Consider the following 57,671-nt stretch of genomic DNA (forward strand, 5'->3'; position numbering starts at 1 on the left):
AGTAGAAGTAGATTCACCCAAAAGTGCCGAAAGATTAGAAGACATTCAAGAAATTGACGGTGCGAACTTATTAGCAGATGCCAAAAAATGGTCAGAATCCCATCCGAGTTACTTTTTTGACTTTAAAAAAGACGAACGGCTTTATCGTTCCTTTGCCATGCCAGCAGATGCCCCAGGAGCGATAAATGTCATAGCCAGAGAAGTAGTAAATCCCTTATGGCAACCTACTCGAATTCGTAGCAGAGATAGACATGAATTTCGTTATTTATTTCCCAAAGAAACATTATCAGTAGATGCTTTGGAATGGGCAGAAGAATTAAAAACCAGATTTCAACAATCAAGAGAAGAAATTAAACAAAGAGTAGGAGATGATAGAGAAGCATTTAATGAGGAATTGGGCAAACTTTACGATAGTTATCGAGCAGAAATAGATGAACTATTCACCACATCAGAAGAAAGGTTAGAAGGTGCAGCAGCACTGTGGCATACACAACATACCCGTCCAGAATTAGATAGACATCGTAAGCAATGTTTACAACTAGCATCACAGATAGAAACTACATTTTCCTTTGAGCATAATTATGAAATGCCCAGTGCAGCATTACCAAAAGATACTTATGTTTTGAGTGTTCCTTTTGGGGAGAATGCAATTAAATGGAAAGAAACTTTAGAACAAAAAGGAATTGAATTTGATGCTACGATTCATCCCCAATTACCTGTGATTGAATTTGCTTTTAAGGATTTATCACCGAAATTAGCAGAAAAATTAGCAGCTAAATTTGGTGATAATTTTAATGATATAGATGAGTTGAATATACCCAGAGATTTAAGAATTATTCCTCCTGCTGACCATTGTTGGGCAGAATCACGTCAAGATACAGGTGTAGGTGCTTTGGCATATAATTTATTTACAGAAGAAGTATGTCAGCAGCTTCAGGAATTTCAGTTTGATGAAATAAAAGTATTGGGGATTAAATACAATGATTTTGCTGATGAGGATTTTGCAAGTCAGCAATGGAAAAAGCGCAGTGTGACTTTAGAAGTAGGAGTTTTTGAATTACCTGAATCACACCCAGATTTTTATCGTTATAACGGGACACCGATATTACAAATTGATGGTCAGAATTTAGGCACTTTTGCCCCTGATAGTCCTAAGTTACCTGTTGGAACTAAGTTTGTAGCTACGTTGAAACCAGAAAGTTCTAGTATTATTCTCAAGGTTAATGCTGATTCAATAGAGTTGCCAGATGTGAACTTAATAGAATCGGAAGTTAAGTTAGATACTGTTGAAGTTGATGATGGTTTGATGGAATTTTCAGATTTTACATTAATAGAATCAGAAGATACGTTAGATGCTGTTGAAGATGATGATTTAAAGGGATTTTCAGATGTAACTTTATTAGAATTTGAATCAAATTCAATTTTGTATGAATCTAAATTAGAAACCAAAAATTTGCCAGATATGAACCTAATAGAATCAGAAAATAAGTTAGATGCTGTTGAAGATGATGATGATTTTAGAGAATCTTCGGATTTTATATTATCAGAATCAAAACCAAAGTTAAATAATGTTAGGAAGTTGCGAGGTATTGATAGAGAATTTTGGCGTAAGGAAATGTTTGATAATTTGGTAGAAGCTATTTCTATTACTTATGAACAGCGACAGGCTAATCAATCTGAAAGTAAGGAAATTGAGCAATTTAAAATTGGTGGACAGTGGACGGCTTATGTTCAGCGTAGTGGTGATTTTATTGTGCGGAATGAGAATAACCGGACGATTTGTAGAGGGAATATGTATACTGGTGAGGAGATATTTCCGCTTTCAGAAGCAGCAGCTAGTGAGTTAGAGGAGATGGTTTTAGAAAGGGAGCGATTAGTTAATAAAAAACATGATTTTTCAAACAATGGACATTTTAAGAACTATCATGATATTGAGTTAAGTTGAAAAAGAGAAAGTAATGAACAAACAAGAATTTGATGATGATAAATCCATTTCTAGCCCAGAATACCCGATGGATTTATTGCTTAACGAAGAATGGTTGAGAAAAAGTATTCAAGCTGAGGAAGAAGTAGGGGGTGATATTGGTACTGGTTTAGATTGGGGTTCTAGTTTTGAACAACTGTTGCTGAATCCTGAATTGTTTTATCGTTTAAAAACTTTGCGGATTTCTTTAAATCGGGAAGTGCATTTGTTGCTCAAAGATTGGAATTTGGGAACTGCAACTTCTATAGCATCTGCTACTGCAAGAGAGAAGTTATTGGAAAGATTAAAATTACCTACACCTGATGTTAGAGAACATATTCAAGCTGTGTTGCAGAGAGATGAACTTTTTGGTGAGGAGTTTATTTCTAATCATCAGGTGTTACGCGAATTGCTTGGGGTAATGTTGACAGAAAACGATTGGGAAATTATTGCTTCAGTTGCGGCTGATTGTTTAAAGCAGCAAATTATAAATCAAGTTATAACTTACAAAATTTCAGCCTAGTAATAAATAAAAGTGAGGTTTTTTGATTTAAGTTAATTTTTAACTAAGAATCTGAAGTTTAGCTTCATCAAATACTAAACCACGACGGGCAAAATATTTATGAATGTTTATTTGCACAAATAAATCTTTGAGTTCTTCTGCGATTTCAGTTGGTGGATTTCCTGATAAAGCAACTGCTATTAAACGTTCTGCACTGTGAATTTCTCCACAGTCAATTGCTAGGGTTGCAGCACTACGATACAATATTGAACGGGTTGGTTCTGCTACTAAATCATCAGCTATTAATTCTGCTGCTAATTGTTCTTTTTCAAATGCTTGTCGGCATAATTGAGCAGCTAAATCTGAGTTATTTCTAAGTTTAGCAACTTGTGCCATTTCAGCTAAATCCATAGCCTGTTTATGTAACTCTTGAATCTGACTCATTTTTTTGTTAAAAAGTATTTGTCAACAGATTATGAACTTTAACGAATCAAATTAATTGTAATTCCCAGAGATAAGCTCGTCCAGACTTTATCTGCTGTTAATACAGGTAAATTCAAGCGTTTACCTAAAGCAAGACAAGCACGATCTCCTAATGATAATCCTGTACTTTTGGTTAAAGGTCGAAATTTAGCTATATTTAAGGCATCTTCCTCATTGCAAGCAATAATTTCTAGACTATTTTCTAATAATCCTTCATCTCTCAATTGTTTAATAACTTCGTCTGGAGATTCTCCTAAATCAACAATTTTTGATAATACCTCTACCCAATTAATAATACTGATATAACACCCATTAATCAAGGCATTTTCTACAATTTCCGCTCCTGGTTCATCTCTAAGATAAGCTAAAAAGGCGGAAGCATCTAACACAGATTTATTCACTTAAATACTCCTGTCTGCGTTCTTGGATGAGTTCATCTACTAAGTTTCTATCAGGTGATTTATCTTTTAATAAACCTCTTAATTTTTTAACTTGTTGTTTGAGACTGATTAATTGCAGTGTTCCATTATCTTCAAGAGTTAAAATTAATCTATCTCCAGATTCTAAATTAAGAATTTGTTGGATTTCTTGGGGTAAAGTTAAACGCCCTTCTGCTTCAATATCAAGTGTATAGTGTTGAGGAATTGATGGATTAGCAAGTGTCATAATTTGATATTTTTTTGTTTTCTACATAGTTCTAGTTTAGCAAAACTCTAAAATTTAAAAAATAAATCTCAGCTTTTGTTTCTGTCTACACTTCCGCATTTACTCTGTGTAAGAGTAGCGATTCCATACCAGAAATAATCAAAAATAGCCAAGTGGACAAAAAAGAAATAGCCAAAAGGTCAATGCCATCAAAGACAAAGCCCTGTTACCTTACCAACTAAGGCAACCAGCGTCATCGTCACTATGGCTACCAAAACACCAACCAAACCAAAGCGAAAACAAACACAAACTCGCTCCTGGGAAAACCTGACAGACCGCCGCAAACTTCGCCATATAGAAAACACACTCGATAAAGCCATTGCACAATCACTAGAAAATGGTTCTATTCAATCCCATGAAGACTTTAAAGCCTGTGTAGAAAATTACAGCAAAGAATCAGGCAAAGCACCCATTACCGTAGAACTCTGCGTAGGAGGAGATGATGATGAAGAAATTAGAGGCTATCGCTTCTACCTTACCAGTGACCCCAGTCACAGAACCAGCGGTAAATACCTGCTCAAAAACCTAGAAGGAATCACCGACAAAGACGAAAACTACTTCACCCCTTCCAACATTGCTGAAATCTGCGGCTTTGCAGAAACAGAACTGGATGATTTAGATGATGAATTAGATGATGATTTACTCGATTTAGATGAGGAAAACGAAGAAATAGATGAAATTGACGACGAACTAGACGACCTATTAAACGACGATTTCAACAATGAACTAGACGACCTAGATAACTTAGACGAAGAAGACGAATTACCTCAGAGTCGTGTTAGTGTAGCCGCAACTAAAAATCAAACCAAAACCTCAACCAAGAACCAAAATAAATCCCCATCTAAAACACAAACTAAAACTCAAGATAAAACACCAAATAATAAAACTACCACCAAAAAATCTAAATCCAGAGAACCACTAGATGAAGCTTCTCGTTTAAGTGCCACAGCAGCCACAAATGGAAGAGAAATAAATGGTGTAAACTTAGCAGGATTAACAGGTCAACTAGCAACTTTAGGAATAGCTGTAGGACAAGGAGTTTTAGAACAACTTGCAGCCGAAGCTGATGAAAAACGACTGGCACGAATTCTTAAACAACTACAAAAACAGAATGACCGAGTAGATAACCTCACCAGTCGCTTACAGGAAATAAACCCAGAATCATCAGAATTTCTAAATCCTTCAAATCCTGCAAAATCTTCAACTACTCCCAACTTTTCAAATACTTCAAACTCTGTAAATATTTCAAAACCTGAAAATTTACCAGATTCAACATTTGAAGCATCCACAGAAAATAATCCACTGGCAGTAGCCACCATGAAAATTGGTTCTAAAGTAGATAAATTAGGTTCAACTATAGACCCTAATTATCAAACTCAACCCTTTGAATTAGATAAAAATGCCAGCATCATTGAACAATTTCAACAAATCGAAGATTACCTGCAAAATATTTCTCAACGACTTGACCGTTTAGAAAAGATAGTTGACCGACTGGAAAAACAAATAGCAGCACAACAAAATAGTTCTGTAACTGAATCAAAAACTACTGATGAAACTGTTCAAGCTAACTCCAAGAACCAACCAGAAACCGACGTTTTAGGACATTTGACAAAACGCCAAACCAAGCAACAAAAAATAGCTTGTGCTGATGCTTTAGTGGGATTTGCTGATGTTGCCAATGAATTATTTAACCAATCTCCTGAAAATGGTATTGCTATTTCCAGCAACAAAATTTTAACAGTAAAACAACAGGGTAAACAAACATCACAAACAGGGATATCTGGGGACGTAGCCATTGCATTAGAAAATACCCAAGGTGAAACACTGTTTGCGGGTACTTGCACTGATGGACAGTGGAAAATTACACAAGATAATCTCACCTCTGATGAAAAAATCGGTATCTGCAAACTACCACAATCAAAATCAGAATACGCCCTCAAAGCTACCGCCCAAGCATTAGTGCAAAAGTTTCAAAAACAACTACCTGACAAATTTAATGGTGATGAAGAACCGACATTTACCTGGGCTGAAAATGGTAAACCCAAGTACGATTTTGAAATAGTAAAACTATCTAATGGTACACAACTACTTCAAGGATTTAACCCCAACCGTGATAACGAACAAGTGCTGGATGCAGCTTTAGTACCAGGAGAACCCCCAGAAATTAAACAATGTAATATCCCACTTAGAGAAATGGAAGCATTACTAGATAATCAACAATCAACTCGTTCTAGTCAAGCTGATAGAAATAGACAGCAGAAAAAAACAACTAAAAAACAAGAAAGACAAACTAAAAAATCAGAAATGCAAGTTTAATTGTAAGGAGTCAGAAGTCAGAATATTTGTTTGTAACAGTAATCTACAGCAGTAAGTTGTTTTCTCAACAACCAATAACGGAATTTTATGTTTTCAATTTTGGATTAAAGATGAAAAATTCAAAAGTTTAAAAATGTGACAAGTCACAAAATAGAATCAATCGGGTAATAAATCTAAAATCCAACACTAAAATTCATTGACAGTTCCCCCTGACTTTCGGCACGGGTTCAATCTAAAATCTAACTAAAATCCAAAATAGTTTGATTTGAAAACTCTCATTCATTCTGAATTTTGAATCCTGAATCGTTACGTTTAATTTTACAGATGTGTTTTTTGGTTCACTTCAATAACTGCTGACACCGTGCATTGTACCAAAAACCCAAATTTTCCAAACCAGTTGAATTTAAAACATTTGATAAACACTTGAATTTAACAGAGGCACGAAAAATGAATAACACACAATCTCGCAATTCTCAGTTTAACTTACTACCATTTACCAACTCATTTAGAAACATGAAAAACCAGAAAATAAACCGCACTGATTTATCATTCATCTTCATATCTCTAGCAACAGCAATTTATTTATTAGCAACAAAACCCATATTTGTAACCATTTTGGGATGTGCCAGCATTGTTTTCTTGAGTATTGGTTATGTAATTCGCACAGTACCAATTTTAGAAAAATATTTAGGTAAAAAAATTCGCTTTTGGCATCTTGTGACTGCAATTATCACAATAACCGCTTTACTTGATACCCTAACAACTCCCACCTATGCCATTTTTCTAAGCGGATTAGAAAACTTCTTTGTGACACTTGCCCAACAAAGTTCACAAGCTGGAGGAGGAGGTACAGCTACACTTGATGCTAACGTTGTTGGCTTAACATTTAACCTAATTCGGGGTGCATTTTTATTACTTGTTGCTGCTGCTTCTTTATTTGCCTATAACCAAGCACAACAAGGAAATGATTGGCGACCAATTGTAACTCAAGTAGGGTTAGCTTTTGCAATTGTCATTGCCATAGATGTTATCACTTTTATATTTATTGGCAATGGTACTGGTACAGGAGGAGGCGTTTAAATTTACAAGTCAAAAAATTACTCAATTCCACAATAGATATTTACAGACTGGCATTTATCCTTGTTTTTTCAATAAGATTTCTGATTGTTGATGGCTGAATACTTACAGCAGATTTCAACTAAATGAGGCACGGGTTATTCTCAGGGGGAATGGGATTCGCTTTTATCTGTGTACCTCATAAACCTGAAAAACGCTGTATTAAGAATGAACAATTGATAATTACTAATTATTCATTATGAATTATCAATTGATAATCGAAATAATCGGGTATAACCCCTTTAATTTAAAAGTGAAAAGTCTTTGAATCAGGATAAAAAATCCCCATTACAATAACGCCCTCTTGCCCTCTGCCTCCTGCCTTCGTTAACAGTTATGAAAAACAATCCACATAACGAATTTATCAAAGTTAATCGGATTCTAGGTAAACAAGCCAGCATTGGACCAATACCAGCAGAACAACTTGCTCCCTGGATTGCCATTATCATAATTTCTTATACCATCACCAATGGTTTCCTCAATTTAGGAATAGGTTGGTTTTTTCTCACATCATTCTGGCTAATTATTAGTTGGTGGATTTTAACCGGCAACCAACCCCATCAATTCCTAGACAGATGGCGTAAACCACCCGGAAATGAATGGTACAACGCCAACAATATTTACATTTCACCCATACCAGAAAACCGTCCTCCTTGGATACGTCATCGCTACAGTGATTCACAAATTAACATCCGAAATAAACCCCTAATTGTACCAAATCAATATGGAGGTAAAAACAGATTTATGCCCTTTCAAAATGAAGTAAATATCTGTTGTATTGCAGAAATTAAAAAAGATGACCGTGAAGTTGCAGCTTTATTATTAGAACAAGGAAAATCACAATATCAACTCATATTTGGTTTTCAAATTGCTGGACTACACGACATATTGCATGAAAGTGAAATCAACGAATTTGCCCATGCTATTACCGAAGGAATGAAAGAGATACCACCAGCAGAACGCATAACTTTTTGTACAGGCTGTTACAGTGATAATACTCAACGGCAAACCCAACTCAATGTTTTAGCAGATGACTGTCACCTCAAACCCATATCTGTTCTCATTCGTAACGAACAACTGCGAGTAGAAGAATTGAAAAACGCAGGTACACGCCAAAAGTGGCAGCAAATAGCCTTTTGTACCTGGACAAGTGATCAACAAGGTAATTCCCAACAAAAAGATTTTGTCAGTAGTATCATTGAAAAATGCCGCAATCTCGGTTCTTGGGTAGTAGAATCAATCACAGGCAACAAACGAATATACCAAGAAACATTCTTTAAAAAGCTATTACTGCAAGGCTTTCAACAAGGATTTATTCAATGGGAAGTATTACTAAATACCAAAATAGGCTTAGAAATCACACCTTGTAGTGCAGCAGATTTATGGCAATGGTTGTGGAACAGATTTAACGCAGGTATTGCACCTCCCATTCCCCAGATTATCACCTTAGAAGAAACAGCCACAGCAATACAACTCACAGAAACCTTAACCACAAACAAACATATCTGCACACTACTGATTGAAGGTACACAAGGGCGTTCCGCTTGTCCAGAACATCGTGGAGATTATGATCGAGTTTATCTCACAGGCAAGGGTCAAGTCTGCGGTGTAATGACAATGACAGACCCGCCACTAGGTTGGACAAATGCTCAAGAACAACTCAAGTGGATGTGGAAAATACTGTCTTCCAGCTATGTCCATGATACAGAAGCATGGATAGAAATTAGCCGTGGCAATGACTTTTTCATTCAAGATAACCTTGCCCGTCAAGCCAAGCAATCTAAAACAGCCCGCACCATAGCCATAACCAAAGGCCAGGGACGTGACATAGGTGCAGAAATCAAGCAAGAAGAATCATTTGAGGCACAGCGTCGGTTGTATGAAGGTACAAAAGCCTTACATTGTGCGCCTGTTTTCCTGGTATACCGTAATAACACAGAGGAACTAACTCATGCTTGCAATCTACTGGCTAACAGTTTTGAAACCGCCAAGGTACTGCGTGAACGTAATATTGCTTGGGAAATATGGTTACAAACATTACCTATCACCTGCAAACGCTTATTACATGATGGTAATTTAAGCGAGCGACGGTTAACACTTGATACACAAACAATTGCCGGATTGATACCTCTAACCGTACCCAAAGATATTGATAAACAGGGTGTAGAGTTTTTAACCAGTCGTGGTGGTAAACCTATCTACATAGATTTGTTTCATCAACAAATAGGACGTGCTTTAATTACAGGTACTTCTGGTTCAGGAAAGAGTGTTTTGGGGTGGCGGTTTGCCCAAGAAGCCTTAGCTAACAATATTCCTGTAGTGGGAATGGATATTTCCGCCGGAGGTAACAGCACTTTTAAAACAGCAATTGAATTACTGGGAGAACAGGGTGCATATTATGACATTGCCAGTGGCAGTAGTAATTTACTAGAACCGCCAGATTTGCGTCGGTTTGATAAAGTAGAACGGGAACGAAGAATGGAATCTTGGAAGGATTTTATACGTAAAGCTTTAGTGGCGATCGCTATGGGTAAAGTTGAAAATCCTCACCTATCCCAAAGAGTTGATGCTTTGCTTGTTAAAGCTTTGGATGTGTTTCTCAAAGACCCGGATATCATTGCTCGTTATAACCGTGCATTTGAGAATGGTTGGCGTTCTTCAGAATGGCAGGAAATACCCACATTACCAGATTTTGTTAAGTTTTGTACGCGAGAACGTCTAAATCTGCGTTCATTTGAAGAGATTGACCGGCAAGCACTCAACCAAATCCAAAATCAGGTCAGTGCGTTACTAGCATCGAGGTTAGGAAAAGCGATCGCACGTCCGAGTACATTTTCCCCTGAACCAGTGATTAAATTCTTTGCTTTGAGTGGGTTAAGTAACGAACAAGATGCGTACTTGATGGCGATTAATGCTCATACTGCTTGCATTCGTAACGCTTTATCCCATCCCAAGAGTTTGTTTATTGGTGATGAACTTTCAGTATTGTTGCGTAAAGATGGGTTTGCTCAAGTGATTGGTGAAACTTGTGCTACAGGACGTAAGGAAGGTATTGCAGTTTTACTACTATCCCAAGATCCAGATACGATCTGCGAATGTGCAACCGGCGCTCAAATCATGCAAAACATGACTTATCGAATTACTGGACGCATTACCAGCACTGGAGTTGCTTCTTTTGAGCGTTATCTGGGTTATCCTGTCCATATCATTAGTCAGAATGCCACGGAAGCGTTTTTACCACGGATCAGTGACCTTTATTCGTGCTGGTTAGTAGAAACAGGTGGTAGATTTTGGCGTACTCGTTTTTACCCTGGGGAAATGATGTTGGCTAGTGTTGCTAATAACCAAGATGAACGCGAAGCACGGTCACGGGTAATGGCACAGTATCCAAATACTCCTAAAGGTAGGTTGTTAGGACTCAGAGCTTTTACGGATGCTTACATTTGTGCTTTGAAGGAAAACAAAGGTTTTCAACATATTGGACAAGAGGGATCTATGGTGAATACATTGCATTCTCGATTTAATTCTGGTGAACAGGTTGAAAATCGTTCTTTAATTGCTAGTTAATACTTACATCAGATTTTTTGAATCATAACGTGACCCTAAGTTTTCAATAAATAAAATCCTGAACAATTCAATTAGGTTTAGGTGTTTTAAATCTAAAACCTAAAATTCAAAAAAGTGTTAGCTAAAGGATTTTTGACTATGAAACTAAAAATAAAATTCTGGACAGTTAGGTTTAGGCGTTTTCAATCTAAAATCCAAAATCCAAAATCTAAAAATCAAAAAAGTGTTAGCTAAAGGAATTTTGATTATGAAACTGAAAATGATGTCAATTCAATTCATTACCATGATTTTAGTTTTGGGTATTAACTCAGTTAATAAACCAGCCTTAGCTGCTACGCAACCTAACAACACATCAAACAACAATGCAGTTAACGGCAATAGTATTTTGGTGGAAAATACTGAAAATCAAATTAATAACTTCATTGGAGATGTAACAAACTTTGTCCAACAAGACTTATTCAGTCCCATAACCGATTTGATTAACTCAACAATTGGCGCATTCCAAATTCCTGATATTTCTCAATTGTGGAATCAGATTTTAGGTGGTTCAGCAAATCAAAGTCCAGGAGCTATATTGTCGGAAATTTTGGAAAATAAAACCAATGGTCAAAGTTCTTATGGTATTCGAGAAGATATAGGCAAGAATACTACTAGAAATGTTGTGAATGAAATTGTTAATCAAACAACTTTAGGAGAAACAGCCCAAACTCAAATGGCTCAAATTAAAGAGGCTACTCGACAAGACACTCAAACAATTATTAACTTAGGAGAAGAGTCTCAAAATTTGGATGTCACCCAACAGATTTTACAAAACTTGTCTCAACAAACAGCACTCAATGGTCAAATCAATGAACGAATATTTCAAGAGGCACAACAAGCAAGAATTGATAGAGCATTAAACAATACTTTGATTACTCAAACAGCTAAAGAACTTGCAGCTATTAACACTGCTGATAGAAGAAAAAGTATTGCTGCTGGTAATGCTATGTCTCAACAAGCAGGTTTATTAATGATGCCTGGTGGCGTGACTTTGGGTAACGAGCAATAGGTGGAATTTAACAATTGTCCTTATCAATTGATAGTTGATAATTGACAATTGTTTAATTTAAGGGTTAAGCCGTCAGCTATCGGTTTCCGTCAGCAAGAAAGAAGAAAAACATCAATACCTCACCTGTAACTTTCTCTCATTAACACTTGTGGGATTTGACAACATTCTGCTCATTTTATGAAAAATCTATCTAATAGCAGCTAAAAGCTGATTACTACTGATAGCTGAATACTTACAAAACCTCTCCTTTCAAGCAGAAGAAATTATATTTCTAATCTTCTCATTTACAAGGAGATTTAATTGTCAATTGTCAATTGTTGAACAGCTAAAGTTTTGAAAAGTATGATGTACCTAATTGCTCAATCATTCCCTGTGACTGGTGGAGAAACTCAAGCATTAGATATTGTCTCCAGTGCTTTAGAACTATCTCGTGCCACCGTTAAATCGTGGAATTTAGTTTGGCAAGTTACCCTAGACCCCTCATCTCTTTTATGGTACGGCTTGGTTAAATTAGGTATCACCTTGGGAGCAGCTAGTATTTTGTTTGTTGCACTGACGACTGGCAAAGAAATTATTGAGAAACAATCTTGGTCGGAATTAGCAGCTATTTTTGTTTGGCCACTGATAATTATGATATTTCTTGGTGGTAACGGTAATTTTCTAGCTAAAACCATTATTTTCATCCGAGGCTTTGCTTATAATCAAGTGCAAAATGTGTTGAGAATTCAAGTTAGTGAATTAACATTTAAGTCTGCAATTGCTAATATAACTATTAGCAGTATTGCTAGACAACAGCTAGAAAATCTTTACAGTGAATGTCAGGGACAAGTTGGAGAAGAGTTAATTGAATGCTGGGATTCAAAACGAGAACAAGCCCAAGCTATTATTACCGCAGCTGAAGAGAAAGCTAAATCTCCACTTCAACCATTGCGAGATTTTGGTAGTTTTCTCTGGAGTAGAACTTTACCTGGTCAAATTGGTACTGCTGTTCAATTTGTCAATGACCCAGGTAGTGTGTTTCGAGATACGGCTATTCCCATTATTCGCTTAATTCTTTATGCTCTGCAATGGGGATTTGTCAACATTTTAGAAGCAGCATTATTACTAACTGCTTTATTTGCACCAATAGCAGTAGGTTTATCACTTTTACCATTACAAGGTCGTCCTATTTGGGCTTGGTTAACTGGGTTTATTTCTCTGTTTGGAGTTCAACTGGGATATAACATTTTAGTCGGTTTAACAGCTGTTGTCTTAGTTAAATCAGGTGCAGCATTAGCATCTGATGTGGCTTTCATGTTTTTCTTGAGTATCTTTTCTCCAATTTTGGCAGTATTGATAGCTGGAGGTGGAGGAATGGCAATTTATAACGGTATTTCTGCCAACATTAAAGGCTTAATTGATGTCTTTAGCAGTGCTATTGGTACTGCAACTAGCGTTGCTTTGCTTCGCAGGAGTTAATACTAATTACTTGGAAGGCATAATTTTTTAGTTGTATTTAGCTGTAATTAGCAGGAGAATATAATGAGAAAGAATCATCAATTGATAATTAACAATTGTTTACAGCACTTTGCTCAACTGTTTGGTATAAAACGAAATCGCATAACCCCTGCTGCATAAACATTTTGGACATTTAAGTGTGGCACTTTAACAAGAAAAATGCTGTAATTCCAAAAGTGTTGAATCTTGCAACAAAAGTTTACAATCTTTGTATTTTAGTATTTTACCCAGCAATTAAACTGAGATAGCTATGCAAATCAAACGACTGCAATCACCACTATTACCAGAATCCAAAAATTTATTAGCTATTTGTTTCTTGTGTTTAACAGCATTTAATGGTTTGATTCTCTTATTAACGCTATTTACTGCTTTTAGAGTCAATAAAATTGCTGAACGCAAAACTACCTTTGCTCAGTTAGTAAATGGTCAAACTATCTATATATCGGAACAAGAACGCAATTGGCGTTATCCAGCAGTAATTCAAAAAGTTGTTAGTGATTGGACAATGCTAACATTTAATTGGGATAATAAATTGGTAGGAACTGAAGAAACAGATCCGGGTATTCAAGTTGGTAAAAAACGCATTCCTACTAATACTTGGTTTGCTTCTTTACTATTAGAACCAAAATTTGCTCAAGCTTCTTTACCAAAAATTGCTGAATTAGTTCCAACGAGTGTTTTTACAGGTCAGCTTCGTAGTACAACAATTATTTCCTATTTATCAGAACCAAGAGCAATTAGATTAGGGGAATGGGAAATTGATATGATTGCTACTCGTATTTTAGTTGACCGTTCTACTGGTAGAGATGAACGTATTCCTTTTAATAGGACATTTACCGTTCAAGCAGTAGAAATTCCCCGTTCTCCACTCGGAAAAGATGCTTCTTTAATAGAACAGAAAATTTATGAAATGCGTTCATCAGGGTTACAAATTACTAAAATGGTTGAGTTTAATACTCAGCAACGTCGTTAAAAAATAAGCAATCAGCTATCAGCTAATAACAAGAATAATAAATATAGAAATAATATTTGATTTTTGATAGCTTGATTGGCATAACCATACAAACCCGGATTTCTCACCAAAATTCTCAAAACTTTATAAAATCTAGATTCTGGATTTTCACACTGCTACAGAAATCATCCCATGAAAAACCCATGAAACTATTTCTTTGTAAGGGTTTGAAAGACTACGATTACATTGTTTATGAGAAATGCAGGACAAAACCTCCGTACACCTAAATCATCTAAAACATTTTTACCTGCTGCCTCTTAGCTGCTTACACAAGTATTTATGGCTACGCCACGCAAGCTATCAGAAATCAAACCGGATTCCTCTATTAATCTGAAGTTTTTTGTGAATTTAATCAAAATTCAGTGACATTTTAATAAATAAAAAAAATAAAAATCATGGAAAATATAAATCAGAATCAAGAATTTAATTCCCACAATGGTAATTCTACCAATTATTCCTTAGAATCTAATACTAATAACGGTCATCATCGTTCTATCCAAACCACTATAGAAGATGAAGAAATTATTAGTCCTGAAGAGGAACAAATGCTGGCAGGGTATAACCCTAATGCAACTGGGCTTATTTCTCAAGAATATCGCTTGAAACAGGATGAAGAAAAAGCAATAGAGCGACCTTTAACAGAAAAACCAGGTGTCCGTCTTGTTTTTGTAGTCGGTTTGGTAGGAATGGTTATTGGTTCTGGTTCATTGCTTTGGTTTGGATTTTTACAACCTAAACCTCCCGTTAAACAAGCTGTGAAAACTAATAATTCATTGCCAACTAGCGAACCTAATTTAGATGAATCTGCTGAACTAAAAAGTAGATTAGCTTTTCAAGACCAACAGCAACAACTTCAAGTAGAACCAGTTCCCACTACTTCCCCAAGTCAAACACCAAAACCAGAACCAATAACAAATCCATCCGTTAGGCCAGTACGTCAAACTGTTCCACCACGCACGACTGCTGTTAGAGTTGCTCAACCTGCACCTGTAATTAGAAGAAATCCTGTTCCAACTCCTTTTAATTCACGTATCAAATATACTCCTCCACCAACACAAAAATCAATAGAAAAATTAGTAGAAACTCCTGAAAATCTTGCTGATGTTTTACGAAAATGGAAGCAATTATCTAGTTTGGGAGAGTCACAAATTAGTAAATCAATTCAAGAAAAAACTACACCAACTAATCAAAATTCTAAAACCTTAAAACCAAGTACATCAATGCTTGAAGAAACTGAACTAAAAACAGTTTTGATTGGTTCTAAAAACGTTGACAATCAAACTGATTTAACACCGGGTATGATGGGTATTCTCAACCGTACTCCTGTTGATTTAATCAATGCCAATACAAGCAACAATAAGGATGTAGCACTGGGTACATCAGCTTCGGCTAAAGTGATCATGCCGATGATTTGGGATGAAGGTGGTAAAAATGCTAATGACCGCTTTGCTGTGGAGTTAACTAAACCTCTCAAAGCTACAGATGGTACGGTTGCGTTTCCTGCTGGTACTGTTGTGGTTGCTAAAACTACATCTGTAAGTAAGAGTAATTTGGTTTCGGCTACTGCGATCGCTCTAGTTTATCCTAATTCCCAAGGTACGGTTAAACAGGAAACAATACCGGCTAATACATTATTAATTCGGGGTGGAAACAAACGCCCATTACTTGCTCAAAAGCTGCATGATGCAGGGTCAGATATTGCCAAACAAGATTTATTAGTGGGATTACTTAGTAGTTTGGGAAGAGTGGGTAGTATAGTTAATCAACCCCGCACGCAATCTAGCACTGTTGTTTCTGGTGGTAGTTTTAATCAAAGTACGGTTACTACTAATGCTGACCCGCAGATATGGGCTGCTGTATTGGAGGGATTTTTTGATCCATTGAGCGATCGCTTATCGAGACGTTCTGATCAAGCAGTGCAAGAATTGTTGCAACGTCCTAATATTCAGTATTTACCTGAAGGTATGGAGGTTTCAGTTGTTGTTAATAATTTCTTGAAAGTTGAAAGGTAAGCATTCAGCTATCAGTAATCAGTAATCAGTAGTCAGTTTGCACATATAGGGAGACAGGTTTTTCATAAAGTCAGAATCTTACAAAAATCCACAAGTTTTGATGAGAGAAATTTACAGGCTTGTATTTGTGTTTAATAGCCTATTGCTGACGGCTTACAATCAAAAGTTTTAAATCAAAATCTCAAATTAATATGAAAGTATTTGCTGTAAATATCATTGCCAATAGTGTATTATTGTTTAGTGGAATAGTCCCTGTTGTCCAAGCACAAACTCCTGCTTATCGCTTGATTGAAAGGGATATAGCTGTTAACAGTAAAATTCAAGTGAAAGTCACTCCTGGACGTGCTACACCTATCAGTTTTAGTCAAACTGACGAAACTATTGCTTACATTTTACTAGCAGATCCTTCACGACTGGTCTACACTACAGATGCAGATTTAAACAGTGGAAAAGCTACAACCATTTTTTTAAGAATAATCAAAACTTTGAAGTTTCCTCAAACTACCTCTACTAATATTACTAATTTACTGGTGCAAACTGTAGATTCTCAAGGACAAAAGCGACTTTACAATTTTGATATCATCCCCCATCGAGGAAAACCTGATTATGTTGGGATTCAAATTGCAAATGCAATTCCAGGACAACAGAAATTATTAATAGATAAAAAACGCACTGCTACAGTTGATGATATTGAAAATGGGCTAAGAATTGCTATTAATCGTGGTTATACCCAAAAAAATGATCCTGTTGTTCCTAAAGTGCAGCAGGTTTTAGTGTTGTTACGCACTAGCAAAGTCACTATTACAGAGGCAGCTAAATCTGTTGATATACCAATTGCTGTAATTTCGGAGTTAGGGAAAATAGCAATTAATCAGAGTAATTGTAAATTGCTTTTGAATGGTTGTTAAATGAAATAACGAAATAACTGTGTACAATTCTACTTACCCTGATTGATAAAATACTTTAACTTAAGTAGGGGTTGCTGAATAAAACCAAGACCCGGATAAATCAAAGGTTTGAGGCTGATAAACACAGAAATTAGTGCAAAGATATAGTGTCTACAGCATGAAAAACCGTTCGGCTGACGCTCACGGCGAAGCCTTACACTTTTGTGGAGTTCAAGAGATGGAAAAGAAGTTTTCAAATCTCCTCCAGCATAGCTGCCTCCTGACTGGGAATTTTAGATTTTAGATTGGAGTGGACAAAAACAATCCAAAATCCAAAATTGAGAACTCCTGCCTCCAAGCCTTCACGAGAAGACTTTCTCAGCAAACCCTAAGTAATGTTCTAGTCAATTTTCATATCTTGTTGAACCCAATTTTTTATTTTCATAAATTGTTCGGACATTTCTGCTTGACTTAAATTAATTTCATCAGTGTCATTAACCAAATTAACAAACTTCTGTAACTCAGCTTGTTGCATATCATTAACATTTTGCAATTGTGCTAATTCTTGCTCCTGAGACACTACCACCGCATTTAATCGTTCAACTTCTGACATCAATGGGGCAATTGTTTTTTCTAACTCTGAATTAACCACCTTTACTGCCTGTTTAGAAAATGTGTTGTGCCACCCGCTTTGATTCGCTTCTTCTAGTGATTTTTCTAACTCAGCTACCCGTTGTTCTAATTGCTGGTTTTTAATGAAGATATTTTGCACTGCGGCTAACTGCTTCTCTGTATCAATTAACTTTTCAATTAATTTTTCCTTTTCTTGTGCTATTTTTTGGGAATGTTGAGCAGCAGCTTTTAATTCCTCTGCGGCAGCTTTCAGGGCTGCATCACGAATTTCCACAAAGCGACCTAATTCTTCTTCTGCTTTTTCTCTTTCCCGTTGTGCCAAGGCTTCAGCAATTTTTTCTTCTACTTGTTGTGCAGTAAATGTCTCTTGGAGGTGATTTCTACTACCGCGCTTTGCTATTATTATTTCTGGCTGAATTTGTGCAGGTTTAAACAATGTTTTTGTGAATGACCCTTGAGAAACTGTATGATCTAACAGTACCCACCAAGATTCATTACCATTTAGTTCCCATTTGGCGGTAATAATACCTTTGTAGCCTTCCCATTCTCCATCAACAACGACAACGCGCACCCCTAGAGCAAATTTGGGAATGTCTGTTTGTTCATGATTGCTAGGAATAGAATTGGAATTAGTTGCTTTTGTACTGGTTGCAGTTTTACCAGATGTAGACTTGATTTGTGCTGCTGTTTTCTTGCCTGACCCTACGAGTTCTTCAACCAGGTGATGCGCTACTTTGGTAAGTTGTCGCAAAGCAGCAACACTCCAATTTTGGACTTTTTCTTTCACCAAACGTTGTATCCGTTCTGGAAGTCCTTCAAACCAAGTGTAAATTTTCATGGCTGAGGAAGCAATGTAACGGGATGCCCCAAAGTCGGCACTCGATAACCAGGTGTTAAATACTTGCTTACCATGAGGGCAAACAGCAAGGCAGTCGTTGTAGATTTCCTGTAATGCTTTACCACTGGCTAGTATTCCGTCAAATGTCTGACGGACAAAGCCCAGGAAGTTAACTAGGGTGGTTTTGGCTTTGTTTTGAAGTGCGGGGTCTGTAAATTGCTGGTAGTCGAAGCTGTACGTCACCGCAAAGGGGGCGATATCATCAGCTTGTCTGTGAATGTATTGGTCTAGTTCCTGCTGGGCTGTTGCTTGAATGTCCGCTAGAGCTTCCCTAAAACCTTGAGCTTGTGTCATCATAGTAGTGACCTCGAAATATTAGGTCTATTTGTGAAAGGGCGATCTGAATTCCGGCAAGAATGTGCGATCGCCTTTTTGCTTTCTCTATTATAGCGATTAAATCTTTAATTCTCTAATCGGCATAATGTATACAATTGTAATTGAAAATAGAAATGAAGGACTTTGAAATGACAGAATTATTAATGAATCGTAACGTGCCACCAAAATTTACTAAGCGTAGTGATAGAAAGGCTGTGCAGCAATCGAAGGTTAAAATTCGTTGTCGCTTACAGGATTTAATTGATGCCCAGGATTTGACTAGATCGGCTTTGGCTGAGGCCACTGGGTTAACTGCTACTGCTGTTAGGGGATTGTGTGATAACTCTGCTAAACGTTATGACGTTGATACTTTAGCTGTTCTGTGTGATTTTTTTGGTTGTGGAATGGGTGAATTATTTGAAGTTGTCCCAAAAGAAGGCCATATCGAATAAATCAGCATTTCCTAACTCTATTTTTATTACACACAGATGACTATAGAAATAGCTATTGAAGTCCTAATTTTAAGTTAATTTTGACAGAAATTTATGGTGCAAAGAATTGAAGAAATATTAGGTAATACAATTAGTGAATATACTCCTAATGCAATCAAGTTTCAGGATTTATCATTGGCAACATTGGAAGAGATTGTTAAAGATGGTCACACTACAACATCTGCAAGTTTTAACGCTGCTCCATCAGTGGGTTTATTTATCGAATTTGGACAGCGTTGCCAAGAAAAAGGATTAATAGTAAATTTTGATGGAGTAGCATTTACTAAGACAGATAACCCCGATTTAGTTGTTGATGCGATTACAGTCATCGGTGTAGAAGACTTAGATTTTGTCGGTGAATTTGTTAAATTTGTTTGGGGATGTGATGAGTTAGAGATAAATTCTCAAAAGTTATATGCTTGGTGGTATTAGCCATTGAACATAAATTACTGAAAAAAATAACCAGGGGTTAAATTGATTGATAAAAATTATTCGTAGTCGTGCAACTCCAGAACAAATTTAAGAGATGTTACAAGAGCTAAAGTTTTATATAAAGGTAGCGGTAGACCTTGAACGTCGTGTTTTAGCTGGTGGAGGTGAAATGCACTTTTACTGTGAACAAGCACTATTAGAAGATGGTAGTTTACAACAGGATATCTGGGCTGCAAGTTTTAGACCAGACAACAAACAAATAATTTATGAATCTATGGTAAATTTACGTCCTAGACAAAATCGTTCAATGGAAATTCAGGATGCTAAAATCAGAGAACAAGTTGCTGCAATTATTATGGAGTTTTTAGCATGATTAACTTAACTTATAACCAAGCAAGTTTTATTAAGGATGATGTTTCTATCAGGTTAAATAAATTAAATAATCACTTAAAACAGATTCAGGGATTATCAGAAGACCCTGATAATAATGAAGTAGTCAAAACTCTGATTAAAGAGACAATGTATTTTATTGAATGGATTGCCCCAGATGTAGAATTTGATCATGCTTTTGAGTTAGCTAATTTAGGAAGATTTCTAACAAAATGGTTATTTAATGTAGAAGCCTGGAATAACACAGAAACCGACAATCAATTTACTCAGGAATTAGAGAATTGGAATAACAGGATATTACAAGTATCACAATTATTAAGTGCATAAATTATGACTCAACCACCATTACCACAACCAAAATTAGAACCCAGTGGAATTACATTTGACCAATATGCAGAGTTTACGCCCCAAAAACTAGAATTGAGTAACGGATACATGGGTTACGGTGGACAAGACCAGCTTGGGTTTCATTTAGCAGTGCTTACCAATATGGGGTTATTAAAAGCAGTCAAGCACACCAATTTAGCATTGTGGATAGAAGCCCTGGACTTTGTAGTGAGAGAAAAACTAGCAAAAGTTGATGCAGAACCAGAAGTAACAGAAGCAATGTTAACTAGATTCAATCAGGCAATGTTAGACCTAGAAGCTGTGATAGATTATTTGGGTGAATAGTCTAGTTTTTAGATTTTACTCTAAGAAAATTTCGACAGTAGTAGAATGAAGCAACTCAATTTATTTGGAAACACAGAATATAAAACATTAAGAACCACAAAACCAGTGATGGATGCTGAATTTTTACAACAGTGGAAATCACGGGTGTTTAATTATCAACAAAATCTTAGAAACAGTGAACCACCACAGCAGACATCGTTATTTGAATTAAAACCATCATATTGTAATCCTGACACCATTGACCCATTCAAACTACAATTACAATCAATGGCGTTTTATCGGATGCCAGATAATTATGGTCAAGCTGCCCTCTATTTCATAATTGATTCTGCTGCTGAATTATTGTTGTATGTTGGGGAAACCAAACACAGTAACAAAAGATGGAAAGGTGTTCATGATTGTAAAGAATATATTGGTAGTTATCAAGAACTGCATTACAAATATAATATGACTACGGCGGTTAACATTGGTTTTTGGTGGGATGCCCCGGTGGAGAGAAAACCACGTCAAGAACTGGAACAAGCTTTAATTCAAAGGTGGCGATCGCCATTCAATAAAGAGATGTGGAAACTCTGGGGGCAACCCTTCGGAAATTCTTAGAGGAAAAATAATTAATTGGGGTCATCTTTGCCGATACCCAACTGACGTAACTTAACTTTAACATCTGCCCAATCTGAACCACAGTAGTAGTATTGTTTATCTCGAATATTGGCAATATAATAACCATTTTTACCACCGTTGACTCTGAATAATTCAATCAATACCTTAGTTTTGGTTAATCCATTCCTTTGTAAAGTTGAATCTAAATCAGTAGCAATTCCATGAGTATTATAAAACACCTTGCCTGGATAAAAAGACCAGGTAGTGCCTTCGCGGTGATAAATTTGTAGGTAAAGAGGGGAATAAATTGATTGAGTCATGAAAACATTGTAACCCACATTCCGCAGATGCAACCCAGATAATTGATATTTTTGAAAAATCCTAGCCAGAAAAATTTTATTTACCTAATTTTTCTGGTTGAGTTCAAATTTATAGTCCAAAAAATAGCGAGTATTACTAAAATAAATTTTACGATGTTTTAAAATAGATTCTCTGTTTCAATTAAAGCAGTCATTTTTGGTAAAATAAACATGACAATTACAGCCAAGAATATTTCTATCTTCGCTTAAAATTTCTATTTACTAATTTTATCGAAAACTATCTGTATCTTTTTGGTCAAATAAACTTGCATCAAATAATTAGATAATATTTACTACAACTCTTTCCTAAATACCTAACAATCTTTTCACGTTCCTCTGTTAAATTACTCATTTGTTTTTGTCCATTTATGATTACCAAGTGTACAGCTTGAAACATCTGAAATACCCACCTCATTGTCGGGTTATTTGTGATTTTCTTAACTTGATTTCTAATCCCATCATCAAATTTAGCTAATTCTTGTCTTAACTTTCTTTGTGCGAGGTTATAGACTAACAAACACAATCCCATTATCATGGCAATTGCTTCCACTCTTTCAGGTGTTTTCACAAATACGCTTGATGTAAAAAACAACGGATCTTTCAAAAACCTAAATCCTCTCTCATTAGATTGTTGGGCTTTATATTCCTCTAGTACCTGCTCATCACTCAATTCATTTTTATCTAAGATATTCGTTGCTAATATAAATCTCCCTGCTTTAATTTTTTCAGTTTCTATTGCTGATTCTAAAATTTCTATCTTACCTGTAACTTGATATTTTGTTTGATTTGGTTCGGCTAATTTATTTGGTCTACCTGCTGTTTTATATTCTGCTTTTTCTATGTATTCAATTTCTTTAATTTGGTGATATTTCCAGGATTTTGATAGTTTTTCTATTGCTATTTTAGCGTCTGGTTGACAAGCAAACTCTTGCTTGGATAGCTTTCTGAGTGCAGCTTCTGCTTTTTCTAACTGTTTTTTTACTTGTTTGTCTACTTGTTCGATACTTGATTTTTTTCTGAATTCACTTTCAACGATTATCCATCTTTGTTTTATGCCTCCATATTCTGATTCTTTCACCGCTATTTTATATCCCTTTATTTGACTATCTTTCCATGATGATTCTTTGATGTCTAAGATTTTCTTCTGTGCCTCTTTGATACTTAATGGTACTCTTGTTATCCATTTTAATTCTCTCATTGCTGCTAAATTTTCTGCTGTATATAAGGCACTGTCTGCTACACTTATGCCTTCAAATGTCCATTGTTTTTTAAATTCTTTTAATCTTTCTACAAATACACTTTTATCATCTACGTTTCCTGAGTCTACTTTTAAATATAGTGGGATGTCTCCATCTCCTGTTACTATCATGTCTATGATAAATTGTTTGAGGTCTGGTCTTTTATCTCTTGAGTATCCGTGAACTATTTCTATTGCTTTCATCTCTGGCTCTATTTCTAATTTATTCTTTTCTATTTCTTTTTTGTTTTTCTCTATTTCTTCCGTTTCTTTTTTGTACTCTCCTTCTACACTCATTGATGTTCCATCTAAATGAATACTCTTGCTTTCTACTTGGAATTTATGGGCCGCTTTTATGGCTACGGTTGTAAATATTTTTGTTGTTCCTATTTGATAATATTTGTCTAGTTCTCTTCCTAGTCTGTCATCGTTTAAATGTGATGGTAATACTCCTTCTCCTATTAGATGTTCTGTTGCTTTTCCTACAAAAAATTCGTCAAATAGGTATAATGGGGCGCTTAAAAATCCTAATCCATTCAATATCATTGCTTTCATTACTTGTCCTGGTGTGAGCATTTCTTTTGTTTTTATTCCCACTATTTTATTCACTTCTTCTACCAATTCCATCTCATCTATTATTCCTGCTACTATTCCCAAATGATCTATATTTAAGATTTGCATGGCTTCTTGAGACTCTTTCATGGCTTTTCCTTTATCTATTTTACGCTTATTATTTTACAAATAAATAGCCTGAAATGATTGCCAGATAACCATTTCAGGCTTTGTATTTTTACAATTCATAATTATTTAATCTGCCTCAATATCTGCGGAATGTGGGTTGTAAACAATCAAAATCAGGGATTCCCCAAATCAGAAACTCCCTGAAATTAACATCATTATAAATTAATGACAGTGATACCCACCGGTTCTGGAATGATGACACCCTGAGCGATTGGTTCTGCCAGAATGGGCAAACGCTGGACTAACTGCTGCTACCAACGGCAATACTACTAACTTTTTCATCTTGATGTTTTGTAAATAAATGTAACTGCTGCACAATAACATCAAGGATGACAAGAAACCCAAAGAACACCAAAACTTTAAAAACAATAGAATATTATGTACATTCACTTAAATGGGGGATTCCTCAAGCAAACATTGTGATGGTACTGAGAAATTCTTAGAGGAAACGCCAAGATAATATTTAATACCAAAGAAATTACTGGAGAATTTTCTTAGAGGAAACCAGGAATTACAAAACAGGGTAAAGAAGTTACTATATATACATAGATGTTTAAAAACCCAAAATTATGAACAAACTATGGAAATATGGAGCAATTACAGGCATAATGTTTACAATGTTGGTACTAGATGTATCATCAGCATTGTCAGCACCCAAACCCAAGTATTCCAGATGTAAGAATAGTCAGGAATATTGTTTACGAAGGGGAGACAGGGGAAGATTAGTTGATGACTTAATTGGTGGTTTAATCTGCGTTGGTATTGATAATGTCAATTCTGAGAAAAAAGATGACCCCGATTATGCGGTGTTTACTGAAAAAGTAGAAAATGCAGTCAAGGAATTTCAGAAAACTGCCAATATCAAACCCGATGGCATTGCTAGACCTGCGACTATCAAAGCTATTCAATATGGTTGTTAAACTCTGGTCTTTTGGGTGTTCCTGATTTTGTAGCCTATGCAATCGCAGTTTCCCCTAAGAATTACAGGGTCATTGGGCGATCGCTTGAGAGGTCGTAGGTAATCTAAAGAGCGATCGCCAAGCCCGCACAGCATTCAAAGTTTAAGGTGATATCGGGTAGCAGTTAGGGGTGAAGGCTGACGCAGACGTTACTAATATTTATTAAATATAAAACCCCTAGAACTCAGTCTAGAGGCTTGGTATAAAAACTATTATTTTAGTAGTAGAAATTTATTCTAACTAACTACTGTGCTAGTAGATTTTAATGCCATTCTCTTTTTGACTTTCCTCATTAGTCCTAATGCAAATAGAGAGCCTACTGTGGGGATGGTTGCACCACCTGGAATGTCGAAGGGGACTGCGGCTGATGTATATGTAGCACCAGCAAATCCCCCATTATTATATGTACTAGAAGATATACCAACAAGTCCATTCACACCCTCAGAATCGTTCAAAGAAAACTGGAAATTACTCCCAATAATTCTCAAATTGGCATTCACTAAAACACCATTTAAAACTTCAAAACTATTGCTAGTCTCATTTCCTAAAGAAAATGGAGAAAAGGGAGTAGCAGGTAAATTTAAACCCGCAGGGTAGGAGGTGACGATTATGCCAGTAGCAGAGCTAGTAGCGTTATCTATTAATCCATATATTGTACCTTCAACAGTACCATTTACTGAACCCAACCCCGGATCATTTGTGAAGGAGAAATTAAAATCAAGTGCTTGCGCTGGAGATGCACTACTAACCACAACACCCGCCACAGCACCACCAACCACCAATGGCATAATACGAGATAATTTCATGAGTTTTACTCTAAGTTATGCGTTACACTGTCCATCATAAATTACGTAAGTAGGTAGGCGTTGAAATTTATCGTTGTGGCAAGGCAGGAGGGAAGAGGTTTTTAGGCATTTTACATTTTGTTATATAACTTGTTTTTTTCGTGCCGACTTACTTAGTATTTTATTTCCCTTTAAAAATTTATTGAATTGTTAATATAAGTAAACTATAAACTTTTCCCCTAAGAATTACAGGTTTATTGGGCGATCGCATATTAAACGTAATCCCCAAGCCGAGATATGTGTAATTTCCTGCAAAATGCTTTGGAAAACCTTGTTATATCTGCATTCTAGCCTTAGCATACAATTTACCCTTTTTACTAATAACATTTTCTTATGTTCAAAAATTTTAACTTTTTCTTTAATAAAACTTAGTCTTCATTTAATCCAAATAAGTAGTCTTGCTTAGAAAGCATTAATTTGATAATACTTGTATGTAAATATCAGTAAAGGTTGTAAATTACTAAGAATCAACCACATTACTAATTAATAAGCCACTAAATAACTACTGAAATTTACAACTGCATAAATATGTCCAGCAAAGATAGGAGATAAAGTATGTCACAAAAGCTAAATCGTCGTCGGTTTATTCAATCATCGGCGGCAGCAGCAGCAAGCATAGGTATATCCACTATTCGTACTTCAGCTGCTAGTGTTGATAAGTATATTGAAGCAATAGTAATTGGTAGTGGTTTTGGTGGTGCGGTTGCTTCATTACGTCTCGGTCAGGCAGGAATCGAAACAATAGTATTAGAACGGGGAAGACGATGGCAAATTACAGATGCAGGTGATACTTTTTGTACAACAAATAATCCAGATGGTCGCGCTGCTTGGCTTAGTTCTAATACGATTTTACCTCCACCAGTTCCAGCATTTCCCATTGATGTATATACAGGTGTTCTTGATGTTAAAAGAGGCAATGGAATTAATGCCTATTTAGGCGCTGGTGTGGGAGGTGGTTCGCTAATCTATGGTGGTATTACTTATCAACCAACAGAAGAACTATTTTACAGAGTCTTTCCACGTACTATTAACTACTCTGAACTAGACCGGGTTTATTACCCACGAGTACGTTCTATTCTCAAAGCATCCCCTATACCGGATGATATTTTACAAACTGAATACTATTTAGCAAGCCGTATCCTAATGGAACAAGCAGCCAAAGCTGGTCTACAATCAACTAAAATTGATATCGCTTTTGATTGGGATATTATTCGTCAGGAAATTGCTGGTGAAAAGGTTGCTTCCATTATTAATGGTCAGATTTATTATGGTGCAAATAGTGGTGCTAAAAACAGCTTAGAAAGAAACTATTTAAGTATGGCAGAAGCCACTGGCAACGTCGAAATTCGACCTTTACACATAGTCACGACAATTGAGGAATCAGACCGTGGGCGTTACCGGGTTGTCTGCAATCAAATCAATGAACAAGGAGCAGTAGTTGTTCAAAAATCCTTTGTTTGTCGCTATCTGTTTTTAGCTGCTGGATCAATTGGCACTACTGAACTATTGCTTCGTGCTAAAACCAATGGTACTTTGCGCCGACTGAATAATCAGGTAGGAAAGGCTTGGGGGACAAATTCAGACTCAACTGCTTTAATGATTAATGCTGCTCAGACTAATCCATCTTTTGGAAGTCCTGGTGTGATATCAATTGAGCATCTTGATAACCCTATTGCTCCAATCATACTTGAGCCATTTCAGAGCATTCCTTTTGTACCACAAGGTATTCTTCCTGTTCTTGGTCAAGGAATCTCTAAGCCAGATGGCTATTTTAATTACAATGTTTTAACGCAATCAGCGGATTTGTTCTGGCCTGGCGACTCAGCAGATAGACAGAAAAATGCTCAGGCTCTCCAGTACACTTATCAACTTCTCAATCAAGCTAACGGTACAAGTTTAGCTGGTTTACCTGATTACAGTAGCACGGCGCACCCTCTTGGTGGTGCAACTATTGGACAGGTTTGTAATACTCATGGACAAGTCTTTGGTTATCCTAACTTGTTTGTTGTTGATGGTTCTCTTATCCCCGGTTCAACAGCTTGTGCAAATCCCTCACTAACTATTGCTGCTTTGGCAGAAAGAAGTATGGATCACTTTGTTAACCGTATTCCTTCTTAGGGCGATCGCTTTCCCCACCGCAACCATGCACAAATTTTTCCCTGCTTGTATCCCCCAACTCCCCAGGATTCACCATTTAATTAAAACCATCACGTCGCAAGTCCCAAGGTAAAGATCGTCTGCTTTGTCTCAAAATTGACTCATACCCTTCAGGGGATAACCAGGACCCATCCTCTAACTGTACGTAATCTGCGGGTACTTGTTCCGGTGGTGTGGAAGCTGGCAGAGTCCAGGGTCTTTTAGGTTTAATGCCGGGTACAGATTGCATCTGTTCTTGGATTTCCTTTAGTTGTTGGGTGATGGGGTTCAGGGATTTTTCCAGGGCGGCGGTGATCATGGCATTTAGAGATTCATAATTTACATCAAAAGAAGCAGTTTCCGCCATTCTGGTTTTGACAGCAAAGTAGGTTTGAGCCGCAGCAATTTCTGGTTTTCGGGGGTCGCCGTTCATGGCTGTGAGGTAACAGGTATAACGTGATAATTTGAAATTAGATTGCTTAGAACCCCCTCCCTGTGGTCGTTTCACTAGATTGCCAACGTCGGCAATTCTCATAATTAAGTTTCCCATGTAACTATGACATTTCTTTTTACACAGTGTTTTCGGATTAAAGATAAAAAAGCTTCTTGCGTATCTCCATATAAATGAATACGTTTTTGGTGAGATGGATAGTAGTCACCGTAAACAATCACTTGTCCTAAAGCTTCTTTCCAATTTCTAATTGCCTTAACTTCAATCAATTCTGTTGATGTTAATACATCAATTTTTCCGCACGGCGTTTCAATCTCAATTTTTCCGTTGAGTTCTTTTGCTAAAGTAGACTGGATACTTTTCTCACTTTTCTTTGCACGCTTGCAATATTTTTTAGTAATGTAGATATTTTCCCAAATTAATTGAACTGCATAACGAGTTAATTGATAATCAGCTAATTCTGTTCCGCCGCCTTGAGGTCGATAAATAGACTTTGTAAAACGAGCAAAGTGGTCATCAATGGTGTAACCTGAGTTCTGACAAGCTAATTTTGCCCGTTCTATTGTTTCTTCAAACCGTCGCCATTGTGTATACCCCAATAATGGCTGTAGCTGACGGGCTAACCAATACTCATTACCATTTTCATCAACTTGCTTAATCTCATCAAATGGATTTGTACTTTCAGAAAAAGCTATTAAATTCATAGTAATCCTTAAAGCCTAAATTTTGTGGGATTTTTTGTTTGCCTTATATCCATTGATTGTATGCGGAAGTACCTACAACTTTCAAGAACTAACTCATAAATTATTAGTGAAAAAACAAACTTTATTTGCTTTAGTACATATATTGTCCTAATAGTTCTATATCTGTACGATAGGAGAATGAAAAAAATGTTTTGTCGCTTGGCCGTACTCATGGCAGAAAAAGACCCCCAGTTATCCCAAAGGCAACTGGCAAGAGATACGGGATTAGATGTAACAACAGTCAACAGGTTATTTACCAATAACTTCAGTCGTGTTGATGTCAGCACTATTGAAACTCTGTGCAACTATTTCCAGAAAAATGTAGGAGACTTATTTGAATTGAGACTTCCTGAAAACATCCCCCAAAGAAAAACTCGTAAGCGTGTATCTGATGATTCTATACAAGTATAAAATCTTGATGCTATTATCCTGTAAACTTTAGTTTTAAAGTTTTTGTTATTTATTGGAACATCAAATCATGGAATTTACTGGCACTTGGCATATTTATGAAATGTCAAATTGGGATGAAGAATATTTTAATATGGAAGTCCAAGCCTATATCGAAATTGATGAACAAGGAAATGGGGAGTTTCAATTTGGATTGGTTCATGGATATATTGATGGTGATATTATTAAAGATGGCAATAATAAGAAATTAGAATTTACTTGGGATGGTAATGATGAATGTGATGAAGCTTCTGGTAATGGTTGGTTGAAATTGAAAGACGAAAATGAACTAGAAGGAGAAATAGAATTTCATTATGCTGATAGTTCTACATTGTTAGCAAAACGTGCTTAATTATCTAAATCAAGGATATTATGAGTGAATTGGAAAAAGAAGTAGCCAAAATTGAAAAGTATAATCAAGAAATTATAGATGGGTTTAAAGCATGGCTAGAAAAAGAGAATCTTTCAGCTAAAACGATAAAGAACCACATTGCCAATATTGAATTTTTTGCAGAATATCTTGTTTACTATGAACCGTCACAACAACTTGATGAAGCAGATGATCAAGATATTTATGATTTTCTATTAAATTATTTTCCCCGCAAGGCGATGTGGGCATCTGAAAGTAGCACTAAATCTTACATGGGTTCTTTTAAAAAGTTTTTCTCTTATATGCTGGAAACTAATAAAATTAGTCCTGATATAGAAGCTGAAGTTAAAGATACCCTCAAAGAAGGTAAACAGGAATTTCTTGATGCTGTGAGTGATTAATTAACAAAATGCCAAAAGTCAACAGTTTTGAAGAAAAATATCCTTATCTTAACCGTTTTGTAGAAGAACAAGGTTGGATAGAAATTGGAGATAGTGAGTATGTTAATTCCTTTGTCAGAGCTTATGATTTAGGTGGAACTGTCTATCATGGTAAAAGCAGTTATCCCTCAATAGAAGCTGCATTTCAAGATTTAGAAAAGCACATCAAGGCATATTTTGAAGACTTGGGGATATAAATGATTATGAAGGAATGGGGGTATCTTGAAATACGCACTATTAACTAAAATCGGTGGGGAACTCATAGAGGCATCAAAAGCCGATTATCAAGATTATTATGGTTTTCTGAAATGCCCCGTATGTAATGAACCTGTGTTTTTAAGGAAAGGTCATTTACGAAATGGTAAGGAAATCCAGGCTAGTTTTGCTCACCATCGGGCAGTTCCTGAAATTAGCACCTGTGAATTAAGAGTAGGCAATTATAGTAAAGAAGATATCGAAGTCTTTGCAGCAAAAGCCAGAAACCAGAGATTACAAAAACTAAATATTAGTATGTGGAAATATATGAAAACTAATATATCTGTAAACTTTAGCGGTTATGAACAGATAAGAAACAGGGCTAAGGGTAATACTACCTTTGGGTATTTGTTAGACTATGGTGATGAGTGTTTGTTGAATAACAATGATTTAATTGTTGATGAGTTCATCTCTGTTTTTTCTAAAATGCTTAGAAATCAAGGTGATTATATCACCATAATTAAAGAAAGATTAGGTATGTTGAATCAATTTCTGAATGATTTAACATCAGATTGGGAATTACATGAAAAAATTACCAAAGAAGCCGCCGAATTGTTTTTGTCACCACCAATGAAGGAAATCAGATATCGGGTATTAACGGTGCTGTGTTATCCTGATAATATGCAATTATTGAATCGGGATTTGGTGAAATTGAATATGCAAACCGAAGCATGGCAGAAATTGTTTAGCAATTATTTGAATCAACAAATATGTTTGATTTTATTGAGTGTCAATTGGATAAAATTGTTGGCTTAGTTCTGGATTCCAGGGTTTTCAGCATTTGCGATCGCCTACTTGACCTCCAACTGGTAAATCCTCATTGATGGATGTTCGTCCATCATCCGCCAATAATATCCATTAGGAGCTAACGAAACCCTACCACCACAACGATATAAAAAAACTGGTTCACCCTGGCGCATAGCTTTATTGATCTCTCGTTCTACACTGGTATTTGAGTTATCATTATCGCTGTTGTACCAAATTAAATGAGATTTTCCATAATAACCAGCATTCAATAAACTACTAAACAACCATTCCATCAGAGATTGAATTTGCTCTTGTTCAACGCCGCTACTTGCTTGTCCATAGCTTTCAATAGTCGGTTGGGCTGGTTTGGGTTTGAAGAAATCAAAAATTTTCATAACTGTTCGATTGAAAAATGTATATTACATCGCTCAAATTAATGTAAATGAATATTAGCTGTACTATAAAGCAGTGTAACCCCCATCTACCATTAAGATTGTGCCTGTAATGTAGGAAGCTGCTTCAGAAGCCAAGAAAATTACTGGACTTACTAATTCCTCTGGTTCACCTTTACGTTTCAGAGGTATTACTCTATCTAAATACTGTTGATCTGGTTGAGGGAGTCTCAGCTTCTCTGTATTTTCCATCGTGTTGTTTATATATCCAGGTGCAAACGCATTAACACGAATGCCATAATCAGCCCATTCAATAGCTAAAGAGCGTACTAGCTGATTGACACCACCTTTAGCAGCAGTGTAAGCAGCACACCCAGCTATACCTACTACCCCAGCAATTGAGGAGTTCATAATAATTGAACCACCCACACCTTGCTTAATCATTTGTTTAGCGGCAGACTGAGCGCACTGGAAATAACCTTTTAAGTCAACATCAATAATTGTGTCCCATTCCTGTTCTAATAGCGATATCGCAGGTTTGACAAAATCTGTACCAGCATTGCAAATCATAATGTCTAGTTGTCCATAATGATTTACTGTCTGTTGAATTAAGTTATTGCAATTTTCTCTATTAGTAACATCTGTATAGATAAATATTGAATCGCCACCTGCATTGTTGATGATTTGTACAGTTTCTTGTCCCTGAGTTTCTTTGATATCAGCAATTACTATTTTTGCACCTGCATTAGCTAATCCAATAGCGATCGCTTTACCAATTCCCCTGGCCGCACCTGTAACAATAGCAACTTTACCTGTAATATCAAATTTATTCATTTTCCCACACCTGCATAAATAATTCCCATTCTTCCTCTGTCTCTGGTGGTTTATTCTTCACCAGTCCCACAATCCGTGCTAATTTCCTTGCTTCCTTTTGAGTTTTACCCCATTCAATTAGTTCAAGTTCTAGGTTCGGATCATAGCCCTGTGCTGCTAATTGGGCGTATTCAGTATCAGTCATGTTGAGGTCATTTATCATTTTTTCCCTCAAGAATTTGGTAGATGTTGGTAGGGCGATGGTGGAACGCCCACCATAGGCATCAAATAATAAACACTAAATTACTACATAAATCATAATTCTTTAACAATTCTTGGTAAACACCTTTCTAGTTCATTTCTTGACATAATTCTGTGAACATTTATAACATTGAATTGAGTCAGAATTTTTTCAATATGAGGACGTTCTTTTCTATAAAACATAGTTTGTAAAAATTTTAAATCTAGACTTTCATGACAGCCATTTGGCATTTCTGGACGCTTTTTACCTCGATATGACCACCATCTTTGTATTCCTCCCCACATTGCTAACCAACCAGGGTAATCAAGATAAAGAATTAGATTAGCCCGTTCTAAAATGGTTTTTGAATATTGATCAATCCAGCCCTCTACAATCCAACCATTAGTATTAGCAATTTTGTCAAGTGATGATATAATTTCTTCTTCTGTTGACTCTACCCAGTTTTCACTCCAGATAATACTGTCCATGTGGTGTAAAGTTAACCCCATTAATAAAGCTAGTCTCCGACTTAGTGTAGATTTGCCAGTCCCACTTATACCAATGACAACTATATTTTTGTTATTCATGGGATTCATGATTTTAAATCAGTCTTGGAATATGCGGATCGCCTCCGGCGCTGCGCTCCGCGCAATCGCTTGTGCTTGTTTCCCTCAAGAATTAGGGACTATTCTTACTGCTAATTATCCAAGTGGCATACCGATTTGACGGGCTTGAGATGCAGAATCACGCCCACCCCAGCGACGATGAATTTTACCATCTTGCAGTTTAAACCACTCCATAGCAACTAGCTCATATTGCTTACCTGTTGGTTTATGACCTCTAAAGTCCCCGGTGAATACGCCGCTTTCTGTGTAACGCACTGCGACGGTATCACCTTCGGCAATTATTTCCTCTACAGTCAATTTTATACTAAATGCCTGATGAAGCTCTTGCCAAATAGGTATGACTTTATCTAATTCTCCCCATCCTAAAACGCCATGTACTAAGGCATCTGGTGCAAACAAATCCCTCAGTGTTTCTAAATCACCCCGGTTAAATGCTTCAACGTAACTCAATACAACTTGTTTGTTGGATTCAATGGTCATAACGATGATGGTGTGATTTTGAATATGCGATAGCGAAGCGATCCGTAGGAATCGCCACTATCATAGTTTCCCTCAAGAATGGGGTGCAATTGGCAGGGGAAACGCATCTAAATTTTATTGACAAAATACTGTTTTTATGTATAAACCAATAAATCCCAATTTATCGTTTGATTGATTTTTTCAGAGTCATAGCGATGGATTAAAATATTGTCAATAAGTGGTCGTTAATGCAAATATTTTGGTCATTATTGAGATTTAATTGCCCTTATTGATAAGATGCGTTTCCCCTGATTAAGCAGTCAAGTTTACTTTCAATAGATTCTATTAATCCTAAAGCCTTAGATATTTTTATGAAAATATCACCCCCTGCTTTAGAAATTGCGAAAAATGTAGTTAAAGTAATAGGTTCACTCATGAAAATAACTACCTAATTGACTACAAAATTACAGTGTGTATGGCGACGCATCCTTTATTCCCTCAAGAACTTTTAGTATCTGATGAATTTATTGCATGATTGTTACCTAGATTTATTGTGATGTTGAGAGAGCGATCGCAAACTCATCCCCTAAGAATTTGGTTTAAACCACTGATAGCAAATCAACTTAATGTCTTTTGCTTCAATGATTTCGGCGGGTCCTATGTCTTTCTTGGTCATCTGTCACGTCCTCATATTGGTAACACTAGGCTGAATATCATTCATCAGCTTCAAAATCTTCCTCTTCTTCTGGAAACATTGCACTATAGGATTTTTTGTATTCTTCCTTATAGTTACGATATGCGAGAATTATATTAGCGATTCCTTGATCAGATGCACCAGCTTCGCGGCTACTCAATACTCCATCAGCTAACATTCGGTAAACTAAACTATTCAAAGTATCCTGTAAATTTTGATATGAATTAATTGATTCTGAACTTGGTTGGCTATGGGTTTGTAATAAATTTAGGTTATCTGATAAACTAATAAAATATTGCTGAATTTTATCAAAATCACCTTGAAAATAAGTTTCTAAGAATGTTGTTTTTAGAAATTGAATATCATCTGCTATTTGTTGATATCTTTCAGTATGATTTTCATTAACTCGTTGTTGTACCTGTTTTTCAAATTGAGAACGCCCAATTAAATTAAGCAGAAGTGCTAAAGTCATTGGTACGGTAGCATAAATTATTTGTCCTGTTGTAACCGCTATGGTAGAACCAGCTAAAGTTGCAAAGATTGAGATATATTCGGCAATTTCGAGAAGTCGGTGTTTATTCATAACTACTTCTCTCTGGTGATTGGAAATCTCGAATCAGCACCCTGGTTTTGGATTGTTGAACTTTTAACATCTGCATGGTTGCCTGATGTAGCAAGTGATATATTCATTTTGAATTGGAGTGGCAGCATCTGAAAAAAGATGAGCTATCGGGACAAATGTTTGAGGACGAGTTAGACCTTGCTTATGCCGTTATAAATGGGGTGAATGCTAGGGGAAAAACAAGAAAACATAGTACAGAACGTATTAAATTTCACAATAATGCTAATTGTTAAATTTCCGTTACATAGTTATAAATTTCCCCGCCGACTTACTTATCCCTGTTCTGTCACTCTTGGAAAACAATAATCGAATTCATCTTTTGTAACTCTGATTTCATCAAGGTTTGACGCTTTATTTCTTATTAAAAAATAAAATTTGAGGACAAAATGTCAAAACTAAAGCCCCGTAAACCTTTCAGGTATTGCATTTCCCCATTTTGACAGAAGAGGGTTATTAAGTAACTTGCTATCAGTCAGATTTAGCGATCGCCAAAAAGCAGATTTAATATACTTTCAGTCCCCTTACGGGGATTAGGTAATCAGAAACCTAGAGATAGCAGACTATAACTGGAGAAGGTCGTCCCGTTTCAGTCCCCTTGCGGGGATTAGTGGTTTAGAAACAACTGGCATTCAACCGCCTAGCGTCCCTCCTGAGTAGTTTCAGTCCCCTTGCGGGGATTAGTGGTTTAGAAACCTACATTGCCAAGTAAGCGGCTACTGTCAAAGGTTATGGGTTTCAGTCCCCTTGCGGGGATTAGTGGTTTAGAAACCTTGGCTCAACTTGATCAGCTATCAACCATCGACCCGGATAATGTTTCAGTCCCCTTGCGGGGATTAGTGGTTTAGAAACCAATACGATTGCATCAATGGTGCTTGTACTCCTGCTTCGTTTCAGTCCCCTTGCGGGGATTAGTGGTTTAGAAACTTCGCCATATTGATGTGGGCGATCCACAGCCGGCTGGTTTCAGTCCCCTTGCGGGGATTAGTGGTTTAGAAACATATTTGTTCGCGAGGGCGGCTTGGATACTACCAAGCTGTTTCAGTCCCCTTGCGGGGATTAGTGGTTTAGAAACCGTCGCTATAGTTTTTATCGTCATCCAATGCGTTGTTTCAGTCCCCTTGCGGGGATTAGTGGTTTAGAAACTAACAATTAGCGGGGTCTTGGTTGCGATCGCTCAAGTTTCAGTCCCCTTGCGGGGATTAGTGGTTTAGAAACTGTTCTTTTCCCGACGTTGGTTGGTTGCTTAATGGGTTTCAGTCCCCTTGCGGGGATTAGTGGTTTAGAAACTCTTTTGCTGTTGAGGGTCTAAAGGATTAAGTAGTCTAGTTTCAGTCCCCTTGCGGGGATTAGTGGTTTAGAAACCAGCCGTCTTTATCGCTAACTATTGACCAATCTCAAGGAAGGTTTCAGTCCCCTTGCGGGGATTAGTGGTTTAGAAACAGCAGTCCTAACCAGTCAAAAGGTTCCGTTTTAGCCAGGTTTCAGTCCCCTTGCGGGGATTAGTGGTTTAGAAACATTCAAGACATATAACAATTCCCTAATATAGGACTGTTTCAGTCCCCTTGCGGGGATTAGTGGTTTAGAAACCCCTTTGAAAAATTAATTTGTGCGTCAGGTAAAATGGTTTCAGTCCCCTTGCGGGGATTAGTGGTTTAGAAACCATCAATCAAAGCTGATGATTTAGAATTGTTTGAAAAAGTTTCAGTCCCCTTGCGGGGATTAGTGGTTTAGAAACTTTCTCCTTACTCAGAGCATCATAAATTCTTCTAATTTGTTTCAGTCCCCTTGCGGGGATTAGTGGTTTAGAAACATGAACTAGCAAAAGAATCAGTAATTAATTATCTTGTTTCAGTCCCCTTGCGGGGATTAGTGGTTTAGAAACCGTTTAACGAGTCAGTGTGTATAGACCTTAATTCTATCTCTTGTTTCAGTCCCCTTGCGGGGATTAGTGGTTTAGAAACTGAGAAGTTTAAAAACTTCTGTTTAATGCTTGGTTGTTTCAGTCCCCTTGCGGGGATTAGTGGTTTAGAAACCCGGTCAATTGTCATTGTTTTAACTACAAATATTGGTTTCAGTCCCCTTGCGGGGATTAGTGGTTTAGAAACGTCTTTTCTTGTTTGCATAAAGTTTTAAACCGAAATGTTTCAGTCCCCTTGCGGGGATTAGTGGTTTAGAAACTGTTACAGGGGGTGTAACCGGAGTAACAGCAGAATTATTTAGTTTCAGTCCCCTTGCGGGGATTAGTGGTTTAGAAACGTTCACGAGTTAATGCGATCGCAGGTTAGATGGCGTTTCAGTCCCCTTGCGGGGATTAGTGGTTTAGAAACGGTGGTTGTTCTGCTTAGTTCCTGGTCCAGTTGCAGTTTCAGTCCCCTTGCGGGGATTAGTGGTTTAGAAACAGTTTGCCAAATGCAAACCCGGAGTTATGATAGTTTCAGTCCCCTTGCGGGGATTAGTGGTTTAGAAACATGAAAACATTAAATCAATTGTCGTCTTGATTAAAGGAAGGTTTCAGTCCCCTTGCGGGGATTAGTGGTTTAGAAACAGGGTTAATTTTAGAGATGCCACGTCATACTCAGGTGTTTCAGTCCCCTTGCGGGGATTAGTGGTTTAGAAACTCCAATGAAAAAATAACTATAATTGGAACAGATTACGTTTCAGTCCCCTTGCGGGGATTAGTGGTTTAGAAACCTAGGACTGTATTACAACCTCAATACTTTTTCAAGTTTCAGTCCCCTTGCGGGGATTAGTGGTTTAGAAACGAAAGCATAGTTATCATCAGCTAATCTTTTCTGAAGTTTCAGTCCCCTTGCGGGGATTAGTGGTTTAGAAACAGTTGATAAAAATTGGGGGGAACATCTCAGATATGTTTCAGTCCCCTTGCGGGGATTAGTGGTTTAGAAACCTATATGCGTCATTTGCTAGGCTCCCTTCTTTCGCGTTTCAGTCCCCTTGCGGGGATTAGTGGTTTAGAAACCTCATCCTCCCATCTATCAATTTCACGAAGCTGAAAACTGTTTCAGTCCCCTTGCGGGGATTAGTGGTTTAGAAACTTTTCCTATTTCGGTATAGCCAGATAATTTACCAAAGTTTCAGTCCCCTTGCGGGGATTAGTGGTTTAGAAACTAAAAATTGTCCGGTCAGTGAGTTGAGACAGACTTTGACTGTTTCAGTCCCCTTGCGGGGATTAGTGGTTTAGAAACGTTAGAGGAAACACAGCTACCTTTTAGCAGGTGAGGTTTCAGTCCCCTTGCGGGGATTAGTGGTTTAGAAACTCCCTGTAGGTACACTTTGTTCACTTACTTGAGGAAAGTTTCAGTCCCCTTGCGGGGATTAGTGGTTTAGAAACCTTTGATGCAGTAGGTCTATGATTGGCGTTTCTCCTTAAGTTTCAGTCCCCTTGCGGGGATTAGTGGTTTAGAAACGACACCACCTATTTTTACAGGATTACCACTATCTGGTTTCAGTCCCCTTGCGGGGATTAGTGGTTTAGAAACAATGGCATCAATTAGAACTAGAAAACGGTGGTGTTTCAGTCCCCTTGCGGGGATTAGTGGTTTAGAAACACATCATCCTGCTTTTGAGGATCTGTTTTACGTTTTATGGTTTCAGTCCCCTTGCGGGGATTAGTGGTTTAGAAACAAACCCAAAATTCTTTAGAATCACCGCCTAAGTGGAGTTTCAGTCCCCTTGCGGGGATTAGTGGTTTAGAAACATCGTTTCAATTCCTTCTGGGTATTCTGCTGGTTCGTTTCAGTCCCCTTGCGGGGATTAGTGGTTTAGAAACGGCGTTATGCTATCAATATTGCTGAATCGTCGAAAATGTTTCAGTCCCCTTGCGGGGATTAGTGGTTTAGAAACTTAGCTTGCCCCCAAGATGGTCTCTCTGTCGTACGTCCTATCGGGTTTCAGTCCCCTTGCGGGGATTAGTGGTTTAGAAACGAGGATGTTTCCTCCAAGCTGTTTAACTTCACCAGTGTTTCAGTCCCCTTGCGGGGATTAGTGGTTTAGAAACCACCAGGCAATTGAGCCTGAGTATTGAACTTTAAATGGTCGTTTCAGTCCCCTTGCGGGGATTAGTGGTTTAGAAACTTTACTATTCGCGCTCTTGGCAGGAAGGCTGATAATGTTTCAGTCCCCTTGCGGGGATTAGTGGTTTAGAAACTAGCGTCTTGGTTGTGGCTTATGAAAAAAGTTGCATGTTTCAGTCCCCTTGCGGGGATTAGTGGTTTAGAAACAACAACTTGAGCCTAAGTTTGTTGACCACGCCTGTTTCAGTCCCCTTGCGGGGATTAGTGGTTTAGAAACAGCTAATTTGCCTTCTGCTATCACTCTGATTAATTTCGAGTTTCAGTCCCCTTGCGGGGATTAGTGGTTTAGAAACGCCATAAACAGTGGAGGAAATGCCAATTGCAGCGGCTAGTTTCAGTCCCCTTGCGGGGATTAGTGGTTTAGAAACTTGCAGATATCTGAGTTTTTGGAATGTAGATATAAAGTTTCAGTCCCCTTGCGGGGATTAGTGGTTTAGAAACATTCCTACGCTCCGTCATCATAATATTCATTTATTATGGTTTCAGTCCCCTTGCGGGGATTAGTGGTTTAGAAACTGGCGGCTTCAAATTGTGGATTAGGAGCTTAAAAGTTGTTTCAGTCCCCTTGCGGGGATTAGTGGTTTAGAAACCAATTAACTGAACTGAATTTTTATTATTAATTGAAGTTTCAGTCCCCTTGCGGGGATTAGTGGTTTAGAAACTCAAGGATCGGAAGATGGGAGACGGATATTATTTAAGTTTCAGTCCCCTTGCGGGGATTAGTGGTTTAGAAACTAGTGGTGCGGTTGCCGCTTCAATCACCGATCCCAAGTTTCAGTCCCCTTGCGGGGATTAGTGGTTTAGAAACTTGGGATTGTTTTTAAAGCAGCGCGCGATCGCTACTTGGTTTCAGTCCCCTTGCGGGGATTAGTGGTTTAGAAACTTAGGACAAGTGGTACCACCGGTGGCACTACGGTAAGTTACAGGTTTCAGTCCCCTTGCGGGGATTAGTGGTTTAGAAACCAAGGTAAAAGCTCGTATTGGTGCGAAACCTATTTGGTTTCAGTCCCCTTGCGGGGATTAGTGGTTTAGAAACTTTTCTCTGGGATGGGTGAGGGTGCTTTTGGGGGAATGTTTCAGTCCCCTTGCGGGGATTAGTGGTTTAGAAACAAGCTATCTGAAATCCAGAGCCAGAAGGAAGAATAGATTTCAGTCCCCTTGCGGGGATTAGTGGTTTAGAAACGTAAATCAAAACCTAATACTTGGCTCCGGCTTTTGGTTTCAGTCCCCTTGCGGGGATTAGTGGTTTAGAAACAATACAACTTTGGCGGTATGACCGCTCAGGAGATTTACGAGTTTCAGTCCCCTTGCGGGGATTAGTGGTTTAGAAACCTCGCTTCGGGTTCAGTATTGGACAAAGCAATGTCATGTTTCAGTCCCCTTGCGGGGATTAGTGGTTTAGAAACTTCACCACCACCAATGGAAATGTGACGAGCATATAAACTGTTTCAGTCCCCTTGCGGGGATTAGTGGTTTAGAAACTTATGCTGTTGACCAGAATAATTCTGGTTCTAAGTTTCAGTCCCCTTGCGGGGATTAGTGGTTTAGAAACCCTGATGGATTTCCAGAGTACACTTACCAATCTATCTACATAGGTTTCAGTCCCCTTGCGGGGATTAGTGGTTTAGAAACTTACTTACCAAGATATCAAGCAAATGGCTTGCCAAGTTTCAGTCCCCTTGCGGGGATTAGTGGTTTAGAAACAACTTTTTATTTTATGCCGTGGCTTTGCTCCTAAAGTTTCAGTCCCCTTGCGGGGATTAGTGGTTTAGAAACCCTACCCGCAAAATATTCTACATAGATCCTAAGAATGGTTTCAGTCCCCTTGCGGGGATTAGTGGTTTAGAAACTAATTGCTATCTTGAGTAAATGATGGAGTGAAGTTTCAGTCCCCTTGCGGGGATTAGTGGTTTAGAAACACAGGTACAGGTACGGGTACAGGTACGGGTATAGGGTTTCAGTCCCCTTGCGGGGATTAGTGGTTTAGAAACTTTGTATTTTTCATAGACAAAATATATGGACGCTAATGTTTCAGTCCCCTTGCGGGGATTAGTGGTTTAGAAACGAAACAATTATTTCTGCTCTTAGGAAAGAAAGGGGGGGTTTCAGTCCCCTTGCGGGGATTAGTGGTTTAGAAACATTCAGAGAACTGGTATCAGCCAGCATATCAAGTGTTTCAGTCCCCTTGCGGGGATTAGTGGTTTAGAAACCATGGATGAATAGATACTTTAGGGCAATCAATAATCTTGATTAGTTTCAGTCCCCTTGCGGGGATTAGTGGTTTAGAAACGGTAATTACAATTTTGAGGACGACAAATACTCAAAGTTTCAGTCCCCTTGCGGGGATTAGTGGTTTAGAAACATTGTTTGAAAATTCTGGACGGAAACGAAGACATCAAGTTTCAGTCCCCTTGCGGGGATTAGTGGTTTAGAAACCCGGCGCTTTGAAACACAGTCTAGAAGCGGAATCTAGAGACGATTTTGGCAGACCTCTCAAAAAACCTCATTTCAGGCTTCGGGTCAACCGCCAACTGAAACTAACGAAACGCTGAAAGTATTTAATTATCAAGGTTCTGGCGATTTGGCGGACCCCCCAGGGTTTTTGCCCCCGCTTCGGTTTGCCAAAAATTATCCTTATTTAAGGGTAAAATTTTGTTGTGTTACCTGTCAAGATAAATTCGGTTACAAATAATTAAGCAAAACTTTACAACTTTAAACAGACTGTTACTGAAACAGTTCCTTTACCACTCGTTCTAATTCTTGTGTCATCACATTAGAACCATTTTGTTGATAAACCTCCAGCAATGATTGATAAAACCACAAAGTTTTCTCCTTACCACAGCTAAAGTTATGCCAAACTATATCTCCCCGTTGTTGCCAATCTGCTAATAAAGACCTGGCATTATGCAGTTTATCCGCTAAAGATACCAGTCGCACTGAAGGAGAAGCACAACGTAGATGATCCAAATATCGCTGTTTACGTTCTTGCCAAGGTGGTTTGGGTGGTGTGTCCCATTCTGTACAACCATCAATAATTGTAACAACTGTTTCACCAAAAAGTTGACGCACTTCTTCACGGGTAGATTTTCCACCCTGGTCTTCTATACTATCGTGGAGTAAAGCAGCGATCGCCTCTTCCTCTGTTCCCCCTGCTTCTAATACCAAAGCTGCAACACTTAACAAATGGGAAACATAAGGAACACCGCTAACTTTACGGACTTGATCACCATGCAGACGGGAAGCATAAACTAAAGCTTCTGTGAACTTTTCAGTTAATAGGGGTTGATTTTGTTGATTCATAAATTAAGCAAATCTTGATAAAACTGCATTTCTTTGGTAATATCAGCCGCAATTTTTTGACGTAAATCCTGGGGCATAATTACTTCTAACTTTGGTCGCCACGCCCTTAATCTCATGATGACATTATTATCACCATGACGGTAATTAACTTTGTAATAGGCATCATCAGGTGAACGAGAATCTAGAAGTTTAATTAAGGTTTGTTGTTGTTCCTGTTCTGGTGTATATTGACGAATCAGACTTTTAGCTTTAGCGTGAGAAATGAGTTCAAAAGTATCATGACGAAAAGTATTTTGAATATATCGGTCATGATAATCTCGCTCAAATCTTAACAACATAATTCGAGATGGTAAATAAAAATCAAACCCCCAAGATTTAGACATTTGCAGTTCAATTTCTTCGGGATTTGGTAAATCTCGTTGATGGTAACGTTGTTGTAATATAGAAGGAATTTGCGGATTTGTCCAATCAATTGCTGTAATATCTTGGATTCTATCTAAACGAAAATTATACCAATCGGTTTTGCGGTCAGGACTTTGACCAAAAGCACAAAGATATACTGCACGTTGAACATAATAAACACAGACAGGATAAACAAAACATTCCACATCTTGTCCTAATCTGGCACTATCGTAAGTTAACTTGATAGGTGGAACAGGGGTTTGTTGCCATAATTGTTTTAATTCATATTGCCAATTATCAACTTCATCAGTAGCAGTAACAACGTAATCAAGTTTCAAGAAAAAACGTTGCACACCTGCTATATTTTGAGAAAGATTGCGGGCAATATCGGCTAAATCTTCCTGATTGAGAAAATCTAAATCTGCGCTATTGATTTTATGAGTAATAGGACGAGATGGTAATTTTTGGACATGATAATATTTTTCACCATTGTATTCTAACCAGCCTAATTCTGCTAATAGTGTTAAATCTGCTTGTAGGGAACGCCGAGTAACGGCAAATAAACGCTGTTGGAGTAATTTTTCTAAATCACCCACAGATTGAATAATGTTAATATTTTTTGTGGATGAAATTGGTGGTATATTTTCTGGTGGGGATTGAGAAATACCCAGATGAGAAATGAGCGATCGCTTCCATTCTGATTCAGAAATTCCTGTGTTTTCATTAAACAACCAAACCGCAGTAGTTTTAGCACAGTTACAGTGAGGGTCATGAAGTTTGGGTATTGCTTCACCTTTGGGATGGGTGGCAGTAAAAAAAGCATCTCGCCAGTCTGCTAAAGTAAAACCATTTGTTAATGGTAAACGTTCCTGGTCTTCTCCGTACAAAGAACGCAACCATACCCACAAACGAATAGAACGGGATAGGTTTTGTTTGAGAGAACCCCGTGCTAACCATTGCAGCAGTTCTACTTGGGGAATGTCGGTGAAAAGATAATCATTAGTCATTGCTTATCAGTCATTGGTTATTAGTCATTAGTAAACTTTTTACTGTCCCCATTCACCAGTCACCTTTACCATAGAATACGTTGGAATAGGCTGCTTCCAATACCATGTATGATTGTAGTCATCGGTTGGAGGTGCAAACCATGACTACTTACAAAATCGAATTGCAAGAAGGAATCTTACGGATTAATTTTGGCGAACCTGCCCAAAATGACCAAATTGTCAAGGATGCAGCCGCCAGATTAGAAGAAATGGCGCGGTCTGGAGAATTGGCAGGTGGTCAATTATTGAAAATTAATGGACCTGTGTCTATTCCTGTGGCTTTTGTTCTGGCGCATAAATTAGCACATATCTATGGTGCTATCGGTTTCTATGATCCCAAATTAGCAAAGTATGTGATTTGTATCACCCACAATCCGGCATATAAGCTGGGAGACTTAATTGATTAAAGTGTTTATTAGTTTCACCAAATATGACTCTAAATTACCTATGTATACAAATTATAAGTATTTTGGAGTTCTAGTAGCATTTCTTGCCTTAATTCCCAAGGTAGTAAGACTTCAACTTTTGATCCTAAAGCTCGTAACCGTCTAATTACATAATAATCAGTATTTCGATAATAAACCTGATAATAAGCATCATGATTTGAGCGAGAATCAAGAATTGGTAAAATATGCTGATGTAGTGAAGTGGGTGTGTTTTGTTTTATTAGTGTTTGTGCTTGCTCATAACTAATAGCTTTAAATGTTTGGTGAATGTTGATTCCTTGGATATAACTTTGGTGAAAATTTTGGTCAAACCGCAATATCATCAATGTTTTTTCCTTATAAAAATCACACCCCCAAGCTTCTCTCAATTTCATATTCACTGTTTTAGGAGTTGGTAGTTGATTATCTTTATATTTGTCTCTTAATAGTTGGGGAACACGATTATCTTCCCAATCTAAAATTTCTAATCGCTGGGAAATTATTCTATCTAAACGATATTTGTACCAGTTGATATCACCTTTAGGAGTTTTACCATAAGCACACAGATATTTAGCGCGTTCCATAAAGTAAATGCAAACTGGATAAACAACACATTCATAAATTTTATTTTGATGGGCGCTGTGATAAGTTAAAAGTAAAGGTTGGATTTTTCCTGAATCCCAAATATCCTGTAAATCACTTTGAATTTCATCTACTGCATCTTGTATTGGACTTGATTCAGGTACTACATAATCAGCATATAAAAAAACTCGATGATTGTCTTCATCTATTTCCTCTTCTGATATTTCTTCTGCAAGTAATGGTAAAGTAGGGTCAAGAAAACTAAACATACCCAAAGTTCCAGCTAAATAGGCTTGTTTTTTATTACTTAAATTCGTTTCGTAGCCAAAATTTTCCGATTTTTGAGAAAATGGTAATACCTCTACTCGACGATAATATTTGCTTCTACCAGAGACGTGATCTACTCGTTGCAAGCAGTTTTTACTGACTAATAAATCTAAGTCGCTTTGAAGTGATTTGCGAACTTGGGCAAATAACCGTTCCTTGAGGATTTCTTCTACAAGTTTTTCTAAATCAGAGTTATATACTGGTATATGTTGTTGTAAAGAATTTTGCCACTCATCTATAGATACTTCCAATTCTACTAACCATTGTCGGGTGGTTTTGAGACAAGCACAGTCAGGGTCTTGATGGTTAATGATATCGGTTTGTTTTTCATCCCTGTGTGTCTCGGTAAAGAAAGCTTGTCGCCAGTCAGTGTAAGTGAAGGTGTCACCAATAGCTGCTTGTCCTTGATCACTATATAACCAATGTAACAATACCCACAGCCTAATAGCACGAGTGAGGTTGTGACCTTGATCAAGAGATCCATTGGCTAATTGCTGTAAGATGTTGGGGGATGGAGTGGTAGTAGAAAGTATATTCACGGAGGATAAATAGGTTATTATGTGCGCTTTCTAATTTAGCAGATATTGGAAAGGGGTATTTCCAATGCTATGTATACTGGTTATAGAAATTTTGATAAAAGGATACATTAAAGATTATGAGTACATCTGAGTTAGATAAGTACAAAGTTGACCATCTATTTTTGCTGATAGGTGAAAATCCTTTACCTAATTACGTGGCGGCAAAGACTTTGTTAGAGGAAGGTGGGAAACCTTATCTTGTTTTTACTGAACATACTGATAAACCTGCTAAACGTCTAAAGGAAGAATTAGGACTCAGTGATCAAGAATTAGTTCCACTAGATAATTATCAATCTAATGCTCATGAAATAAAGGAAAGAATACGACAAAAAATTAAGGAAATTCAATCGAATTTCCCAGATAAAAAACAATTTGGGCTTAATTATACTGGTGGTACAAAGGCAATGGCTGTTCATGCTTATCAAGCACTACTACATCCTGATAAGGAAAAATCAGATATCAAGCTAGTTCCACCTCCTTTCCTTAGCTACCTAGATTCTAGTAGTTTAAAAATGTTAATTGATCAAGAAAAAGACCATCCTATTCCCTGCGATATATCCAAAGAATCTCTTGAACTTTCACTAGAAAAACTCTTTAGGTTGCATGGGTTATCTTTAAGTAAAGTACCCAAGATTCATGTTACACTCCCCGAATTAGTAGAAGCTATAGTTAAAAATAATTTAGCATGGCGAGAATGGTGCAAAAACCAACTTTATATTGAAGGACGGCAAAAAGAAGAAGTAGAACGAGTGCAAACTAAATTAGAAATCCAAGACAAAGAAACAAACGAGAACCAGAACAATCTTGTTACAGAAATATACTTTAAATTTGGAGAATGGAAAAATGCCACTAATTTGAGAGACTTATCATTGCCTATCCATGAATTACCAAAAGAGATAACTTATGTTTTGGAAAAGTATAATTTCCTAGATTGTAACGGAAATTTATCAATTCAAACAATTGAAGAATCACTACAGCAAATCGAAGACAAAAAAAGGATTCCTAAACCTAAAAAAAATAAAGATTATCCCAAAGAAATTTGTAAATGGCTTGAAGGTATTTGGCTAGAAGACTATGTATTACAGCAGTTAAAGAAAATTGAAATAGAGTGCTTAATTAATATTAATGACATTGGTATGTCATTTGATTTCCCGGAAAAAGCAGATATTGCATTTTTTGAATTTGATGTAGCTTTTTTACGAGGATATCAACTATTTGCTATATCCTGTACTACAGATAATACTGAAAATTTGTGTAAATCTAAGTTGTTTGAAGCTTATCGTCGAGCGCGGCTAATGGGAGGAGATGAAGCTCGAATTGCGTTAGTTTGCTATTCTGATAAACCAAATAAAATCAAACAAAGTTTTAGGAGTCAAATTAATGACTCTAAAGTTAGGGTTTTTGGAAGTCAGGATATTACAGATTTATCAGAAAAACTCAAAGCATGGATTCAAGAGGTAGACGCATAATGAACAAATACATTGTCACTGTAATTGATACTACTGGCATCCAGAAATACATCTTTGGTAGTAATAGATTAAAAGAAAATGTGGGTGCTTCGTATCTTGTTAAACTAGCAACAGGTGATTGGATTACAGATCATAACTGGATCAATGATTGTTTGAGGAAGTTAGGAAATGTTTACATTCCTGATGTTGCTTCTAATCAATTAGAACCACGTATTTATCAAGATTCTAAAATTATCGCTGAATTAATATACTTTGGTGGAGGAAATACTTTTTTACTCTTTAGAGATACAGAAGAAAATTATGCTCAACAATTTACTAAACTTTTGACTAAAAAGATTTTAGTAGAAGCTCCTGGTTTGAATGTTGCAATTGCTCATCAACCATTTGAATGGAACGGTGAAAAACCTTTAAGAGATATTATTAAATATGATCTGATAAAAGGTAAATTAGATATCCAGAAAAGAAAACCGATATCATCATATCCTTTATTGGGTTTAAGTGTAACAGCAGCTTGTGTATCCACTGGATTAGTTGGAGCAGAAACAAGAGAAATTGATGGTATTACTAGAACATTATCTAGGGAAGCTATCAGCAAACTTGATATTGCTGATCCTAATGCAAATAATTATCTTAAAAAAATTATTTTTGATGAGAACAAAATTAGAAAGAGAAACGAACAATATGATATTCCTTATGATGTTGATGATTTAGGACGTTCAGAAAATGAAAGCAGTTATATGGCTGTGATTCATATTGACGGTAATCAAATGGGTAAACGTTTTGAAAACTATGCTGAAATTCAATCTAATGACCAAGAATTTATTATTGCTATGCGTGAGCTTTCTTGGGGAGTTAGTCAAGCTAGTCAAAACGCATTAGAAGCTGTTAGTCAGGCAGTTATCAATTTAATTAACGAAGATAAGTTTAAAATTAAAGATAACTATTTACCTTTCCGACCTATTGTATATGGTGGTGATGATGTAAATTTTGTGTGTGATGGGCGGTTAGGTTTATCTCTAGCGGTAAAATTTTTAGAAAAGTTTGAGGAATTTACTCAAGACTTACCTAGTAAAAATGGTAAAGAAAAAGTGACAGCCTGTGCCGGCATTGCTATTGTTAAAACTCACTATCCTTTTTCAAAGGCTTATGATTTGAGTAAATCTTTGTGCAGCAATGCTAAAAAATTTGTTAGGGAAGAAACTGATAATTATTCTGGAAAACAGCCTATATTTTCTGCATTAGATTGGCATATTGCATCTAGTAGTTTATTAGGTAGTATTAGTGAAATTCGAGAGCGTGAGTATCGTGTACAAATTCCAGAATATGATAAGATTGCTCACCTGAATATGCGTCCTTTACGTTCTCACCCTTATCCAGATGAATGGCGTACTTGGACTGGATTTTTAAAAGTAGTTAATTATTTCAATACACATCCAGATCACAAAGACCGTCGTAATAAAGTAATGGCTTTACGAGAAGTATTAAGGCAAGGAAAGAAAGCAACAGAGCAATACATACAGGCTTATGGATTAAAATTACCAGACTTCCCAAATGCAAATTCTCTACTTGCCAAAGAAGGCTGGTGGAAAGATAGATGTGGCTATTTTGATGCAATTGAAGCAATGGACTTTTATATTCCTTTGGAAGCAGAAGCAAATGAGTAAATATACGATCAAAATTACACTTTTAAGTGATACTACTTTTGGTAGAGGAGACGGAGTAGCAGGTTTAGTTGATCAGGAAGTAGAACATGATCGCTATGGTTTTCCATACCTCCGAGGGCGTACTCTCAAAGGGTTGCTTAGTGAAGAATGCGATAATTTAGTAGCTGTTTTATCTGATGAAAACCAGCGTCAACACTGGCAAAAAATCAGTAATGAATTATTTGGTGTACCAGGTAGTACCCTTGGTACTCAGGGAAAAATTCATCTGGGAGATGCTTGTTTACCATCTGATTTAAGAACAGAAATTGCTGCACAAATAGATTCAGAAGAAAAGAAAAAACAAAATGATAAGAAATACAAACCTAAACTGACATCTACAGACATTCTAGAGTCTTTGACTACTATTCGTCGTCAGACTGCTATTGATACAGAAACAGGCATATCGGCTGATCATAGTTTACGTTCAGCACGGGTTATTTTGCGAGAATTGATTTTTGAATCCAACATATTATTTGAAACTGAATTAGATGAAAATTCGGATGATGATCAGGATATGTTAGCACTTTTGACTGTGGGTACATTGGCACTAAGGAGAATTGGCAGTGGTCGTAATCGGGGTAAAGGTCATGTAAAATGCAGTCTCTATGATTCTGCACAAGAGATTACTAAAAATATGAATTATATTCAAAGATTTGGGAGAAATAAATGAAAGCAGTTACTTTTTTACTACATACTCAGCAACCAATTCTGGCTACATCACTTCAAGGCGATCCTAATAGTGATGTATCTCATCCTTACATTCCTGGTAGTATGATTAGAGGTTTTCTAATTGGTCGTTATTTGCAAAAAAATAGAATTAAAGTAAATGATGATACTTTAGATATTCAGCAACTTCCAAATGTAAAACGATTATTTTTTGATGCTAAAACCACTCGTTACTTGAATGCTTACCCATTAATAGATAATAAGCGTACTTTACCCACACCACGTTCTTGGTATAAGGATAAGGGAGTAACATTTTCAGAAGATAAAGAAAAAACTATCTACGATTTCAGTAAAATTCCTTTAGAGGAACAAAAGGAATTAACGAATGATTATGAAGAAAATTTATCTCCGAAATTGCTAGAAGAAAACTTTTGTTTAGTAGATGAAGACGAAGTATTGCTTTACAAAGTTAAACGCAGAATTAATATTCATAATAAACGCGATCGCAAACGTGGTAAAGGTATTGAGGGTAGTGGTGCAGTATTTAGCTATGATGCTATAGATGCAGGTCAAACTTTTCAAGGGGTAGTTTTATGTGAAACCGAAGAAGATCAATCTATTATTGAATCACTATTGCAACACAAAGATGTTTGGTTAGGTGGTTCTCAAAGTGCAGGATATGGCCATGCTGAAATACAACTATTAAATAATAATCATGAATACTATGAAGTAGAAAGTGCTTCAAGAGAACGTATAGAAAATCAGGCAAATTTAACTGTTACACTGTTAAGTGATACCATTATATATAATGAATGTGGGCAAATTGTAAGCAATCCAGAAACACTACGACAAATACTTTCAGATGCTCTAAATCAAGAGCTTAAATTTCAAGAAAATGGGATTTATGCTAGTAGTATCATTGTAGGTGGTTTTAACCGTAAATGGGGATTACCATTACCACAAACACCAGCTTTAGCAGCAGGAAGTGTATTTGTATTTGAAAATATTGATATTAGTTCAGACAAGTTTCATGAGTTTTTAGATAATGCTAAAAAAATTGAAAAACAAGGAATTGGTGAAAGAAGAGTAGACGGTTTTGGCAGAGTAATATTTAATTGGCTAAATGAAGAAACAGAAGAATATAAAGCTAAATTATTTAACCCAGAATTTCAAACAACACAACAAGCTCAGAACAAAGAACCGCTAAAATCAGAATCTTCTAAAATAGCAGTAGGTATAGCTAATCGAATAGTAAGAAAAAAACTTGATGATTTGATAATACAACAAGTTAGTAAGATCAGTTTGACTAACCCAGAAGAGATTTCAAATAGTCAATTATCAAGGTTAATGCTTGTGGCAAGACAGGTTTTATATGAAGTAGAATTTGAACAAACTAAATATGAAAATGAACGTAGGAGCATTACAGAATTAGTTGAACCAATTAACAACTTACTGCATAACTTACCTTCTAATGCTCTTAAACAATTTGAGCGTAGTAAGTTAACTGAAAATATTAAGCAATGTCTTAATGTAGAAGATTCTTGGTTACAAAATGTTTGGCGTAGTAATCCAGAAACCAAACATTTAATAGCTGATGATCAACCAAAGGTTATTATTGCAGGTGAAGATAAGGATATTGATACTTATATCACGCTAGAATATTCTCTCCGATTAATTATAGCAGTTGTGAAAAAGATAATGAAGGAGAAAAATAATGATTGAAAACCGTCATAATTCAAATCGAAATATTATTAGGCGCATTATTGTAAGGGGTAATTTAGTTTTAGATACTCCTACTTGTCTAGGAAGTGGTGATGCTGATAATCTAATTGATTTACCTTTGTTAAGAGATACTATTAGCAACCATGCTTTACTAACGGGTTCATCAGTAGCTGGGGCATTACGAAACTATTTGCGTGAACACAATAAAGGATATCAATTAAAAGATTATCGTCATGAGTTAGTAACTAAATTATTTGGTGACTTATTTGCTTATCACAATGAAGTCAACATTACTGATGAAAAAGAAAAAATAAAAATTAAATCACAAGATAATCAAAGCCTATTAATCATAGATGATTCTATTAGTAATTCTACTATCCAAACTGAACTAAGAGATAGTGTAAAAATTGATAGTGTCACTCGTACAGCAGCAGATAAAGCAAAATATGACTTAGAACTCCTGCAAGCAGGTACAGAATTTCCCCTATGTTTTGAGTTATTGATAGAAAAAGGATCTGATGAACCTAGTTTACTAAAAGGATTAGCGATCGCGCTCCAAGGTTTAGAACCAGTTGAAGGTTTAGAACAAGGTGAAATCAGCTTAGGAATCAAAAAGCATCGTGGTTTTGGTCGCTGTCATGTCAACGAGTGGCAAGTATGGCAATTTGATTTAACAGATCATCAACAAAGATTAGATTGGTTAAAATTTGAACATTGGCACTCTGGTTTATTTCCTGATTATCCAACTCATACATCAATTGCAAAAGCATTAAATGTATCTCTGGGTGAAAAAGATGATCAGCGCGAGTTCTGTAAAATTGATGCCACATTCACCCTTGCTAGTCCTTTATTAATTCGTTCTGGTCAAGCATCCAATGATAAAGCACCTGATGTAGTACATTTAAAATCACGACGTAATGGAGAATTAAAACCTGTTTTATCTGGTACATCTTTAGCTGGAGTGTTACGTCATCGTGCAGAGAAAATTGTTAATACTTTAACCGAATGCAAAAAACCTCTAGTTACAAAGCGAATTATCAAGGAAATATTTGGTTTTGTGCCTGATAAAAAATATCAATCTGAAATAGAGGATATTGATCAAAATAACGAAAAAGCAAAAGCTAGTCGTTTAATAGTTCATGAAAGTGTCATTGAAAACACCACAGATTTAGTACAAAACCGCATAGCTATTGACCGTTTTACTGGTGGTACTTTACATGGTGCATTATTCAATGAACAGCCAATATTTCCTAAAAAGGATACACATTTAAAATTAAATCTTGAATTACGTAATCCAGAAGATTATGAAATTGGGTTACTTCTATTATTACTAAAAGATTTATGGACTGGTGATTTACCAGTAGGAGGTACAAGCAGTATTGGTAGAGGTAGATTACAAGGTAAAGATGCAACTATTACTTTACGAATAAAACAAGAAAAGAGAAAGTTAATCATTGAACAATCTGAGAATAATCAATCTTTAATTATTAGAGAAGATGATCCTGAATCTACCGATAATACGGCTGAATACTTGCAATACTTTCTTGATGAGTTAAATAAGGAATTGAAAAAATGACTATCCCAAAACCAAAATGTAACCCTTTAGAAGTACCATGTGATTTTAATTTAAAAACATGGCTTGAAGAACAAGCACAACAATTAGAAAAAGAATCTAGTGACAACCAATTAAATTACCTTTTAGCTCATGCTGATGATGGTGTAATATGGGGTAAATTCCAAAATGGTGAATTGATTACAACTACTGAACCAGTTAAATTATTTCCTGAATGCGATTTTCCAACTTTGAGAAAGGAAACTTTACAACAATGTCGTATTTTTGGGCATAAATCAGAAGTGATGATTTGGAAAACCGATGGAGGTTTCAAAGCACGTTTAATTGAAGATGAAGAAAAAACAGAATTTATACCAGAACTTCAAATCCTTTGGGGAACACATGGAGAACACCATCCAAATGGTTTTACTTTGCTATGGGATGGTTCACAAGGACTACAACACGCTGTACCTTTTACAGATATTGAGTTAGAAGAAAAAGAAAATGGCAAGCTAAAAAATAAAGTTAGATTAATAGTTCGTCATTATATTGATTATGATGATTCGGGTGTTGCTCGGATTTATCTAAGTCGTTTGGTTGATTTAACAAATAAGGAGATTTAAAAATGAATCCTAGACATATTACACCAAAATCTAAAAATAATCGTGCTTTTGCTCCTTATAATTTTGTAGAACTACCTGATGAAAATAAATTAGTCGTAGCACAACAACTACCAAATAGCAATTGTTATGAAAAAGAGCGATACACAGGTTATATTGAATGTACTTTAGTTACAGAAACTCCATTATATATTCGTAACGGATTAATTCCAGATGATTTTAAAACCTTTGGTGATTTAAGTTGTAATCATCAAGAACTGGAGCAGGTAACATCAGAAGAACAAAAACGCTGGACTGATTTTTTTAATAACCCAGCTAATAATCGTCCAATCATTCCTGGTAGTAGTATTAGAGGTATGCTCAGGACAATGATGGAAATTGTTACTTATAGTAAATTCCATCAAGTTTCAGGAAATCAAAAATTATTTTTTCGTGCTGTTGCAGCACCCAAACTTGATCCTCTAACTGGAGAATATAATAAAAAATTACTTGACCAAGAAAAAAATAAAATAAAAGCTGGATATTTACAACAGCAAAAGGATGGTAGTTGGCGAATTTATATCGCTCAAGATATTGATAAACACCTATTTATATGGATTAAAGAATCATTGATACCTGATGATATTGAATTAATAAAACTAAATAATGCTGATTATAAGCCTCAGTATTTAGCGGTAAGATTTGATGATATCACTCCCTATAAAACTCGCTACCTTGCTAACCAGATTAGCAAAGATAACCCTAATCATAAATACAGAGGATATTTAGTTACAAGTGGTAATATGATGGAAGGAAATAAGGGAGGTAAATCTCCACGTCAATATCATTGTTTAATAGGAGAAAAAACAGATGATTATAAAGAAATTGATCATGGTGCTGTAGATGATTATATTGCTGGCTTAACGGAATTTCAGAAAAAATATTTTGATGAAAATAGCGGTGTCTTAAAAAATGGTTATCCTGTTTTCTTCAGAGAACCTAAACAAAATGAAAAAGTAACTCTATTTGGTCATAATCCTAACTTCCGTGTACCTTATACTCCTCCTGGTAATAATGGACGTGCTGCTTCAGTTACAGATTTTATTCCTTCAAGATTAAAGAGTTCTGAAAACTCCGATATTGACATGACTGAAGCAATATTTGGATGGGTAAATAAAAAATCACAAGATCAAGCTCGCGCTGGAAGAATATTTATAACTGATGCTATCGTTGATGATACGATTCCAGAAGATAAGATTTGGTGTCAGCAAAACCCTAATGAAAGAATTACTCCTCCAATTTTAGCTACTCCTAAACCTACTACATTTCAGCATTATTTAGTACAAACTGATCCTGATGGTAAAAGGGAAAATCTCAAACACTATGGTAGTGTTCCTCATCAAGATACAGTAATTCGTGGATATAAATTATATTGGCATCATAAAGATGTTAATCATAGTTCAATTACAGAAGATGATTTGAAAGACATAAGCGAAAAACCAAAACAATATACAAAAATTAGACCTATCAATCCACAGGTTAGTTTTCATTTCAAAATTTATTTTGATAATTTCACTGAACAAGAACTAGGTGCATTATTATGGATATTGGATTTAGCTAAAGAAAAAGAAAAGCGTATTTATGTAAAAAATAATCAAGAATATCGTTTTTCTCTTGGTATGGGTAAACCATTTGGAATGGGAACAGTTAAACTGACTAACCAAGTATTATGGCTTAGTCAACGTCAAGAAAAACGTTATCATAAATTATTTGATGGGAATAATTGGGAAACAGGTAATTATAAGGATACTGAAGTTGAAGCAGAATTATTTGTAGAGGAATTTAAAAAATATTTGTTATGTGAAAATCCTGATACAAACTTAGAAAATGTAGAACGGATCAAAATGTTGTTAACAATGTTAAGTTTTCCAGGAAAACCCCCAGGTAGTGTACGCTATATGAAAATAGAACATCCTCAGAACAAAAATGAATATGATCTGCGTCCAGTTTTACCAAATCCTGGTGATGTTTAGAGTCTTTGCTAGACCAAAACCACCGAAAAAATAAAAGCGATCGCACCACACCCCCAAATCTCCCAAATAGCGATCGCCCTACTCTTCCCTATTCATCTGTCCCCTTACCCATTCCCTGATTGCTTGCCTAAAAACCCGCCTTCCTGCCATGCGGTATCTTTCAATTAGTGATGGAATTTCCTGAATATGCAAATTAGGAAAAACTAAACTTGTTTCTGCTTGGAGATATTCCTTACCCTGCAATTGGTAAATTCTTATTTCTCCAGCGTCATAACACCAAATTTCAGGTACACCTAACCTTGCATAGATAGAAAACCTATCTAATGATTTACTGGTGACATCAATTTCTAAAGCTAAATCGGGGGGTGGGTCTTGATTCAAATCAAACTTGAGCTTGCCTCTAATTAATGCCTCATTTTGAAAATAAAAGCAATTATCAGATTCTATCCCCGCCTTTTTTAATTCTCGTTTCCAGGTAGTTGAACCATAACATTCATAATCTAGTTCTAAAACCTCTGCTGTATCTTTGATGATGTCACCAATTATTTCTTTGTAATATTCATGTTCTGGTAATGGTGTCATAATCTCTAATGTGCCATCATCGTAAGCTATTTTAGCTGCTCGGCTTTCACCTAAATCTACTAATAAATTCTCAAATTGTTGCCAACTGATATTATGGAGAACTACCCGATCAGCGCGACGTTCAGTTAACAGCATAATTCCTCGCAGCATCAGTAAGCCATCAATAGCCGTCAGTATTTAGTAAGAAATTAAGTATATCTTTAAATATACAACTGATGACTAATTGATATGGTATCACAATTTATTTTAATTTATTAATGTTTAATACTGCCAGCAAAGTGCAATCGCGTCAGCTATTAATTGGTCAAAAATTATATCCGTAAAACTGGAAAACCCCTCTTCCAACCATGCGGTATGTTTAAAAACGAAAATTCTTGGACCTACCGCACTTAATGATAGATGCACACTTCCAAACCCTAACCACCTTTCCCCCACGCAACTTTCAACGAGAAGTTATTACCAAACTCCTCAACCGTCAAGACATCCTTCTCCGCGCACCCACAGGTTCAGGAAAAACCGAAACCGCTATTTCACCCTTCCTCTTTGCTAAAACCCTCAACCTCGACTTCCCCAACAAGTTAATCTACGTCGTCCCTCTCCGAACTCTGGCCAACAGTCTGCGACAAAGAACAGAAATCCTGGTTCAACGGTGGTCACAAACTCAAAATATCCCTTGTCCAGTCGTCACCCTACAAACCGGAGAAAACCCAGAAGACCCCCGTTTTGAAGGTGATATAGTTTTCTGTACCATTGACCAAATGTTAAGCAGTTTTTTGAATATTCCCTACTCCGTTGGTCGGGGTTCAGCTAACGTTAACTCTGGGGCAATATTCGCATCTTATTTAGTATTTGATGAACTGCATTTACTAGATCCCGACCGTTCTTTTACTACTGTGATCAAGGTTCTGCAACAAGTTAAAGGAATCTCACCTTTTCTCCTCATGACCGCCACCTTAACCAACGAACTAGCAACACAAATTCAAAATTTAATAGACAATGGAAATAATTCAAATTGAAGACACTGATTTACAAGCAATTGAAGGTAAACGCTGCCGTACTTTTCAAGCAAAATCTCAATCTTTAAATGCCTTAGAAATCATAGCAGATATACACACACGCCACCGCAAACGAGTTATTGTTATTTGTAACACCGTTTCTCAAGCCCAGGGTTTATATAGAGATTTGCAAGAAATAAATCATGATTATACACTAAATATTACCCTGTTACATTCTCGATTTTTACCAGAACATCGCGCCCAAAAAGAAGCATTTTTAAAAGAAATCTTCGCTGAAAATTGGCAAGATGATGGAACTTGTTATGTGCTAATTTCTACTCAAGTAATTGAAGCAGGGATTAATATTACCTGTGAAGTAATGCACAGTCAACTTTGCCCGATGAACTCATTATTACAAAGGGCGGGACGTTGTGCAAGATTCCAAGATGAACAGGGGGAAGTTTTTGTTTATCGTACAGTGCA

Annotated in this window: 54 protein-coding genes and 1 CRISPR repeat array (2 of these 55 cut by a window edge); of the genes, 33 read left to right on the forward strand and 21 right to left on the reverse strand. The window is 36.6% G+C overall.

The features are described from left to right. Both H6G06_RS27460 and H6G06_RS16755 read left to right on the forward strand, forming a co-directional pair. A protein-coding gene (locus H6G06_RS27460; protein ID WP_242039728.1) for a hypothetical protein crosses the window boundary here: on the forward strand, nucleotides 1–1,945 show its 3' portion. Its footprint begins 2,018 nt before the window's first position; only the last 1,945 of its 3,963 coding nucleotides appear in the window; the start codon falls outside the window, past its left edge; it ends in the stop codon at nucleotides 1,943–1,945. A 13-nt stretch (nucleotides 1,946–1,958) separates the two neighbouring features. After that, nucleotides 1,959–2,486 carry a hypothetical protein gene (locus tag H6G06_RS16755; RefSeq protein ID WP_190562121.1) on the forward strand — a complete coding sequence of 176 codons (528 nt, stop codon included), beginning with the start codon at nucleotides 1,959–1,961 and terminating at the stop codon, nucleotides 2,484–2,486. Nucleotides 2,487–2,525: 39 nt separating this feature from the next. On the opposite strand, the gene H6G06_RS16760 is transcribed toward H6G06_RS16755, so the two are convergent. The 3 genes from H6G06_RS16760 to H6G06_RS16770 are packed head-to-tail and all read right to left on the reverse strand — an operon-like array spanning nucleotide 2,526 to nucleotide 3,614. Then, nucleotides 2,526–2,909, reverse strand: coding sequence for a hypothetical protein (locus H6G06_RS16760; RefSeq protein ID WP_190562123.1), 384 nt, complete (start codon nucleotides 2,907–2,909; stop codon nucleotides 2,526–2,528). A gap of 38 nt (nucleotides 2,910–2,947) precedes the next feature. After that, a complete protein-coding gene (locus H6G06_RS16765; RefSeq protein WP_190562125.1) occupies nucleotides 2,948–3,349 on the reverse strand; it encodes a PIN domain-containing protein in 402 nt (133 codons plus the stop codon). Continuing rightward, nucleotides 3,342–3,614: an AbrB/MazE/SpoVT family DNA-binding domain-containing protein gene (locus tag H6G06_RS16770; protein WP_190562127.1), complete on the reverse strand. Its 273-nt coding sequence runs from the start codon at nucleotides 3,612–3,614 to the stop codon at nucleotides 3,342–3,344. The genes H6G06_RS16765 and H6G06_RS16770 overlap by 8 nt, the downstream gene beginning before the upstream one ends. Nucleotides 3,615–3,857: 243 nt before the next feature. Between H6G06_RS16770 and H6G06_RS16775 the strand changes: the two genes are divergently transcribed. From H6G06_RS16775 to H6G06_RS16810, 8 genes are all read left to right on the forward strand, one after another. Further along, nucleotides 3,858–5,969, forward strand: coding sequence for a hypothetical protein (locus H6G06_RS16775; protein WP_190562129.1), 2,112 nt, complete (start codon nucleotides 3,858–3,860; stop codon nucleotides 5,967–5,969). A 447-nt stretch (nucleotides 5,970–6,416) separates the two neighbouring features. Further along, entirely contained in the window at nucleotides 6,417–7,049 is a 633-nt protein-coding gene (locus H6G06_RS16780; RefSeq protein WP_190562131.1) for a hypothetical protein, read from the forward strand. A gap of 372 nt (nucleotides 7,050–7,421) precedes the next feature. Further along, the gene (locus tag H6G06_RS16785; RefSeq protein ID WP_190562132.1) at nucleotides 7,422–10,652 is read left to right on the forward strand and encodes a hypothetical protein; all 3,231 of its coding nucleotides are present in this window, start codon (nucleotides 7,422–7,424) and stop codon (nucleotides 10,650–10,652) included. Nucleotides 10,653–10,899: 247 nt separating this feature from the next. Beyond that, nucleotides 10,900–11,700 (forward strand): hypothetical protein, encoded by an 801-nt coding sequence (locus H6G06_RS16790; RefSeq protein WP_190562134.1) that lies wholly within the window; start codon nucleotides 10,900–10,902, stop codon nucleotides 11,698–11,700. Between the two features lie 342 nt (nucleotides 11,701–12,042). Further along, on the forward strand, nucleotides 12,043–13,158 hold the full coding sequence (locus tag H6G06_RS16795) for a hypothetical protein (RefSeq protein WP_190562136.1): 1,116 nt from the start codon (nucleotides 12,043–12,045) through the stop codon (nucleotides 13,156–13,158). 289 nt (nucleotides 13,159–13,447) lie between these two features. Continuing rightward, nucleotides 13,448–14,170 carry a hypothetical protein gene (locus H6G06_RS16800; protein ID WP_190562138.1) on the forward strand — a complete coding sequence of 241 codons (723 nt, stop codon included), beginning with the start codon at nucleotides 13,448–13,450 and terminating at the stop codon, nucleotides 14,168–14,170. 434 nt (nucleotides 14,171–14,604) lie between these two features. Next, nucleotides 14,605–16,221: a TrbI/VirB10 family protein gene (locus H6G06_RS16805; RefSeq protein WP_190562140.1), complete on the forward strand. Its 1,617-nt coding sequence runs from the start codon at nucleotides 14,605–14,607 to the stop codon at nucleotides 16,219–16,221. A gap of 191 nt (nucleotides 16,222–16,412) precedes the next feature. Next, nucleotides 16,413–17,129 carry a hypothetical protein gene (locus H6G06_RS16810; protein ID WP_190562141.1) on the forward strand — a complete coding sequence of 239 codons (717 nt, stop codon included), beginning with the start codon at nucleotides 16,413–16,415 and terminating at the stop codon, nucleotides 17,127–17,129. 379 nt (nucleotides 17,130–17,508) lie between these two features. Here the strand turns inward: H6G06_RS16810 and H6G06_RS16815 are convergent, their stop codons facing one another. After that, a complete protein-coding gene (locus tag H6G06_RS16815; RefSeq protein WP_242039729.1) occupies nucleotides 17,509–18,936 on the reverse strand; it encodes a hypothetical protein in 1,428 nt (475 codons plus the stop codon). A gap of 152 nt (nucleotides 18,937–19,088) precedes the next feature. Here H6G06_RS16815 and H6G06_RS16820 point away from each other — a divergent pair, with 152 nt between their 5' ends. From H6G06_RS16820 to H6G06_RS16845, 6 genes are all read left to right on the forward strand, one after another. Then, entirely contained in the window at nucleotides 19,089–19,406 is a 318-nt protein-coding gene (locus H6G06_RS16820) for a helix-turn-helix domain-containing protein (protein ID WP_242039730.1), read from the forward strand. Between the two features lie 93 nt (nucleotides 19,407–19,499). Beyond that, on the forward strand, nucleotides 19,500–19,877 hold the full coding sequence (locus H6G06_RS16825) for a hypothetical protein (RefSeq protein ID WP_190562143.1): 378 nt from the start codon (nucleotides 19,500–19,502) through the stop codon (nucleotides 19,875–19,877). A 94-nt stretch (nucleotides 19,878–19,971) separates the two neighbouring features. Beyond that, entirely contained in the window at nucleotides 19,972–20,250 is a 279-nt protein-coding gene (locus H6G06_RS16830) for a DUF5674 family protein (RefSeq protein ID WP_190562145.1), read from the forward strand. After that, complete coding sequence (locus H6G06_RS16835; RefSeq protein WP_190562147.1) at nucleotides 20,247–20,594, forward strand: hypothetical protein; 348 nt, start codon at nucleotides 20,247–20,249, stop codon at nucleotides 20,592–20,594. The genes H6G06_RS16830 and H6G06_RS16835 overlap by 4 nt, the downstream gene beginning before the upstream one ends. Before the next feature lie 3 nt (nucleotides 20,595–20,597). Next, the gene (locus tag H6G06_RS16840; protein ID WP_190562149.1) at nucleotides 20,598–20,939 is read left to right on the forward strand and encodes a hypothetical protein; all 342 of its coding nucleotides are present in this window, start codon (nucleotides 20,598–20,600) and stop codon (nucleotides 20,937–20,939) included. Between the two features lie 45 nt (nucleotides 20,940–20,984). Beyond that, a complete protein-coding gene (locus H6G06_RS16845) occupies nucleotides 20,985–21,539 on the forward strand; it encodes a GIY-YIG nuclease family protein (protein WP_190562151.1) in 555 nt (184 codons plus the stop codon). A gap of 11 nt (nucleotides 21,540–21,550) precedes the next feature. On the opposite strand, the gene H6G06_RS16850 is transcribed toward H6G06_RS16845, so the two are convergent. The 3 genes from H6G06_RS16850 to H6G06_RS28150 all read right to left on the reverse strand — a co-directional run bounded on the left by H6G06_RS16850 (nucleotide 21,551) and on the right by H6G06_RS28150 (nucleotide 24,200). After that, nucleotides 21,551–21,859, reverse strand: a complete 309-nt coding sequence (locus tag H6G06_RS16850) for a hypothetical protein (RefSeq protein WP_190562153.1) — start codon at nucleotides 21,857–21,859, stop codon at nucleotides 21,551–21,553. A 310-nt stretch (nucleotides 21,860–22,169) separates the two neighbouring features. After that, nucleotides 22,170–23,837 carry an IS1634 family transposase gene (locus H6G06_RS16855; RefSeq protein WP_190562155.1) on the reverse strand — a complete coding sequence of 556 codons (1,668 nt, stop codon included), beginning with the start codon at nucleotides 23,835–23,837 and terminating at the stop codon, nucleotides 22,170–22,172. A 201-nt stretch (nucleotides 23,838–24,038) separates the two neighbouring features. Then, nucleotides 24,039–24,200: a YHYH domain-containing protein gene (locus H6G06_RS28150; protein ID WP_422387053.1), complete on the reverse strand. Its 162-nt coding sequence runs from the start codon at nucleotides 24,198–24,200 to the stop codon at nucleotides 24,039–24,041. A gap of 245 nt (nucleotides 24,201–24,445) precedes the next feature. On the opposite strand from H6G06_RS28150, the gene H6G06_RS16865 reads away from it, so the two are divergent. Beyond that, complete coding sequence (locus H6G06_RS16865) at nucleotides 24,446–24,796, forward strand: peptidoglycan-binding domain-containing protein (protein WP_190562159.1); 351 nt, start codon at nucleotides 24,446–24,448, stop codon at nucleotides 24,794–24,796. Between the two features lie 275 nt (nucleotides 24,797–25,071). On the opposite strand, the gene H6G06_RS16870 is transcribed toward H6G06_RS16865, so the two are convergent. Then, nucleotides 25,072–25,641 (reverse strand): hypothetical protein, encoded by a 570-nt coding sequence (locus H6G06_RS16870; protein WP_190562161.1) that lies wholly within the window; start codon nucleotides 25,639–25,641, stop codon nucleotides 25,072–25,074. A 594-nt stretch (nucleotides 25,642–26,235) separates the two neighbouring features. Between H6G06_RS16870 and H6G06_RS16875 the strand changes: the two genes are divergently transcribed. After that, complete coding sequence (locus H6G06_RS16875; protein WP_190562163.1) at nucleotides 26,236–27,798, forward strand: GMC oxidoreductase; 1,563 nt, start codon at nucleotides 26,236–26,238, stop codon at nucleotides 27,796–27,798. Nucleotides 27,799–27,874: 76 nt separating this feature from the next. Here H6G06_RS16875 and H6G06_RS27055 read toward each other — a convergent pair whose 3' ends face one another. Next, a complete protein-coding gene (locus tag H6G06_RS27055) occupies nucleotides 27,875–28,351 on the reverse strand; it encodes a hypothetical protein (protein WP_199306758.1) in 477 nt (158 codons plus the stop codon). Nucleotides 28,352–28,353: 2 nt separating this feature from the next. Beyond that, nucleotides 28,354–28,971 (reverse strand): hypothetical protein, encoded by a 618-nt coding sequence (locus H6G06_RS16885; RefSeq protein ID WP_190562165.1) that lies wholly within the window; start codon nucleotides 28,969–28,971, stop codon nucleotides 28,354–28,356. 186 nt (nucleotides 28,972–29,157) lie between these two features. On the opposite strand from H6G06_RS16885, the gene H6G06_RS16890 reads away from it, so the two are divergent. From H6G06_RS16890 to H6G06_RS16910, 5 genes are all read left to right on the forward strand, one after another. After that, nucleotides 29,158–29,421, forward strand: coding sequence for a helix-turn-helix domain-containing protein (locus H6G06_RS16890; RefSeq protein WP_242039731.1), 264 nt, complete (start codon nucleotides 29,158–29,160; stop codon nucleotides 29,419–29,421). A gap of 67 nt (nucleotides 29,422–29,488) precedes the next feature. Further along, a complete protein-coding gene (locus H6G06_RS16895; protein ID WP_190562167.1) occupies nucleotides 29,489–29,809 on the forward strand; it encodes a hypothetical protein in 321 nt (106 codons plus the stop codon). A 20-nt stretch (nucleotides 29,810–29,829) separates the two neighbouring features. Then, a complete protein-coding gene (locus tag H6G06_RS16900) occupies nucleotides 29,830–30,228 on the forward strand; it encodes a site-specific integrase (RefSeq protein ID WP_190562169.1) in 399 nt (132 codons plus the stop codon). Between the two features lie 8 nt (nucleotides 30,229–30,236). Further along, nucleotides 30,237–30,464, forward strand: a complete 228-nt coding sequence (locus H6G06_RS16905; protein ID WP_190562171.1) for a hypothetical protein — start codon at nucleotides 30,237–30,239, stop codon at nucleotides 30,462–30,464. Between the two features lie 25 nt (nucleotides 30,465–30,489). Next, complete coding sequence (locus tag H6G06_RS16910) at nucleotides 30,490–31,278, forward strand: hypothetical protein (RefSeq protein WP_190562174.1); 789 nt, start codon at nucleotides 30,490–30,492, stop codon at nucleotides 31,276–31,278. A gap of 35 nt (nucleotides 31,279–31,313) precedes the next feature. On the opposite strand, the gene H6G06_RS16915 is transcribed toward H6G06_RS16910, so the two are convergent. The 9 genes from H6G06_RS16915 to H6G06_RS16955 form a co-directional block, all read right to left on the reverse strand. Further along, complete coding sequence (locus H6G06_RS16915; RefSeq protein ID WP_190562176.1) at nucleotides 31,314–31,664, reverse strand: hypothetical protein; 351 nt, start codon at nucleotides 31,662–31,664, stop codon at nucleotides 31,314–31,316. Between the two features lie 63 nt (nucleotides 31,665–31,727). Beyond that, the gene (locus H6G06_RS16920) at nucleotides 31,728–32,495 is read right to left on the reverse strand and encodes an SDR family NAD(P)-dependent oxidoreductase (RefSeq protein ID WP_190562178.1); all 768 of its coding nucleotides are present in this window, start codon (nucleotides 32,493–32,495) and stop codon (nucleotides 31,728–31,730) included. Next, the gene (locus H6G06_RS16925) at nucleotides 32,488–32,697 is read right to left on the reverse strand and encodes a hypothetical protein (protein ID WP_190562179.1); all 210 of its coding nucleotides are present in this window, start codon (nucleotides 32,695–32,697) and stop codon (nucleotides 32,488–32,490) included. Before H6G06_RS16925 ends, H6G06_RS16920 begins: the two co-directional genes overlap by 8 nt. A 92-nt stretch (nucleotides 32,698–32,789) precedes the next feature. After that, complete coding sequence (locus tag H6G06_RS16930) at nucleotides 32,790–33,302, reverse strand: P-loop NTPase family protein (RefSeq protein ID WP_190562181.1); 513 nt, start codon at nucleotides 33,300–33,302, stop codon at nucleotides 32,790–32,792. Nucleotides 33,303–33,416: 114 nt separating this feature from the next. After that, the gene (locus H6G06_RS16935; RefSeq protein WP_190562183.1) at nucleotides 33,417–33,821 is read right to left on the reverse strand and encodes an ester cyclase; all 405 of its coding nucleotides are present in this window, start codon (nucleotides 33,819–33,821) and stop codon (nucleotides 33,417–33,419) included. 265 nt (nucleotides 33,822–34,086) lie between these two features. Beyond that, nucleotides 34,087–34,236 (reverse strand): hypothetical protein, encoded by a 150-nt coding sequence (locus H6G06_RS16940; RefSeq protein ID WP_190562185.1) that lies wholly within the window; start codon nucleotides 34,234–34,236, stop codon nucleotides 34,087–34,089. A gap of 277 nt (nucleotides 34,237–34,513) precedes the next feature. After that, a complete protein-coding gene (locus H6G06_RS27060; protein WP_199306759.1) occupies nucleotides 34,514–35,077 on the reverse strand; it encodes a hypothetical protein in 564 nt (187 codons plus the stop codon). 548 nt (nucleotides 35,078–35,625) lie between these two features. Continuing rightward, a CRISPR array of direct repeats spans nucleotides 35,626–41,643; the repeat unit is 37 nt; unit sequence GTTTCAGTCCCCTTGCGGGGATTAGTGGTTTAGAAAC. A 288-nt stretch (nucleotides 41,644–41,931) separates the two neighbouring features. Next, entirely contained in the window at nucleotides 41,932–42,507 is a 576-nt protein-coding gene (locus H6G06_RS16950; RefSeq protein ID WP_190562187.1) for an HD domain-containing protein, read from the reverse strand. Continuing rightward, nucleotides 42,504–43,916 (reverse strand): TIGR03985 family CRISPR-associated protein, encoded by a 1,413-nt coding sequence (locus tag H6G06_RS16955; protein ID WP_190562189.1) that lies wholly within the window; start codon nucleotides 43,914–43,916, stop codon nucleotides 42,504–42,506. The genes H6G06_RS16950 and H6G06_RS16955 overlap by 4 nt, the downstream gene beginning before the upstream one ends. Before the next feature lie 140 nt (nucleotides 43,917–44,056). On the opposite strand from H6G06_RS16955, the gene H6G06_RS16960 reads away from it, so the two are divergent. Further along, nucleotides 44,057–44,362 carry a CRISPR-associated protein Csx3 gene (locus tag H6G06_RS16960; RefSeq protein WP_190562191.1) on the forward strand — a complete coding sequence of 102 codons (306 nt, stop codon included), beginning with the start codon at nucleotides 44,057–44,059 and terminating at the stop codon, nucleotides 44,360–44,362. A gap of 38 nt (nucleotides 44,363–44,400) precedes the next feature. Here H6G06_RS16960 and H6G06_RS28005 read toward each other — a convergent pair whose 3' ends face one another. After that, complete coding sequence (locus H6G06_RS28005; RefSeq protein ID WP_190562193.1) at nucleotides 44,401–45,828, reverse strand: TIGR03985 family CRISPR-associated protein; 1,428 nt, start codon at nucleotides 45,826–45,828, stop codon at nucleotides 44,401–44,403. A gap of 116 nt (nucleotides 45,829–45,944) precedes the next feature. Here H6G06_RS28005 and H6G06_RS16970 point away from each other — a divergent pair, with 116 nt between their 5' ends. From H6G06_RS16970 to H6G06_RS17000, 7 genes are read left to right on the forward strand one after another with little or no spacing between them, the layout of a single operon-like run. Further along, entirely contained in the window at nucleotides 45,945–47,336 is a 1,392-nt protein-coding gene (locus H6G06_RS16970) for a Card1-like endonuclease domain-containing protein (protein WP_190562194.1), read from the forward strand. Further along, complete coding sequence (locus H6G06_RS16975; RefSeq protein ID WP_242039732.1) at nucleotides 47,312–49,000, forward strand: Cas10/Cmr2 second palm domain-containing protein; 1,689 nt, start codon at nucleotides 47,312–47,314, stop codon at nucleotides 48,998–49,000. Before H6G06_RS16970 ends, H6G06_RS16975 begins: the two co-directional genes overlap by 25 nt. After that, nucleotides 48,993–49,709, forward strand: a complete 717-nt coding sequence (locus tag H6G06_RS16980; RefSeq protein WP_190562196.1) for an RAMP superfamily CRISPR-associated protein — start codon at nucleotides 48,993–48,995, stop codon at nucleotides 49,707–49,709. Before H6G06_RS16975 ends, H6G06_RS16980 begins: the two co-directional genes overlap by 8 nt. Then, on the forward strand, nucleotides 49,706–51,427 hold the full coding sequence (locus tag H6G06_RS16985) for an RAMP superfamily CRISPR-associated protein (protein ID WP_190562198.1): 1,722 nt from the start codon (nucleotides 49,706–49,708) through the stop codon (nucleotides 51,425–51,427). Before H6G06_RS16980 ends, H6G06_RS16985 begins: the two co-directional genes overlap by 4 nt. Beyond that, entirely contained in the window at nucleotides 51,420–53,003 is a 1,584-nt protein-coding gene (locus H6G06_RS16990; protein WP_190562200.1) for an RAMP superfamily CRISPR-associated protein, read from the forward strand. Before H6G06_RS16985 ends, H6G06_RS16990 begins: the two co-directional genes overlap by 8 nt. Beyond that, nucleotides 53,000–53,602 (forward strand): type III-D CRISPR-associated protein Csx19, encoded by a 603-nt coding sequence (gene csx19 / locus H6G06_RS16995; RefSeq protein ID WP_190562203.1) that lies wholly within the window; start codon nucleotides 53,000–53,002, stop codon nucleotides 53,600–53,602. Before H6G06_RS16990 ends, csx19 begins: the two co-directional genes overlap by 4 nt. Before the next feature lie 2 nt (nucleotides 53,603–53,604). Further along, complete coding sequence (locus H6G06_RS17000) at nucleotides 53,605–55,611, forward strand: TIGR03986 family type III CRISPR-associated RAMP protein (protein WP_190562205.1); 2,007 nt, start codon at nucleotides 53,605–53,607, stop codon at nucleotides 55,609–55,611. A gap of 78 nt (nucleotides 55,612–55,689) precedes the next feature. Here H6G06_RS17000 and H6G06_RS17005 read toward each other — a convergent pair whose 3' ends face one another. Continuing rightward, nucleotides 55,690–56,328, reverse strand: a complete 639-nt coding sequence (locus H6G06_RS17005; protein WP_190562206.1) for a Uma2 family endonuclease — start codon at nucleotides 56,326–56,328, stop codon at nucleotides 55,690–55,692. A 257-nt stretch (nucleotides 56,329–56,585) separates the two neighbouring features. On the opposite strand from H6G06_RS17005, the gene H6G06_RS17010 reads away from it, so the two are divergent. Together H6G06_RS17010 and cas3 are read left to right on the forward strand one after the other, a co-directional pair. Continuing rightward, on the forward strand, nucleotides 56,586–57,209 hold the full coding sequence (locus H6G06_RS17010) for a DEAD/DEAH box helicase (RefSeq protein WP_190562208.1): 624 nt from the start codon (nucleotides 56,586–56,588) through the stop codon (nucleotides 57,207–57,209). After that, nucleotides 57,190–57,671, forward strand: the 5' end (the start) of a protein-coding gene (gene cas3 / locus H6G06_RS17015) for a CRISPR-associated helicase Cas3' (protein WP_190562210.1). The gene runs 1,576 nt beyond the window's last position; only the first 482 of its 2,058 coding nucleotides appear in the window; it begins with the start codon at nucleotides 57,190–57,192; its stop codon lies off the right edge, out of view. Before H6G06_RS17010 ends, cas3 begins: the two co-directional genes overlap by 20 nt.

Source organism: Anabaena sphaerica FACHB-251 (assembly GCF_014696825.1).
Classification (GTDB): domain Bacteria; phylum Cyanobacteriota; class Cyanobacteriia; order Cyanobacteriales; family Nostocaceae; genus RDYJ01.

Coding starts and splice junctions, on each gene's coding strand:
- H6G06_RS16770 (WP_190562127.1), bottom strand. CDS start 3,614: ATGACACTTGCTAATCCATCAATTCCTCAACACTATACACTTGATATT.
- H6G06_RS16885 (WP_190562165.1), bottom strand. CDS start 28,971: ATGAATTTAATAGCTTTTTCTGAAAGTACAAATCCATTTGATGAGATT.
- H6G06_RS16980 (WP_190562196.1), top strand. CDS start 48,993: ATGAGTAAATATACGATCAAAATTACACTTTTAAGTGATACTACTTTT.
- H6G06_RS16890 (WP_242039731.1), top strand. CDS start 29,158: ATGTTTTGTCGCTTGGCCGTACTCATGGCAGAAAAAGACCCCCAGTTA.
- H6G06_RS16935 (WP_190562183.1), bottom strand. CDS start 33,821: ATGACCATTGAATCCAACAAACAAGTTGTATTGAGTTACGTTGAAGCA.
- H6G06_RS16970 (WP_190562194.1), top strand. CDS start 45,945: ATGAGTACATCTGAGTTAGATAAGTACAAAGTTGACCATCTATTTTTG.
- H6G06_RS16960 (WP_190562191.1), top strand. CDS start 44,057: ATGACTACTTACAAAATCGAATTGCAAGAAGGAATCTTACGGATTAAT.
- H6G06_RS16780 (WP_190562131.1), top strand. CDS start 6,417: ATGAATAACACACAATCTCGCAATTCTCAGTTTAACTTACTACCATTT.
- H6G06_RS16755 (WP_190562121.1), top strand. CDS start 1,959: ATGAACAAACAAGAATTTGATGATGATAAATCCATTTCTAGCCCAGAA.
- H6G06_RS16865 (WP_190562159.1), top strand. CDS start 24,446: ATGAACAAACTATGGAAATATGGAGCAATTACAGGCATAATGTTTACA.
- H6G06_RS16905 (WP_190562171.1), top strand. CDS start 30,237: ATGCCAAAAGTCAACAGTTTTGAAGAAAAATATCCTTATCTTAACCGT.
- H6G06_RS16840 (WP_190562149.1), top strand. CDS start 20,598: ATGACTCAACCACCATTACCACAACCAAAATTAGAACCCAGTGGAATT.
- H6G06_RS16940 (WP_190562185.1), bottom strand. CDS start 34,236: ATGAGTGAACCTATTACTTTAACTACATTTTTCGCAATTTCTAAAGCA.
- H6G06_RS16895 (WP_190562167.1), top strand. CDS start 29,489: ATGGAATTTACTGGCACTTGGCATATTTATGAAATGTCAAATTGGGAT.
- H6G06_RS16975 (WP_242039732.1), top strand. CDS start 47,312: ATGGATTCAAGAGGTAGACGCATAATGAACAAATACATTGTCACTGTA.
- H6G06_RS16925 (WP_190562179.1), bottom strand. CDS start 32,697: ATGATAAATGACCTCAACATGACTGATACTGAATACGCCCAATTAGCA.
- H6G06_RS17000 (WP_190562205.1), top strand. CDS start 53,605: ATGAATCCTAGACATATTACACCAAAATCTAAAAATAATCGTGCTTTT.
- H6G06_RS16930 (WP_190562181.1), bottom strand. CDS start 33,302: ATGAATAACAAAAATATAGTTGTCATTGGTATAAGTGGGACTGGCAAA.
- csx19 (WP_190562203.1), top strand. CDS start 53,000: ATGACTATCCCAAAACCAAAATGTAACCCTTTAGAAGTACCATGTGAT.
- H6G06_RS16915 (WP_190562176.1), bottom strand. CDS start 31,664: ATGAAAATTTTTGATTTCTTCAAACCCAAACCAGCCCAACCGACTATT.
- H6G06_RS27055 (WP_199306758.1), bottom strand. CDS start 28,351: ATGAGAATTGCCGACGTTGGCAATCTAGTGAAACGACCACAGGGAGGG.
- H6G06_RS16810 (WP_190562141.1), top strand. CDS start 16,413: ATGAAAGTATTTGCTGTAAATATCATTGCCAATAGTGTATTATTGTTT.
- H6G06_RS16790 (WP_190562134.1), top strand. CDS start 10,900: ATGAAACTGAAAATGATGTCAATTCAATTCATTACCATGATTTTAGTT.
- H6G06_RS16795 (WP_190562136.1), top strand. CDS start 12,043: ATGATGTACCTAATTGCTCAATCATTCCCTGTGACTGGTGGAGAAACT.
- H6G06_RS27060 (WP_199306759.1), bottom strand. CDS start 35,077: ATGAATAAACACCGACTTCTCGAAATTGCCGAATATATCTCAATCTTT.
- H6G06_RS16950 (WP_190562187.1), bottom strand. CDS start 42,507: ATGAATCAACAAAATCAACCCCTATTAACTGAAAAGTTCACAGAAGCT.
- H6G06_RS16800 (WP_190562138.1), top strand. CDS start 13,448: ATGCAAATCAAACGACTGCAATCACCACTATTACCAGAATCCAAAAAT.
- H6G06_RS16785 (WP_190562132.1), top strand. CDS start 7,422: ATGAAAAACAATCCACATAACGAATTTATCAAAGTTAATCGGATTCTA.
- H6G06_RS16820 (WP_242039730.1), top strand. CDS start 19,089: ATGAAGGACTTTGAAATGACAGAATTATTAATGAATCGTAACGTGCCA.
- H6G06_RS28150 (WP_422387053.1), bottom strand. CDS start 24,200: ATGTTATTGTGCAGCAGTTACATTTATTTACAAAACATCAAGATGAAA.
- H6G06_RS16955 (WP_190562189.1), bottom strand. CDS start 43,916: ATGACTAATGATTATCTTTTCACCGACATTCCCCAAGTAGAACTGCTG.
- H6G06_RS17005 (WP_190562206.1), bottom strand. CDS start 56,328: ATGCTGTTAACTGAACGTCGCGCTGATCGGGTAGTTCTCCATAATATC.
- H6G06_RS16825 (WP_190562143.1), top strand. CDS start 19,500: ATGGTGCAAAGAATTGAAGAAATATTAGGTAATACAATTAGTGAATAT.
- H6G06_RS16775 (WP_190562129.1), top strand. CDS start 3,858: ATGGCTACCAAAACACCAACCAAACCAAAGCGAAAACAAACACAAACT.
- H6G06_RS16830 (WP_190562145.1), top strand. CDS start 19,972: ATGTTACAAGAGCTAAAGTTTTATATAAAGGTAGCGGTAGACCTTGAA.
- H6G06_RS17010 (WP_190562208.1), top strand. CDS start 56,586: ATGATAGATGCACACTTCCAAACCCTAACCACCTTTCCCCCACGCAAC.
- H6G06_RS16985 (WP_190562198.1), top strand. CDS start 49,706: ATGAAAGCAGTTACTTTTTTACTACATACTCAGCAACCAATTCTGGCT.
- H6G06_RS16850 (WP_190562153.1), bottom strand. CDS start 21,859: ATGACTCAATCAATTTATTCCCCTCTTTACCTACAAATTTATCACCGC.
- H6G06_RS16760 (WP_190562123.1), bottom strand. CDS start 2,909: ATGAGTCAGATTCAAGAGTTACATAAACAGGCTATGGATTTAGCTGAA.
- H6G06_RS16900 (WP_190562169.1), top strand. CDS start 29,830: ATGAGTGAATTGGAAAAAGAAGTAGCCAAAATTGAAAAGTATAATCAA.
- H6G06_RS16875 (WP_190562163.1), top strand. CDS start 26,236: ATGTCACAAAAGCTAAATCGTCGTCGGTTTATTCAATCATCGGCGGCA.
- H6G06_RS16870 (WP_190562161.1), bottom strand. CDS start 25,641: ATGAAATTATCTCGTATTATGCCATTGGTGGTTGGTGGTGCTGTGGCG.
- H6G06_RS16835 (WP_190562147.1), top strand. CDS start 20,247: ATGATTAACTTAACTTATAACCAAGCAAGTTTTATTAAGGATGATGTT.
- H6G06_RS16990 (WP_190562200.1), top strand. CDS start 51,420: ATGATTGAAAACCGTCATAATTCAAATCGAAATATTATTAGGCGCATT.
- H6G06_RS16805 (WP_190562140.1), top strand. CDS start 14,605: ATGGAAAATATAAATCAGAATCAAGAATTTAATTCCCACAATGGTAAT.
- H6G06_RS16815 (WP_242039729.1), bottom strand. CDS start 18,936: ATGATGACACAAGCTCAAGGTTTTAGGGAAGCTCTAGCGGACATTCAA.
- H6G06_RS16855 (WP_190562155.1), bottom strand. CDS start 23,837: ATGAAAGAGTCTCAAGAAGCCATGCAAATCTTAAATATAGATCATTTG.
- H6G06_RS16845 (WP_190562151.1), top strand. CDS start 20,985: ATGAAGCAACTCAATTTATTTGGAAACACAGAATATAAAACATTAAGA.
- H6G06_RS16920 (WP_190562178.1), bottom strand. CDS start 32,495: ATGAATAAATTTGATATTACAGGTAAAGTTGCTATTGTTACAGGTGCG.